We start from the raw sequence: 56,235 nt of genomic DNA, 5'->3' as shown, positions 1-56,235 counted from the left end.
AGATTGCAACCATTGCTCCGCCGACCCAGCGCCTGCGCTTCGGTATGAACCACTCCTTCAACGCTGCACGACTTTCCCGCAACCCCATTACCACTCTCCTTGTTTGGTAAGTGGCGCAGCATACCACCACAAATTACTGCACGGCTCTGCCCGCCAGCGCCTTCCCCTATTCAACGATAACGCCTCCCCGGCGAGGGCGGCGCCTGTACGCAAGGACCACAACATGGCCCAGCAACACCGCATCCTGGTGGGCGACTGCATCGAGATGATGCGGACGCTGCCGGATCAATCAGCGCACACCTGCATCATCAGTCCGCCCTACTTCGGACTTCGAGATTACGGAGTAGATGGCCAAATTGGCCTGGAGGCCTCGCCGCGTGACTTCATCGACAACCTGGTCGCCGTGTTCCGCGAAGTGCGCCGCGTACTGCGGGACGACGGGACGATCTGGGTGAACATGGGCGACAGCTACTCCAACGGCGGGAGGACGTGGCGCGCTCCTGACAAAAAGTCAGAAGGTCGAGCTATGGAGACGCGGCCTGATGATGGAATGAAGCCAAAAGACCTTTTGGGCATGCCCTGGCGCTTGGCCTTCGCCCTGCAGGATGACGGTTGGTAGCTGCGGCAGGACATCGTTTGGGCCAAGCCGAACCCGATGCCCGAAAGCGTGCGCGACCGCTGCACCAAGTCTCATGAGTACCTGTTTCTGCTGAGCAAGTCGCCGAAGTACTTCTTCGATCAAAGTGCGATCAGGGAGCCCGCAAACCTGACCGGCAAGGGATCGGCCTCTACTTTTCGTGGCGGCGCTTATGTCGACGGCTCAACCTTTGACAACTCGAACGGAGGTACCCGGACGGTTTCGGGCAACGTGGTACCGCGCAACAACGGGGTGGGATGGGGGCACGGCTACGACACCGATCCCAAGCCCCGAACTGTTGGCAGCAAGCGCAACAGCTTCGCCAGGGAAACAAAGTACTCCTGCGGCGATCATGGCCAGACCGGGCAGCACAGACCTGGCCGCAAGGACATCGACTACGACACCACTCGCAACAAGCGCAGCGTCTGGACGGTGGCCACCAATGGATTCAAGGGCGCCCACTTCGAGACCTTCCCGCCGGATCTGATCCGGCCCTGCGTTCTTGCCGGCGCCCCGCGCGGCGGGATGGTGCTCGACCCCTTCGGCGGTGCCGGCACCACTGCACTCGTCGCCATGCAGGAAGGCCGGCAATCGGTCATCTGCGAGCTGAACCCAGAATACGCCGCCATAGCCCGCCAGCGTCTGGATACAGCCTGGATCGAAGGCGCTGCACAGATGGACTTCCTGCTGGACCAGTCGCCAGCTGCCTAACCTAGGTCTAGGCAGCGAGCCCCTCCTCCCCTAGTTGGGAATCGGCTCTCCACGCCTGCAGACCCAACCACTGTGCCGTGTATTACTTACGGAGTTTCCCGACAACTTCGGCCAACTTATCTAAACCATCAAAAGTGGAAGGAATAGCGCTTTCGTCGTTCACAATACCGCTAAACACAACTTGCTCAAAACGCTCTAGCAACCCAGGACTGCCAGCTCGCGCATCTTTCGAATACTCGGCGTAACTTTGAACAAACTGACAAAGAGTCATTCTCAGGTCAATTTGAAGAAGCTGAGCCTTAATGGATTTGAAATTTTGAAGCGCCACCCTGAAAAAATAAAGAATCAGCAACTCCAAACCAGCGAGTGCAGCCAAACCGACATAATCAGGCCCATGGCTCGCAGGCGCCTCTAACGTAGCGAAGAACTTTAAAACCACCGGAACCAGAAGTAGAGTCCCCAGAACCAGCAAATAGAAAAAATTCCACCTTCTCTCACTTACTTTCGTAACCCTCAAACTCTTGAAACCGGCATAAAGCCCAACGAAATTGAACGCGGTCTCATATGTTTCAAGCTTTTCGGCCAGAGCCTTGACACGTTCCTCCCTGGCACCAATTGATTTCTCAGCTTCAGAGCGCTCGGATTCTGAGCGTTTGATTACTTCAGGAAGATTCTTTAGGGAAGTAAGACTTGGATGGTAAAGATAATGCTGAACCACATTAACCAGCATTTGGTGCCCAGCATATCGTACTTGGCTCGATGCGGAGCCATACTCAAAATCGGAAACGCGAGCGAGAATAGACAACAGCTCCGACGATATTGCATTTGGGCTGCTAAGTTGAAACTCAATCACAAATCTATAGCAATAAGCAAAAAGATGCTCTGCATCTTCCATATTTAAGCTAAAGCTTTTGACCTCACCCATGAACCTATCACCTACCGACGCAATATTCATTATGCACCGCTCATCGAAAGCCTCAGGATAGCTATTGATGTGATAAAGGGTAGTCCCTATAAACTCAAGAAGAAACTTGTGCTTCTCGTTATCACTATCTCTAATCGCATCTAGTCCACCGCGAACCTTGCTCACCGTCTGCGAAAGTATCTGCCTGTTTCGGTCAGTTGTAAAATACTGGCCTATTACTCCATCCATAGTTATTACAACCCAAGTAAAACTGCTCAATATACCTGGAGCCTGGCCGATTAGAAAGTCACGCAATGATTAAATCCTTTCTTTGCGAGCAAGCACGACAGGCAAATAAAGCTGGAAGTACAGGCGACTCGCATTAGGAGCCACCTAAATACTTGGAGCACATTTGTACTCCACCCAGCTGTAACCCCTTCCCCCCTCTATTCAATGCCGCGATATGGCGGCCAAGGACGAAGTCATGCCTGAAGAAAAGCAACTGATCCAGCCGCTGCAGGTGGAGCGCGATGAATACGGCTTCTGGACCCATCCAGCGTGGCCTGACGACGGCGACGAGTGCGCTCTGCCATTCAGCTGGTTCGGCGACCATGGCCTGGAGTACTGCGTGGTCGAGATGGAAAACGATGGACCGGAAGAGCTGAATGCAGAATGGCTCGACGCCGGCGGCGACTATGACTGCACGCCTTGGCAGCCCAGCAAGCCGGCCGGTGATGGCTGGTTCACCTTCTCGATCCACGACACTGAGGACGGCCCGATCTGCGTTTGGGTCCGCCAAAAGGTGGCGGCATGAGGCTGAAACAGTATCCGCTGGGCGTGCAAAGCGTCGGCAGCGACACCTACATCGCAATGAGCAAGGGTCACTACGACCTTGAAGAGTTCATGGCTGAGGCAGTCAAAGAACACCCTGGCTGGTTCCTGGGCGGTCCTCAGCACAAATGGTGCAAGTCGGTGCCGGATCGCTCTGGCGAGTTCGCGCACCGATACGTGTTCGTCGAGGAAGGCACGCCAGGCGCATGGCCGGCGACCTACTGCTGGGAGTTCGGCGAAGACTACAAGCGCTACAACGCCGAGGTGCAGCCATGACCCGCCTCGCCCTCTGCCTCCTGCTCCTGGCCACCGGCGCCAGCGCAACCGAACTTCCGTCAGGCGTCTGGTCCTTCGAGGACAAACCCCGCGGCGTCGTCTGCTACGTCATGAACTCGCTGGGCAACAATGCCATCAGCTGCGTGAAGGTCTGGCTGCCTCAAGTGGCCGGCAACGAGCGCCAGCTCTCCCCGCACGAAACCCAACCCGAACCTACACCCGCTCTGGCGCCTGGGCGCTGGAATCACGTGAGGTATTCGATGTGAGCGAAATGATTGAAGTCAGAGCCATGGATTTGACCAGCCATGCGCTCGACTACTGCACCCTGGTGGCGAACGGTAAACAGGCTCGGATGACTGAATCCGGGGTTCGACTGGCAATTGGCAGAAGCGTTTTCAAGCGCTTTAGCCCCACATCGGACAGCCGATTGGCCAGCGAGCAAATACTCACCCATAGGGTGCGCTTCGATGAACTGCTTCCCGGATATGCGTTCTTGGCAAGAGCCGGTGACGTGGTCTGCGGAGGCTCAACAATCGACATAGCCGCCTGCCGCGCAATCGTCGTTGCATCGCTTGGTGAGGCATTCGCTTTGCCTCGCCATGTGGCGACTGGGCGCTGGATTGATGAGAGGTATCAGCTGTGAAAGACGCATCAGCACTGGGCCGCGACATGTGGATCATGCTTCGGCCAATCTTCGACGATGTTGCAGCAGCTAACGGTTTCGACGGGCCAATCGAAAAAGGCCAGCTATGGGCCGGATTCATGGCAGCGGCAAATGGTGCCATGTATGCGCAGCTGGGCGCTGCCAACGCTCGCATCATCAACGATGCAATCCGCGACGCTGTTACGGACGTTGCCCGAAGCAAGCTGCAGGTGGTGAAACCATGACCAACCTGATCGAAGTGAAGACGGCCGACCTGGTCGGCGAGCAATTGGCCTGGGCCGTCGGAAAGGCGGAAAGCCTCGATGTCCTCCCCGCCCCACCTATCTACGGCAACCCATGGCGTGTGTTCGTTCGCTACACCGGCGAGGTCACTATCCGCGATGTTCGGTATGACCCGCACGAAAACTGGGCTGTGGGCGGATCGCTTCTTCACAAATACAACGTCGACCTTTCAGTCGAGCGGCGAGGCCGAATCCACTGCTACCTGTGCAACGACGATGGAGTGCCCACCGAATTCCGAGACGGCATGTACGGCGAGACGCACCTTATCGCGGCCTGCCGGTGCATCGTCTTGAACAAGCTTGGCCTCATCGTTCAGGTGCCAAAGGAACTGATGCCATGCTCCTGATACCAATCCCTACAACTCAAGCTCGCCGGCGTACAGCCCAGAAATGCGTCGCGGCGAGCAACGCCCCCGGTATGGCCAAACCAAGACCGCTATAGATGAATGCAGGCTGGTCTGTCATCAGCCCACTGAAAGCGAACCCGACACCAGTTGGTATCTGTGTGACTGCTGCATAGCCCCACGGCTTTCTAGTTTCCTTGGCCATATCGTTCCTCCCATTGAACCCCGATTAAATCACACGAACCCGCCGACATGCGCGGGCATGGAGAGCTATTGCCATGACAAAGGAAGAGCTGCAGGCCCTTGGGCCGAAGATCACTATCGCACTCGAAGCCGGCAAAGCTGCTGCTGCGGCAAGCACGAATGACGGAGGGAGCGCCAACCTCGATCGAGTGGTAATACCGGTGCCCGGGATGCGCCTCGACACTGATCACGGCCTGCCTGGTTACATCCAGAAAAGGCACGGCTATCACCGACAGGGCCTGCATCTGGACACACCGAGGCCTGGACAGGGCAACCAGCACAGCGCCGGAGTGCAGGCCATGCACAAATCGCTTACCGCTCAAGGCATCGATTGCTACGTCTACTACCAGGTCGACTGACCACCAACCTGCCGCCACCGGCGGCGTGGAGACCATCCCATGGAAACCGAGATCCTTTCGGACGAAGAGCTGGCCGAGCTGACCGGCTACAAGGCCAGGGGCTGGCAGCGCCGCTGGCTCAACGAACGCGGCTGGCATTTCGTCGAGAGCCGCGGCGGCCGGCCACTGGTAGGCCGCCAGTACGCCCGCATGAAGCTGGGCGTCACCCTTGAGGTGATGTCCCTGGCGCCGCCCCCTCCGCCCTCCGCACCAACGTGGACACCAGATATTTCGAAGGTAAGGTGAAATGCGCCCCAGGAAGACCGAAAGCCGTGACTTGCCGCCGGCATGTACCGGCGCAAGCGCACCAGCAAAAGCAAGAAGAACCCGGGCAAGGAATGGATCAGCTACTTCTACCTGGACAAATTAGGCAAGCCCATACCGCTGGGCACCGATCTGAGCCTGGCTCGATTGAAGTGGGCCGAACTCGAAGCGAAGGAAAAGCCGAAGGACCTGGTGATCATGGGCTCGATCTTCGACCGCTACGAGCGCGACATCATCCCGAAGAAGGCTGCGCGCACCCAGAAGGACAATCTGGCCGAGATACGCCAGCTGCGCAACTACTTCGAAAAGGCGCCAATTGACGGGATTACGCCCACGCATGTAGCGAAGTATCGCGATGCTAGGACAGCGCCGGTCAGGGCGAACCGCGAGATCGCCACCCTGTCGCACATATTCAACATCGCCCGTGAATGGGGGCTTACCACCAACGAGAACCCGTGCCAGGGCGTGCGCAAGAACAAAGAGGTGCCGCGGGACTTCTACGCCAGCGACGCGATCTGGAACGCGGTGTATGCGAAAGCGGTGGGTGAACTGAAGGACGCCATGGACTTGGCGTATCTGACGGGCCAGCGTCCGGCGGACGTGCTGGTGATGAGGCGGGATGATATCGAGGGCAAGGCCCTTGGCGTGAAGCAGAAAAAGACCCACAAGAAACTGCGGATCATGCTGGAGGTGGATGGAGTGGAAATCAGCCTGGGCGCCCTGATCAGGAAGATTCTGGAGCGCAACGCTTCGCATGGGTCGCCATACCTGCTGCTGACCGACAGCGGCAAGCGGGTGACAGCGCCAATGCTGCGCCATCGCTGGGACGATGCCAGGGAAGAAGCGGTGAAGGAAGCAGTCGCCGCCGGCGACCAAGTGCTGGCCGGCCGGATCAGCCAGTTCCAGTTCCGCGACATTCGCCCGAAAGCTGCTTCAGAGATCACCGATGTCGACCACGCCAGCCTGCTGCTTGGCCATACCAAGGGCGACATCACCGAACGGGTTTATCGCCGAGTTGGAGCCTTGGCGAAACCGACCAAGTAAGGAAGTATCGGAAGCGCTTCCGAAATAAACCATTCCCAAGGGTGTTCCCATGGGTAGTTTTTCTATGCCCTAGAAACGCAAAAAGCCCTGAATAATCAGGGCTTTGAATGTGGCGGAAGCGTAGAGATTCGAACTCTAGGATAGTTGCCCATCGACGGTTTTCAAGACCGTTGCCTTAAACCACTCGGCCACGCTTCCAGCTCGTTTTGCGGGCGCCATCATACCGTAATGAAACACGCTGTCAAACTATCTGTGTCGCGGGTTGTGAGGGCTCTGATAGACTCCTAGCATCTGAACGTTCGAAACCACAGGTTTACCAAGGAGTGTCGCCATGCGCGAACAGGATTACGCCGTACACCACGGCCAGCAGGTCGAGCAGCAGGAGATCAGCAAGGTCCTGCGCAACACGTACAGCCTGCTGGCGCTTACCCTCGCTTTCAGCGGTGTCATGGCTTTCGTTGCCCAGCAGATGCGCGTCGGCTACCCGAACGTGTTCGTGGTGCTGATCGGCTTCTACGGGCTGTTCTTCCTTACCAACAAGTTGCGTGATTCGGCTTGGGGCCTGGTGTCCACCTTCGCCCTCACCGGCTTCATGGGCTTCATCCTCGGCCCGATCCTCAACCGTTACCTGGGCATGGCCGGTGGCGCTGAAGTGGTCAGCTCCGCGTTTGCCATGACGGCGCTGGTGTTTGGTGGTCTGTCGGCCTATGTGCTGATCACCCGCAAGGACATGAGCTTCCTCAGTGGTTTCATCACTGCTGGCTTCTTTGTTCTGCTGGGTGCAGTCGTGGCCAGCTTCTTCTTCCAGATCAGCGGCCTGCAACTGGCGATCAGCGCTGGCTTCGTGCTGTTCTCGTCGGTGTGCATCCTGTTCCAGACCAGCGCGATCATTCATGGTGGCGAGCGTAACTACATCATGGCCACCATCAGCCTGTATGTGTCGATCTACAACCTGTTCGTCAGCCTGCTGCAGCTGTTTGGCATCATGGGCCGTGATGACTGATTGATTGGTGTTTGAGAAAGCCCGCTTCGGCGGGCTTTTTTGTGGGCGCTGGAAAGGGGTTGGAGTGTGGGGGTGTTCGCCGGACGAGGTTCAGCGCCTGATAGATCGAGCGCCGCCCGCGCGGCGCATCGCGAGCTACGCTCGCTCCTACGTTTGTTTCGGGCCAGTAACGCCTGCGCCAGACGCGCGCCCCCGTGTTGCTACGACGCGAAATTGAGCCATGCCCCAAGGTGGGCGCGCACAATATTCGTAGGAATAACTGGCCCGAAACAAACGTAGGAGCGAGCGTAGCTCGCGATGCGCCGCGCGGGCGGCGCTCGATTTATGCCCCATCACAAACCCAAAGCCTGGCACCCGGCAGCCCATCACTCCCTCGGCGAGCACACTCAATAACTGACCAAAAAGTCAGATATTCAGGCGAATGGTCGCCGATCATGTCGCTATCGTGCTTTTCTCTACCGCAATCCGTGTTCACCCCGTAGAATGCGCTCCTTTTTTCTTCCGGGGCGGCTTTCAGCAATGAGCTCACACGAACACAGCCCAGGCGCGGCGGCGCCTGCCAATGAACTGGTGCTTGGTCTGGAGGACAAGCCACGGCTGCTGATCGGCCTGCTGGCCGCCCTGCAGCACCTGCTGGCAATCATCGTGCCGATCGTCACCCCTGGCCTGCTGATCTGCCAGGCGCTGGGCGTTTCTGCGCGGGATACCAACCTGATCGTTTCCATGTCTTTGGTGATTTCGGGTATCGCCACCTTCGTCCAGTGCAAACGCTTCGGTCCATTTGGCGCCGGGCTGTTGATCGTTCAAGGCACTAGCTTCAACTTTGTCGGGCCACTGATTGCCGGTGGCGCGCTGATGGTCAAGCAAGGCACACCGGTTGAAGGGGTGATGGCAGCCATCTTTGGTGTGGTGATTGCCGGCTCGTTCGTCGAAATGGGCGTGTCGCGCATCCTGCCCTTCGTCAAACGCCTGATCACCCCACTGGTGACCGGCATCGTCGTGCTGATGATTGGCCTGACGCTGATCAAGGTCGGTTTGATCAGCATGGGCGGTGGCTTTGGCGCCATGGCCAATGGCACCTTCGCCAATGGCGAAAACCTGCTGCTGTCAGGCGTGGTGCTGGCAATTATCGTAATCCTCAACCGCATCCCGGTGGTATGGATGCGCAGTTGCGCCATCGTCATCGCCCTGGCGGTTGGCTATGCACTGGCCGGCTACTTGGGCCGCCTGGACTTCACCGGCATGCACGAGGCCGCGCTGTTCCAGGTGCCAACGCCGCTGCACTTTGGCCTGGGCTTCTCCTGGGCACTGTTCATTCCAATGCTGGTGATTTACCTGGTCACGTCGCTGGAAGCCATTGGTGACGTCACCGCCACCAGCAAGGTGTCGCGCCAGCCGGTCGAGGGGCCGGTATGGATGCAACGGATCAAGGGTGGCGTGCTGGTCAACGGCGCCAACTCGTTGCTGGCCGGTTTGTTCAACACCTTCCCTAGCTCGATCTTTGCCCAGAACAACGGGGTGATTCAGTTGACCGGTATTGCCAGCCGTCATATCGGTATGTGGATTGCCGTGATGCTGGTACTGCTGGGGCTGTTCCCGAGCGTTGCCGGGGTGATTCAGGCGGTGCCGGAGCCGGTGCTGGGTGGCGCGGCCATGGTCATGTTCGGTGCGGTTGCGGCGTCGGGGATCAATATTCTGGCCAGCACTCGTCTGGATCGTCGCGCGCTGCTGATCATTGCCGTGTCGTTGGCGTTGGGCCTGGGTGTAGCCCAGGTGCCGGAGTTCCTGGCGCATATGCCGGCAGCGATTCGCAATGTGCTGGAGTCGGGTGTGGCCACTGGGGGTATTTGTGCGCTGGTACTGAACTGGTTCTTGCCAGAGAGTAAGGAACAGGCTTGAGTCCTGTTTCCTTCTGACAGTGCCATAGGGCCGCTGCGCGGCCCATCGCAGGCAAGCCAGCGCCTACACCGACCGCACCCACCTGTGGGAGCGCGCAGGCCTGGAGAAGCCATAGTAAGCCCGCGCCGCTTGCACAAGCGGGCGCGGGCTTTTTTGCTTTATCATGGCACCATTCCTTTGCATGAGTTACCCATGAAATTCGCTATCGCGGTGTTCTCCCCGGCCCATGCGCCCTCCTCGCGGCGCGCCTTGCGCTACGCCGAAGCGGTGCTGGCCGGCGGGCATGAGATTGCCCGGTTGTTCTTCTATCAGGACGGGGTGCACAGCGCCTCGGCCAACGTGGTCGCGCCCCAGGACGAATTGGACGTGGCGAGCCAGTGGCGCACCTTCATTCAGACCCACCAATTGGACGCCGTGGTGTGCATCGCCGCCGCCTTGCGCCGTGGCGTGCTCGATGAGGCCGAGGCCAACCGCTACCAGCGCCCAGCCGTGAACCTGCCAAAGCCATGGGAGCTGTCGGGCCTGGGCCAACTGCATGAAGCGGCGCAGGTTGCCGACCGCCTTGTCTGCTTCGGAGGCGACTGAAATGGCCAAATCCTTGTTGATCATCAGCCGTCAGGCACCGTGGAATGGCCCATCGGCCCGCGAAGCGCTGGATATAGCCCTGGCCGGCGGCGCGTTCGACCTGCCGCTGGGTATGCTGTTCCTCGACGATGGGGTGTTCCAACTCGCACCGGACCAGCAGCCCAACGTGATAGAACAGAAGAACTTGGCCGCCAACCTGCAGGCGCTGCCGATGTTTGGTGTCGAGGAACTGTTCGCCTGCAGCCACAGCCTGACCCGCCGCGGCCTGGCAAGCGACACCCTGGCGCTGCCGGTGCAAGTGCTCGATGACGCGGCGCTGACCGCGCTGATCGCCCGTTTCGACCAAGTGGTAACGCTTTGATGACGACCCTGCATGTAATCGCCCACTCCCCGTTTGGCGACGAGCGCCTGGCCAGCTGCCTGCGCCTGCTCGGTGCCAATGACGCAGTGCTGCTATGCGGCGATGCGGTGTATGCCCTGCGCAGCGGCAGCGAGCCGCACCGCCAGTTGCAAGCTGCCAGCCTGGCCCAGCGCCTGTTCGCCCTTGAGGAAGACGTGCAGGCCCGCGCGGTCGGCAACGACCTGGCCAAGGCCGTGGACTACCCCGGGTTCGTCGAACTGTCGCTGCACTACGACAAGGTCAACAGCTGGCTATGAGCACACTCAACGTTGGCGATCAGGCGATCGCCCTGGACAAGGACGGCTTCCTGGTCGACCTGCAAGATTGGTCCCGCGCGGCTGCCGAAGCTCTGGCCGAGCGCGAAGGTATTCCCTTGACCGAGGACCACTGGGAAATCCTCGAACTGCTGCGCCAGTTCTACCAGGAGTACCAGCTGTCCCCGGCCACGCGCCCGCTGATCAAGTACACGGCCCTCAAGCTGGGCCCGGAAAAGGGCAACAGCCCGCACCTGAACCGCCTGTTCAACGGCACCCCCGCCAAACTTGCCGCCAAGCTGGCGGGCCTGCCCAAGCCGACCAACTGCATATGACCGAACCTCGTCCGCTTACCCTGGAAACTCCCGCCGAACACCCGTTCGCCGAATTCGTGCGCATTCTCGGCAAAGGCAAGCGCGGCGCGCGCGGCCTGACCCGCGAGGAAGCCCGTGCGGCCATGACCCTGCTGCTGGAAGGCAAGGTCGAAGACACCCAGCTCGGGGCGTTCCTCATGCTGCTACGGCACAAGGAAGAAAGCGCCGAAGAGTTGGCCGGTTTCACCGAGGCTCTACGCGCCCACCTGAAGGCGCCGCGCATCGCCGTAGACCTGGACTGGCCCACTTACGCCGGCAAGAAGCGCCACCTGCCCTGGTACCTGCTGGCCGCCAAGTGCCTGGCCAGCAATGGCGTGCGCATCCTGATGCACGGCGGCGGCGCACACACCGCCGGGCGCATGTACACCGAGCAACTGCTCGACCTGTTGCAGATTCCGCTGTGCCGCGACTGGGCTGCCGTCGGCAATGCGCTGGACCAGCACCAGCTGGCGTTCCTGCCGTTGCACGACTGGGCGCCGCAATTGCAGCGCATGATCGACCTGCGCAACACCTTGGGCCTGCGCTCGCCAATCCACTCGCTGGCCCGGGTACTCAACCCACTGGGCGCACGCTGTGGCCTGCAAAGCATCTTTCACCCCGGCTACCAGGCGGTGCACCGCGAGGCCAGCCGGCTGCTGGGCGACCATGCCGTGGTGATCAAGGGCGATGGCGGCGAGATCGAGATCAATCCAGATACCATCAGCCACCTCTACGGCACCACAGCGGGTGAAGCATGGGATGAAGAATGGCCGGCGCTGAGCGAGCGCCGCCATGTCAAACCGCCCAGCCTGCAGGCCGAGCACTTGCTGGCGTTCTGGCGAGGCGACGTGGAAGACAGTTACGGCGAGAAAGCCCTGATCGCGACCATGGCCCTGGCCCTGCGCGGCCTGGGGCAGAACCGTGAGCAGGCATTCGCGACAGCGCAAGGCTATTGGGACACACGCAATCGATCGATTTAGCCGATCATAACACCCTGATCTTTGCACTATTTGTTCGAACGATTTGGCCTAGACTGGGCTCCAACGACAAACAACTTTGTTTCAGGAGCTCATCATGGGCCTATTGATCGACGGCCGCTGGCACGACCAGTGGTATGAAAACGGCAAGGACGGCACGTTCAAACGTGAAAACGCCCAACGCCGCAATCAGCTGCCCGCCCCCGAGGCCGGCCGATACCACCTGTACGTCTCGCTGGCCTGCCCATGGGCTCATCGCACCCTGATCTTGCGCGCCCTCAAAGGCCTGGAGCCGTTGATCGACGTATCGGTGGTCAGCTGGCTGATGCAGGACCATGGCTGGACCTTCGACCAGCAGCAAGGCTCCAGCGGCGACCACCTCGACGCCCTGCAGTACCTGCACCAGCGTTACACCCAGGATGACCCGCACTACACCGGCCGCGTGACCGTGCCCGTGCTGTGGGACAAGCAAGAGAAGCGCATCGTCAACAATGAGTCGTCGGAGATCATCCGTATCTTCAACAGCGCATTCAACGAGCTGACTGGCAATACCCTGGACCTTTACCCGCAACCGCTGCGCCCGGCCATCGAGGCACTGAACGAACGCATCTACCCGGCAGTGAACAACGGTGTGTATCGCGCAGGCTTTGCCACCACGCAAGACGCCTACGAGGCCGCGTTCGATGATGTGTTCAACGCGTTGGATTACCTAGAAGACTTGCTAGGCCGCAATCGCTACCTGGCAGGCGAGTACCTGACCGAAGCGGATGTACGCCTGTTCACTACATTGGTGCGCTTTGACGCGGTGTACCACGGGCACTTCAAGTGCAACCTGCGCCGCCTGAGCGATTACCACAACCTGTCGAACTGGCTGCGTGAGCTGTACCAGTGGCCGGGGGTGGCCGGCACGGTGGATATGGAACATATCCAGAAGCACTATTACATGAGCCACAAGACCATCAACCCGAACGGGATAGTGCCTAAAGGGCCGTTGCAGGACTTTGGCTTGGCGCATGATCGGGAGCGGTTGGCGGGCAAAGGGATTTGGCAGGCTTGAGAACGCCGGGGCTGCTTTGCAGCCCATTCGCAGCACAAGGCTGCTCCTACAGGGGGCGCCTGTAGGAGCAGCCTTGTGCTGCGAATGGGCCGCACAGCGGCCCCAGCAATTTCAGCCGTTCTGCGCCCCTTCAAACCAGGCCAGCTTATCCCGCAACTGCACCACCTCCCCCACAATCACCAGGGTTGGCGCATGCACTTCATGCCGTGCTACCAAGTCCGGCAAGTCCGCCAAGGTACCGGTGAACACCCGCTGGTTACGCGTAGTCCCCTGCTGCACCAAGGCAGCCGGTGTACTGGCCGCCCGCCCATGGCGAATCAGCTCGGCACAAATGGTCGGCAAGCCCACCAACCCCATGTAGAACACCAAGGTCTGCGCCGGCGCCACCAGGTCATTCCACGGCAGGTTGCTGGTGCCGTCCTTCAAGTGCCCAGTGACGAAGCGCACCGACTGCGCGTAGTCGCGGTGAGTCAGCGGAATACCGCCATACGCCGAACAGCCGCTGGCCGCGGTAATGCCCGGCACCACCTGGAACGGTATGCCATGCTCGGCCAGCTCTTCGATCTCTTCACCACCCCGGCCGAAGATGAACGGGTCTCCACCCTTCAGGCGCAGCACGCGCTTGCCCTGTTGGGCCAGATCGACCAGCAGGCGATTGATCTGGTCCTGCGGTACGGCATGGTCAGCACGGCGCTTGCCGACGTAGATGCGCTCGGCATCGCGCCGGCACATCTCGATGATCGCTGGCGCCACCAGGCGGTCATACAGCACCACATCGGCCTGCTGCATCAGGCGCAAGGCGCGGAAGGTGAGCAAGTCCGGATCGCCCGGGCCTGCGCCTACCAGATACACCTCACCGCCCTGCTGCACCGGCGCGCCCTCGACCATCGCCTGCAACAGCCGTTCGGCCTCGGCGCCCTGCCCGGCCAGCTGGCGCTCGGCAATCGGCCCCTGGAACACGGTTTCCCAGAAGCCGCGGCGCTGGTTGACGTCCGGGTACAAGGATTTCACCTTGTGCCGGAAGCGCGCCGCCAGCCCTGCCAGCTCACCATAGGCCGACGGAATCCAGGCCTCCAGCTTGGCGCGAATCAGCCGCGCCAGCACCGGGGCGTCACCGCCGCTGGACACCGCAATCACCAGCGGCGAACGGTCGACGATCGCCGGGAAGATCACCGTGCACAGGGCCGGCGCATCCACCACGTTGACCGGCAGGCTGAGGGCCTGCGCATCGGCTGACACCTGGGCGTTCAGCCCAGGGTCGTCGGTAGCCGCAATCACCAGCCGGCAACCGACCAGGTCGGTTGCCTGATAGCCACGCACCAGCACCTCACCGCCAGCTTCCCGGGCCAACGCCGCCAATTGGCCGTCGACGTCCGGCGCCACCACGCGCAGCACACCGCCGGCATCGGCCAGCAGGCGCGCCTTGCGCAAGGCGATCTCACCGCCGCCGACGACCAGCACACGGCCGCCCTGCAGCTTGTGGAACAGCGGCAGGTAATCCATTTAGCGGATGACCTCGACGCCGCCCATGTAAGGCTTCAGCACTTCCGGCACCAGGATCGAACCGTCGGCCTGCTGGTAGTTTTCCAGCACGGCAACCAGGGTACGGCCCACGGCCAGACCGGAACCATTGAGGGTGTGTACCAGCTCTGGCTTGCCGGTTTCCGGGTTACGCCAGCGGGCCTGCATGCGGCGCGCCTGGAAATCACCGCAGTTGGAGCACGAGCTGATTTCGCGATACTTGTCCTGGCTCGGCACCCACACTTCCAAGTCGTAGGTTTTCACCGCACCAAAGCCCATGTCGCCGGTGCACAGGGCCAGCACGCGGTACGGCAGCTCCAGCAACTGCAGCACGCGCTCGGCGTTGGCAGTCAGGCCTTCCAGGGCTTCCATCGACTTGGCCGGCTCTACCACCTGCACCATCTCGACCTTGTCGAACTGGTGCTGGCGGATCATGCCGCGGGTGTCGCGGCCAGAAGCACCGGCTTCACTGCGGAAGCACGGGGTGTGGGCAACCAGCTTCAGCGGCAGCTGCTTGGCGTCGAGGATTTCGCCCGCCACCAGGTTGGTCAGCGACACTTCGGCGGTCGGGATCAGGTAGAAGTCGGCCTCGCCTTCGCGGCTGATCTTGAACAGGTCTTCCTCGAACTTTGGCAGCTGGCCGGTGCCCTGCAGGGCCGGGGCCTGTACCAGGTACGGGGTGTAGTGTTCCTCGTAGCCGTGCTCACCGGTGTGCAGGTTGATCATGAACTGCGCCAGGGCGCGGTGCAGGCGGGCGATTGGGCCACGCAGCACGGCAAAACGGGCGCCAGACAGCTTGGCAGCCGCTTCGAAGTCCAGGCCACCGCTGACTTCGCCGAGGGCGACGTGGTCCTTGATTTCGAAGTCGAAGGCCTTCGGCGTGCCCCAGCGGCGCACCTCGACGTTGTCATCTTCGCTGGCACCGACCGGCACGCTGGCGTCCGGCAAGTTCGGGATGGTCAGCAGGATGCCGTCCAGCTCGGCCTGGATCTCGTCCAGTTCGGCCTTGCCGGCAGCCAGTTCGTTGGCCATGCGCTCGACGTCCGCCATCAGCGGCGCGATGTCTTCGCCCTTGGCCTTGGCCTGGCCGATGGACTTGGAACGGGCGTTACGCTCGGCCTGCAGTTGCTCGGTGCGGGTCTGCACCGCCTTGCGGCGCTCTTCCAGTGATTCGATGCGCGCGACATCCAGGCTGAAGCCACGGGAGGCCAGGCGATCCGCCACTTCCTGAAGTTGGCCGCGTAACAGTTTGGAATCGAGCATATCGTTCTCTCGTTATGTGTAGGTGTTGGTTCAGAATCGGGTCAGGGACAGGCCGGCCCAGGTTGCGAGCAGCCCGCCCACCACGCTGATACTGGTATAGCCCAAGGCAAGGGGCACTTGCCCGCTTTCCATCAGGCGCACGGTATCGAGCGAGAATGAGGAAAAGGTCGTCAGGCCACCGAGGAAGCCGACGATAAGGCCGGCGCGCAACTCGACCGGCGCCAGCGGCTTGTGCAAGAACAAGCCATAGAGCAGGCCGATCAGCAGGCAGCCAACCAGGTTGACCGCCAGCGTACCGGCATAGAAGTGCCGTGGCCAGTGGGCCGCGACCCAGTTGGCGGTAGCGAAGCGCAACAAGGTACCGGCGATACCGCCCGCACTGACCGCGGCAATGAGTGCAATCACGGCTTTCTCCGCTGGCGTGGGCTATTGCGGTCCAGGTCGGCCAGATGGCGCAACTTCTCGCCAATCTTCAGCTCAAGGCCACGGGGTACCGGCTGGTAGTACTGGCGCGGCTCCAGCGCATCGGGGAAGTAATCTTCACCGGCCGCATAGGCGTCGGGCTCATCGTGGGCATAGCGGTATTCGTCGCCATAGCCCAACTGCTTCATCAGCTTGGTCGGGGCATTGCGCAGGTGCAGCGGCACCTCCAGCGAGCCGTGCTCGGCCGCTTCGCGCAGAGCCGTCTTGAAGCCCATGTACACCGCGTTGCTTTTCGGCGCACAGGCCAGGTAAGTGATGGCCTGGGCCACCGCCAGCTCGCCTTCGGGGCTGCCGAGGCGCTCCTGCACGTCCCATGCCGCCAGGCACAGGCTGAGCGCGCGCGGGTCGGCGTTACCGATATCCTCGCTGGCCATGCGCACCACGCGGCGGGCGATGTACAGCGGGTCGCAGCCGCCGTCGAGCATGCGCGCAAACCAGTACAGGGCACCATCGGGGTTGGAGCCGCGCACCGACTTGTGCAGCGCTGAAATCTGATCGTAGAACGCCTCGCCGCCCTTGTCGAAGCGGCGACGGCTGTCACCCAGCAGGCTCTGCAGCATCTCGACGTCGATTTCGCTGCCGTCTTCGGCCAGGTCCGAGGCGTTCTCGAGGAAGTTGAGCATGCGTCGGCCATCGCCGTCGGCGGCGGCCATCAGCATCTTGAAAGCGTCGTCACCCACTCGCAGGTTGCGCTTGCCCAGGCCGCGCTCTTCGGTCAGTGCACGGTTGACCAGCTTGCGCAGGGCCGCCTCGTCGAGGCTCTTGAGCACGTAGACCCGCGCCCGCGACAGTAACGCGTTGTTCAGCTCGAACGACGGGTTTTCGGTGGTGGCGCCGATGAACAGCAGGGTGCCGTCTTCTACATAGGGCAGAAAGGCGTCCTGCTGGGATTTGTTGAAGCGGTGCACTTCGTCGACGAACAGGATGGTGCGGCGGCCATACTGGCCAGCCTGCTGCTTGGCCACCTCCACCGCCTGGCGGATCTCCTTCACCCCGGCCAGCACCGCCGACACCGTTTCGAAGTGCGCATCGCAGAACTGCGCCAGCAGCCGCGCCAGGGTGGTCTTGCCCACCCCAGGCGGCCCCCAGAAGATCATCGAGTGCAGCGCACCCTGCTCCAGCGCCTCACGCAGCGGTTTGCCACGCGCCAGCAAGTGCTCCTGGCCGACGTATTCGTCCAGGTTGGACGGGCGCAGGCGGGCGGCCAGGGGCTGGGCGACAGGTTCGCTTCGAAACAGGTCCATGACGGGCTCTGGTTACTCCTTGATCACGTCCGCGCCTTTGGGGATGTCGAACTTGAACTTGCTGTCCGGCACCGCCTGGTTGGCCTTGACGCCATTGAACAGGATGTTGGTGCGCTGGCCGACGCTGTCGATCAGCTGCATGTCATTGATCAGGCCTTTGCGGAAGGACACGCGCAGCGAGTCGAACAAGGTGTCCTTGGTCTTCGGCTTGAGGGTGAAGTCCATCACTTCGCCCTGCTCCTTGGAAGCAATGTCGAAGCTCTGGCTGATCTTCGACACGTCACCGGACAGCAACAGTGCCGGGGTCTGGTTCAGGCGCACGTCGAGCTTCTTGATGGTGGCTTGTTCCAAGTCCGGGTCCCACAGGGTGACGTTCTTGCCATCGGACACCACCACCTGCTCCTGTGGCGCATCGGTGTGCCAGTAGAACAGGCCTGGGCGCTTGACCGTCATCTTGCCCGAGGTTTCCTGCAGGCTGGTGCCATCGGCGCCCAGGGTCAGCTGGGAGAAGTTGGCCTCGATGGTTTGCGACTTTTCCAGCAGCTGGGTCAGGCGTTGTACATCTTGCTCACCGGCATAAGCCGTAACAGTGCCCAGAGCAAGGGCAGAAACCAACAGCATGCGAATCGCGCGCATGGGAATCCTCATTGAGCGTTGAAAAGGCCAGGCGCCACCGTTGGCGCCCGGCAGGGTGTTCATTAGTCGCGCGGGCCGCCTGGGGCAATCACTTCCCGCGAGCCGTTGCTGTTCATCGGGGTGACAACGCCGGCCATCTCCATCGACTCGATCATGCGCGCAGCGCGGTTGTAGCCGATCTTCAACTTGCGTTGCACAGCAGAAATGGACGCACGGCGGCTCTCAAGCACGAACTGCACCGCCTCATCATACAGCGCATCGGTTTCGGCATCGTCACCATCGCCACCACCGCCGCCGCCATCGAAGCCGCTGCCGGCCTCTTCGACGCCGTTGAGGATGTCGTCGTTGTAGTCCGGGGCGCCGCGCAGCTTCCACGCTTCGACCGTGCGGTGCACTTCATCGTCGGAAACGAACGCACCGTGCACGCGGATCGGCAGGCTGGTGCCCGGCGGCATGTACAGCATGTCGCCGTGGCCCAGCAACTGCTCGGCACCACCTTGGTCGATGATGGTGCGCGAGTCGATCTTGCTCGATACCTGGAACGCCATACGGGTCGGGATGTTGGCCTTGATCAGACCGGTGATCACGTCCACCGACGGCCGCTGGGTGGCGAGGATCAGGTGGATACCGGCTGCCCGCGCCTTCTGCGCGATACGGGCAATCAGCTCTTCGACCTTCTTGCCGACGATCATCATCATGTCGGCGAACTCGTCCACCACCACCACGATGGTCGGCAGGGTTTTCAGCGCAGGGGGTTCGTCGTCCATGCTCTCGCGGCGGTACAGCGGGTCATGGATGATTTCGCCGGCTTCCTGGGCGTCCTTGATCTTGCGGTTGAAACCGGCCAGGTTACGCACACCCATGGCCGCCATCAACTTGTAGCGCCGCTCCATCTCGGCCACGCTCCAGCGCAGGGCGTTGGCCGCGTCCTTCATGTCGGTGACCACCGGGCACAACAGGTGCGGGATGCCTTCGTAGATCGACAGCTCGAGCATTTTCGGGTCGATCATGATCAGCCTCGCGTCTTCCGGGCTGGACTTGAACAGGATCGACAGAATCATCGCGTTCACACCCACCGATTTACCGGAGCCGGTAGTACCGGCCACCAGCAGGTGCGGCATCTTGGCCAGGTCGGTGATCACCGGCTTGCCACCGATGTCGTGGCCCAGGGCCAGGGTGACGGGCGACTTCTGCTCGTCGTACTGCGGCGTCGCCAGCACTTCGGAGAAGCGCACCATCTGGCGGTTTTCGTTGGGGATCTCGATACCCACGGTAGTCTTGCCGGGGATGACCTCCACCACCCGCACGCTGGTCACCGCCAGCGAACGCGCCAGGTCCTTGGCCAGGTTGGCGATACGGCTGACCTTCACGCCGGCGGCCGGCTGGATTTCATACCGGGTAATCACCGGGCCTGGGTGGATCGAGTCCACCGCCACTTCCACGCCGAATTCCTTGAGTTTGATTTCCAGCAGTTGGCCGACCCCGGCCAGGGATTCTGGCGAGTACTCGATTTTCTTCTGCTCGGCCGGGTCGAGGATGGAAATCGACGGCAAGGTGCCTTCCACGGCGCTGTCGACAAACAACGGCGCCTGCTTCTCCTTCATCACCCGCTTGCTCGGCTCCGGCGCCTTGACGGCTGCTGGCGGCACGATGGTGGGGGCCGCATGCTGCTCGCGGGGCACCACTGTTTCACGCGGTACGATTGCCTCACGGGCCACCTCACGGGGCGGCACAACCGGCTCACGCGCCAGGGTCGGCTCGCGTGGCTCAACCGGCTGGGCAGGCGCTTCCTCTCGTTTGAAAATACGCTCGCGCAGCGCCGGCTTGGCCGGCTCGGGCTTCTCGGCAGCCATTGGCGCGGCCTTGAACACCGGTTCATCCTCGCGCAGCTGTGCCTCGAGGCGCTTGCGCTCGTTGCGTGCTTCCCACCAACGGTTGGCCGCGCCCTGCACCAGCTCGAACAGGTCGAGGGTGATCTTGCCGGTCAGGTCCATCACCTTGAACCACGACAGGTCAGTGAACACGGTCAGGCCGAACAGGAACAGGGCAATGAACATCAGCGTGCTGCCCTGCACGTTCAGCAGGTTGCGCGCCAGGTCGCCCAGGCTTTCGCCCAGTGCGCCACCGGCGGAGAACGGCAGGCTTGCCGGTGGGTGGAAGTGGATATGCGCCAGCGCCGCCCCCGACAGCACCAGGAACACCAGGCCGATCAGCCGCCAGGAGAACAGCCAGCCGCTCCAGTCCCACGGCTGGTGGCGTTCACGGAAAATCTGCCAGGTCTTGACCGCCAGCAGCAGCGGGAAGATATAGGCGAAGTAGCCCAGCACCATGAACAGGATGTCGGCGAAGTAGGCACCGGCACGCCCGGCAGCGTTCTGCACCTGGTCGACGTTGCTGGTGTGGCTGAAGCCCGGGTCCGAGGTGTCGTAGGTCAGCAGCGCCATCCACAGGTACAGGCACAGGGCGCCGACAGCGATCAACGCACCTTCCTTGAGGCGATAATGCAGCTGCTGCCGCCACAGAGGCACAGGCAAAGGAGCTGGGGTTGCGGTGGATTTCTTCAAAACGCGTCTATTCCTGCGCGTGGTGCGCGTCCAATAGTGATCGGCCGCTGCGCGACCAATGAACCACTACTTTTAACATTACTGCCCGCCAGCCGCCATGGCGGCACGCCGTATGGGGGTTTGGCCGGGGGCGACTTTCATATACCTGCAATTTGAGCATGCATTTTCTTTTGTGACAAAGGCTTATGCTGTGTTTTTGCACAGGTGTGACAGCAAATGTAGCGGATGGTGCCTGCGGTTTCATGAATGTGCAGGAAATTGCCTGAATTCATCGCCTGTGCTGGCCTCTTCGCGGGCGCGCCCGCTCCCACAGGCCATGGCAGCTGCGGGGTTCCCGTGGGAGCGGGCAAGCCCGCGAAAAAGCCAAAGCGATTGACCCTGCTTTGCACCCGCGCCATGCTGCCTTCTCCCCTCCCCCACCGCACGATAGACCATGCTCACCTGGCTGACCCGCGACTCACTGACCTTCCCGCCTCTGGAAAAGGCCCTGCACGACCCCAACGGCCTGCTGGCCGCCGGTGGCGACCTTACCCCCGAGCGCCTGGTGCAGGCCTATCGCCATGGTTGCTTCCCGTGGTACCAGGACGGCCAGCCGATCCTGTGGTGGTCACCCGACCCGCGCACGGTGCTGCTACCCGATCAGTTGCACGTGTCGCGCTCACTGGCCAAGGTGATGCGCCAGGGGCGCTACCAGGTCAGCTTCGACACCGACTTCCCCGCCGTGATCGCCGCCTGCGCCGCGCCACGCGACTATGCCGACGGCACCTGGATCACCGACACCATGCGCAACGCCTATTGTGAACTGCACCGGCGCGGCATCGCCCATTCGGTGGAGGTGCGCCAGGATGGCGAACTGGTTGGGGGCCTGTACGGCCTGGCCATGGGCCAGCTGTTCTTTGGCGAATCGATGTTCAGCCGCGCCGACAACGCCTCCAAGGTCGGCTTCGTCACCTTGGTCAAGCACCTGCGCGAAGCTGGCTTCGTGCTTATCGACTGCCAGATGCCCACCAACCACCTGCACAGCCTTGGTGCCCATGCCATCAGCCGCGCCGAGTTCGCCGGTTACCTGGCACGCCACCTCGACCAGCCCAACAGCGCTACATGGGCTGCCTAGGCGAGTTCCCGTAGCTGGCTTACACTTAAAACAAAGTCTCACCGAAGGGGTTGATCATGACAGAGTTGGCGCGGTTGAAGTTCTATGCCACTCAGCCCCACTCCTGCAGCTACCTGCCGGATGAGCAGGCGACCACGCTGTTCCTGGACCCCAGCCAGCCGATGGACGTGAATGTGTACGCCGATTTGTCGGAAATGGGCTTTCGCCGCAGTGGCGACCACCTGTACCGCCCGCATTGCCAGAACTGCAACGCCTGCGTGCCGGCGCGCATCCCGGCAGCGCGCTTCATCCCCAACCGCCAGCAGCGGCGCATTCTCAAGCGCAACGCCGACCTGACCGTGACCGCCGCGCGCCCGGCGTTCAAGGAAGAGTACTTCGAACTGTACCGGCGCTATATCGAAACGCGCCACGCCGACGGTGACATGTACCCACCCAGCCGCGACCAGTTTTCCACGTTCCTGGTGCGTGACCTGCCGTTTTGCTGGTTCTACGAGTTCCGCCTCGACGGCCGTCTGTTGGCGGTGGCAGTGTGCGACCTGCTGCCCAATGGCCTGTCGGCGGTGTACACCTTCTACGAACCGGACGAAGAGCGCCGCAGCCTGGGCCGCTTCGCCATCCTCTGGCAGATCACCGAAGCGCTGCGCCAGGACCTGGAAGCGGTGTACTTGGGTTACTGGATCAAGAACTGCAAGAAAATGAACTACAAGACGCAGTATCGGCCTATCGAACTGCTGATAAACCAGCGCTGGGTCTCCCTCAACTGAAAGCATTGGCTTGACACACAGTTTTCCGGCATAATCCACGCCACTTTTTTGCCCGGTGCGGTTATGCGTCGGGCCAACACTGGATCCGAGGGCTCTACTGCATGTCGAAAGAAGACAGCTTCGAAATGGAAGGTACTGTCGTCGACACCCTGCCCAACACCATGTTCCGCGTGGAGTTGGAAAACGGGCACGTCGTAACCGCGCACATCTCCGGAAAGATGCGCAAGAACTACATCCGTATTCTCACTGGCGACAAGGTCCGCGTCGAGCTGACGCCGTACGACCTGAGCAAGGGCCGCATCACTTACCGTGCGCGCTAAGCTCAAGCCATGAAAAAGCCCGGCCATGTGCCGGGCTTTTTTGTGCCTGTCAGATTGCAAGGGGCTGCGTTGCAGCCCATTCGCAGCACAAGGCTGCTCCTACAGGGTGTTGTGTACGCCTGTAGGAGCAGCCTTGTGCTGCGAATGGGCCGCAAAGCGGCCCCTCTATCAGGCAACCTCAGCCGTGGTCTCGAAGTCGAACACCAGTTCCCCATCACGCAGGTCAACGTGCACCACGCCACCGTGCTCGGCCAGCTCGCCAAACAGGATCTCCTCGGCCAGCGGCCGCTTGATCTTGTCCTGAATCAGCCGCGCCATCGGCCGCGCACCCATCTGCACGTCATACCCCGACACCGCCAGCCAGCCGCGCGCATCATCACTGACTTCCAGCAGCACCCGCTTGTCTTCCAGCTGCGCCTGCAGTTCGATAAGGAACTTGTCGACGATGCTTTTGATCGTCTCCGTGCTCAGGCGGCCAAACTGGATGATGGTATCCAGGCGGTTGCGGAACTCTGGCGTGAAGCTCTTGCGGATCACTTCCATGGCATCGGACGCATGATCCTGATGGGTGAAGCCGATCGAGGCCCGCGCCGCGGTTTCCGCACCGGCGTTGGTGGTCATGATCAGGATCACGTTACGGAAGTCGGCCTTGCGCCCGTTGTTGTCGGTCAGGGTACCGTGGTCCATCACCTGCAGCAGCAGGTTGAAGACTTCCGGGTGAGCCTTCTCGATTTCGTCGAGCAGCAATACGCAATGCGGCTGCTTGGTGATCGCCTCGGTCAGCAAACCACCCTGGTCGAAACCAACATAACCCGGCGGCGCACCGATCAGGCGCGACACGGTGTGGCGCTCCATGTACTCGGACATGTCGAAGCGCACCAGCTCCACACCCAGTGCCTTGGCCAACTGCCGTGCCGCTTCGGTCTTGCCGACACCGGTAGGGCCGGCGAACAGGAACGAACCCACCGGCTTGTCTGGTGACTTGAGGCCGGCACGGGACAGCTTGATCGCGGTCGCCAGTGAGTCGATCGCCTGGTCCTGGCCGAACACGGTCAGCTTCAGGTCGCGCTCAAGGTTACGCAGCAGCTCCTTGTCGGAACTGGTGACGTGCTTCGGCGGAATACGCGCGATCTTGGCGACGATGTCCTCGACTTGCGGCACATCGATGCGCTTGACGCGGCTGGCCTCCGGCTGCAGGCGCTGGTAGGCGCCCGCTTCATCGATCACATCGATGGCCTTGTCCGGCATATGCCGGTCATTGATGTAGCGCGAGGCCAGTTCGGCGGCGGCGCGCAGGGCTTCGTCGCTGTACTCGATGTTGTGGTGGCTTTCGAAACGGCCTTTCAGGCCGCGCAGAATGCCAACGGTGTCTTCGACCGACGGCTCGCTGACATCCACCTTCTGGAAGCGCCGAGCCAGGGCACGGTCCTTCTCGAAGATGCCACGGAACTCCTGGAAGGTGGTCGAACCGATGCAACGGATTTCACCCGACGACAGCAGCGGTTTGAGCAGGTTGGAGGCATCCATTACCCCGCCCGATGCCGCACCGGCACCGATGATGGTGTGGATTTCGTCGATGAACAGGATGGCCTGCGGACGCTTGCGCAGCTCACCGAGCAACGCCTTGAAGCGCTTCTCGAAGTCGCCACGGTATTTGGTACCGGCCAGCAGCGCACCCAGGTCGAGGGAGTACACCACGCTCTGTGCCAGCAGGTCGGGCACCTGGCCGTCGACAATGCGCTTGGCCAGGCCTTCGGCGATGGCCGTCTTGCCCACGCCCGCCTCACCCACCAGCAGCGGGTTGTTCTTGCGCCGACGGGCGAGGATTTGCGCCACGCGCTCCACTTCCTGCTCGCGGCCGACCAGTGGGTCGATACGGCCGGCACGCGCCAGCTCGTTTAGGTTGCTGGCATAGGCGTCCAACGGGTTGCTCGAAGAGGAGGTTTCGCCACCCTCTTCGTCCTGCATTTCCTGGTCGCTTTCAGACTGCGAGCCGTGCCCCGGCACCTTGGAGATACCGTGGGCGATGTAGTTGACCACGTCGATACGGGCCACGCTCTGCTGCTTGAGCAGGAACACGGCCTGGCTTTCCTGTTCGCTGAAGATCGCCACCAGCACGTTGGCGCCGGTCACTTCGCGCTTGCCAGAGCTTTGCACGTGGAACACGGCACGCTGCAGCACGCGCTGGAAGCCCAGGGTCGGCTGGGTTTCACGGTCTTCGTCGTTGACAGGAATCAGCGGCGTGGTGGAATCGATGAACTCTTGCAGGTCGTGCTTGAGCTTGTCGAGATTGGCGCCACAGGCGCGCAGAACGGTCGCGGCAGCCTCATTGTCAAGGAGTGCCAGCAGCAGATGTTCGACGGTCATGAACTCATGACGCTTCGAACGGGCCTCCTTGAAGGCAAGATTGAGGGTGACTTCGAGCTCGCGGTTTAACATAGCTTCACCTCATACCCAAGTGGTCGGCGATTAACCGTCCTTCTCGATTTCACAGAGTAGCGGATGCTGGCTTTCCCTGGCGTATTGGTTGACCTGCATAGCCTTTGTTTCGGCGATGTCACGGGTAAACAATCCGCACACTGCCCGCCCCTCGGTATGGACGGTCAGCATGATCTTGGTCGCCAGCTCGCGGTTCAAACTGAAGAACGTCTCGAGCACTTCGACGACGAAATCCATTGGCGTGTAGTCATCGTTGAACAAAACCACCTTGTACATCGGTGGCGCCTGCAGGATCGGCTTGGCTTCCTGAACTGCAAGACCTGAGCCGTCGTCCTCATTCGATTGCGGGCGATCCTGATTGAATGTTAGTCGAATCTCACTAGGTGCATGCATGGAAAGAATTTCATCATGAGCGTCAGGTTAAGGTTGCGGGTTGACTGCACAGGCCACCGCCAGCGCAGGCGCCGCGTGACCTTGACTATCGGCAAAACGGTGTTACAACCAATAAGAACCCACCGTGGGCGATAAAGATCCGCGCAGTCAACCAGATTTTTCGCAAGGTTCGTATGCGGATGAAGTGGATGATACTCCAGTGATGGAGTCCTTTGCAGAGGGACATAGGGATGGCAAGCGGTAAAGTCAAGTGGTTCAACAATGCCAAGGGCTATGGATTCATCAATGAGGAAGGTAAATCCGATGACCTCTTCGCCCACTATTCGGCCATCCGAATGGACGGATACAAAACTCTCAAGGCTGGCCAGGCCGTAGTCTTCGACATCGTCCAGGGCCCCAAGGGCCTGCACGCTGTCGAAATCAAAGATGCCGCGGCGGCATCGGCGGAGGCTGCCAGAACCCTGGGCGAGCCACAGAGCGAAACCGTGAAAGCCTGAATCGCCTGTACGCTGCCGACAGACGAAAAAACCGGCCGCTTCTTTACCAGAGGCGGCCGGTTTTATATTGCCTTACATGTGCTTGATCATTGCATCGCCAAAGCCTGAGCTGCCGACAAGGGTGGCGCCGTCCATCAGCCGCTCGAAGTCGTAGGTCACTGTCTTGGCCGCAATCGCACCATTGGTACCCTTGATGATCAGGTCGGCGGCCTCGGTCCAGCCCATGTGGCGCAGCATCATTTCTGCCGAAAGGATCACCGAGCCCGGGTTAACCTTGTCCTGCCCGGCGTACTTGGGCGCAGTACCGTGGGTGGCCTCGAACATGGCCACGGTGTCGGACAGGTTGGCGCCCGGCGCAATGCCGATACCGCCCACCTCAGCCGCCAAGGCGTCGGACAGGTAATCACCGTTGAGGTTGAGGGTGGCGATCACGTCGTACTCGGCCGGGCGCAGCAAAATCTGCTGCAGCATGGCATCGGCGATGGCGTCCTTGACGATGACCTCACGCCCGCTCTTGGGGTTCTTGAACTTCATCCACGGGCCGCCATCGAGCAGTTCGGCGCCGAATTCGTCCCGCGCCACCTCGTAGCCCCAATCCTTGAAGGCCCCTTCGGTGAACTTCATGATGTTGCCCTTGTGCACCAGGGTCAGCGACTCACGGTCGTTGTCCACCACGTATTGCAGGGCCTTGCGCACCAGGCGCTTGGTGCCCTCGCGCGATACCGGCTTGACGCCGATGCCGCAGTCCTGGTCGAAGCGGATCTTGGTGACGCCCATTTCCTCTTTAAGGAACTTGATCACCTTGTTCGCCTCTGGCGAGCCAGCCTTCCACTCGATACCCGCGTAAATGTCCTCGGAGTTCTCGCGGAAGATCACCATGTCGACGTCACCCGGCTTTTTCACCGGGCTCGGCACCCCCTGGAACCACAGCACCGGGCGCAGGCACACATACAGGTCCAATTGCTGGCGCAGGGCCACGTTGAGCGAGCGGATGCCACCACCGACCGGGGTGGTCAGCGGGCCCTTGATCGACACTACATAATCACGCACGGCATCGAGGGTTTCCTGCGGCAGCCAAGTGTCCTGGTCGTACACCTGGGTGGCTTTTTCGCCGGCGTACACCTCCATCCAGGCGATCTTGCGCTTGCCGCCGTAGGCTTTCTGCACGGCGGCGTCGACCACCTTGATCATCACGGGCGAGACATCGACACCGATCCCATCGCCCTCGATATACGGAATGATCGGATGGTCAGGCACATTGAGCGAATGGTCTGCATTGACGGTGATCTTGGTGCCGTCGGTCGGAACCTTGATTTTCTGGTATCCCATGCTTGCACTACTCCGCTGTCGGGTGAGGTTTGGACATCATGCGATGCAATGAGCCTAAACCACATCTGCCGACCTGCAAGGCATGCGACAACCCGCCACATTGCCGCTTAGTCTTTGGTCTTATAAATGGGCCGATATCACTTGGCCTTGCTGATTAGCCCGAATGGTTTGGTATACTCCGCCGCGACCGAAGGGTCATCGGGGCGAATCCCAGGAAAATGCGGACCGCCCTAGGCCATGAATGGCCACTAAGCCTGGGTTGTTACCGCACCCCAGCACTTGACGCTCGACTGATGCATCCACCATCACCGCTCGCAGCCTCTCGACTTTCCGCTCATGGCGCTGCCAGGGCGATGCGCCTACCCTGCGCACCACGAGACTCGAGCACGCTCAGCACATAGAGAGTTAACCCGCATGCCCACCCGTTCCAAGATCATCTATACCTTCACCGACGAAGCCCCCGCCCTCGCCACCTACTCGCTGCTGCCGATCGTCGAAGCCTTCACCGCTTCGGCTGACATCGCCGTCGAAACCCGCGACATCTCCCTGGCTGGCCGTATCCTTGCCGCCTTCCCGGAGCAACTGGGCGCAGAGAAGCGAGTAGGCGATCACCTGGCGGAACTGGGCCAGCTGGCCACCACCCCTGAAGCCAACATCATCAAGCTGCCGAACATCAGCGCCTCGGTACCGCAGCTCAAAGCCGCGATCAAGGAACTGCAAGGCAAAGGCTTCAACATCCCTGACTACGCCGACGAGCCGGCCACCGCGGACGAGAAAGAGTCCCGCGCCCGCTACGACCGCATCAAGGGTTCGGCCGTGAACCCGGTGCTGCGCGAAGGCAACTCCGACCGCCGCGCACCGCTGTCGGTGAAGAACTACGCCCGCAAGCACCCGCACAAAATGGGCGCCTGGGCCGCCGACTCCAAGTCGCACGTTGCCCACATGACCCAGGGCGACTTCTACGGCAGCGAAAAGGCCGCACTGATCGAAGCTGACGACAGCCTGCGCATCGAGCTGGTCGGCAAAGACGGCAGCACCACCGTGCTGAAAGAAAAGACCGCGGTCAAAGCCGCCGAAGTCATCGACTGCGCCACCATGAGCCGCAAGGCCCTGAAAGCCTTCATCGCCGAGCAGATCGCCGATGCCAAGGCCTCCGGCGTACTGCTGTCGGTGCACCTGAAAGCCACCATGATGAAGGTCTCCGACCCGATCATGTTCGGCGTCATCGTCGAAGAGTTCTACGGCGACGTACTGGCCAAGCACGCCGCAGCCCTGGCTGAAGTGGGCTTCAACGCCAACAACGGTATCGGCGACCTGTACGCCCGCATCAAGGACCTGCCAGCCGACAAGCAGGCCGAGATCGAAGCCGACATCCAGGCCCTGTACGCCGAGCGCCCAGCGCTGGCCATGGTCAACTCCGACAAAGGCATCACCAACCTGCACGTGCCGAGCGACGTCATCGTCGACGCCTCGATGCCGGCCATGATCCGTGACTCGGGCAAGATGTGGAACACCGCTGGCGAACTGCAAGACGCCAAGGCCGTGATCCCGGACCGCTGCTACGCCGGCATCTACCAGGCCACCATCGAAGACTGCAAGCAGCACGGCGCCTTCGACCCGACCACCATGGGCAGCGTGCCGAACGTTGGCCTGATGGCGCAGAAAGCCGAAGAGTACGGCTCCCACGACAAGACCTTCCAGATCAAGGCTGACGGCGTCGTGCGCGTGGTCGATGGCAAGGGCAACGTCGTGCTGGAGCAGAACGTCGAAGCCGGTGACATCTTCCGCATGTGCCAGACCAAGGACGCACCGATCCAGGACTGGGTCAAGCTGGCCGTCAACCGTGCCCGCCTGAGCAACACCCCGGCGGTGTTCTGGCTGGACCCGGCCCGCGCCCACGACGGCGTGATGATCGAGAAGGTTCAGCAATACCTGAAGGATCACGACACCACTGGCCTGGACATCCGCGTACTGGCCCCAGTCGACGCCATCAAGTTCTCCCTGGCCCGCATCCGCGAAGGCAAGGACACCATCTCGGTGACCGGCAACGTGCTGCGCGACTACCTGACCGACCTGTTCCCGATCATGGAACTGGGCACCAGCGCCAAGATGCTGTCGATCGTGCCGCTGATGAACGGCGGCGGCCTGTTCGAAACCGGCGCCGGTGGTTCGGCTCCGAAGCACGTGCAGCAGCTGGTTGAAGAAAACTTCCTGCGTTGGGACTCGCTGGGTGAATTCCTGGCCCTGGCCGCTTCCCTGGAGCACCTGGGCAACACCTACGACAACCCGCGCGCCAAGGTTCTGGCCAACACCCTGGACCAGGCCACCGGCAAGTTCCTCGACACCAACAAGTCGCCGTCGCGCAAAGTCGGCGGTATCGACAACCGTGGCAGCCACTTCTACCTGACCCTGTACTGGGCTGAAGCCCTGGCCGCTCAGACTGACGACGCTGCCCTGCAAGCACGCTTCGCACCGCTGGCAAAAACCCTGGCCGAGAACGAAGCGACCATCGTCGCCGAGCTCAATGCCGTTCAGGGCAAGCCGGCCGACATCGGTGGCTACTACGCCCCGGATGCCGAGCTGACCGCCAAGGTGATGCGCCCAAGCCAGACCCTGAACAGCGCCATTGCAGCCCTGTAAGGTTCGCTTGAAGTAACAGCACAAACCCCGGCCACGCACCGGGGTTTGTGCTTTCTGGGCAATGGCACCGCTTTGCGGCCCCATTCAGCCAACAAGGACAGATCAATGACCTGGCAACCTCACATCACCGTCGCCACCGTCGTCGAACACGACGGCAAGTTCCTCTTCGTCGAAGAGTTCAAGGCAGGCCAGCACGTCTTCAACCAACCCGCCGGCCACCTCGAACCCTTTGAGACCCTGCCCCAGGCCGCCCTGCGCGAAACCCTGGAAGAAACCGCCTGGGAAGTCGAACTGACTGGCGTGGTCGGTATCTACCTGTACACCGCCCCCAGCAACGGCGTGACCTACCAGCGCATCTGCTTCGCCGCCCGCCCCGTACGCCATCACGCCGACCTGGCCCTGGACAGCGACATCGTCCGTGCCGTGTGGCTGACCCGTGAAGCGCTAATGGCCGACCCCGCTCGTTGGCGCAGCGAGCTGGTGCCCCGTTGCCTCGACGACTACCTCAAAGGCCCGCTGCACAGCCTTGACCTGTTGCGTGACTGACGCGGCGCCACGGGTTTGATAGAATCGGCGTTTTTCCCCCTCTGATACACACCGGTACCCATGACCAGCCCAGCACTCAAAGACCCCGCCAAGACCCGCGTCATCGTCGGCATGTCCGGCGGCGTGGACTCTTCCGTCTCCGCCCTTCTGCTCATCGAGCAGGGCTACCAGGTGGAAGGGCTGTTCATGAAGAACTGGGAAGAAGACGACGGCACCGAATACTGCACCGCCCGTGAAGACCTGGCCGACGCCCAGGCCGTGTGCGACCGCATCGGCATCAAGCTGCACACCGCCAACTTCGCCGCCGAATACTGGGACAACGTGTTCGAGCACTTCCTTGAAGAATACAAGGCCGGCCGCACGCCCAACCCGGACATCCTCTGCAACCGCGAAATCAAGTTCAAGGCCTTCCTCGACTACGCCCTGTCGCTGGGTGCCGACCTGATCGCCACCGGCCACTACGTGCGCCGCCGCGACACCGGCGCGCTGACCGAACTGCTCAAGGGCCTGGACCCGAACAAGGACCAGAGCTACTTCCTGCACGCCGTCGGCGGCAAGGAAATTGCCCGCACCCTGTTCCCGGTTGGCGAGCTGGAAAAGCCCGAAGTGCGCGCCATCGCCGAAAAACACGGCCTGGCCACCGCCAAGAAGAAAGACTCCACCGGCATCTGCTTCATTGGCGAGCGCCGCTTCAGCGACTTCCTCAAGCAGTACCTGCCGGCCCAGCCGGGCGACATCGAAACCACCGAAGGTGAAGTGATCGGCCGCCACCATGGCCTGATGTACCACACCATCGGCCAACGTCAGGGCCTGGGCATTGGCGGCCTGAAGGACGCCGGTGACGAGCCGTGGTACGTGCTGCACAAGGACCTGACCCGCAACGTGCTGGTGGTCGGCCAGGGTAACGAGCACCCGTGGCTGTTCTCCCGCGCCCTGCTGGCTTCGGACATTTTCTGGGTCAACCCGATCGATCTCAGCAGCCCGCGCCAGCTGACCGCCAAGGTGCGCTACCGCCAGAGCGACCAACAGTGCACCCTCGAACTGACCGAAACCGGCTACCGCGCCGTGTTCGACGAGCCACAACGTGCCGTTACGCCGGGCCAGTCGGTGGTGTTCTATGACGGCGAGGTCTGCCTGGGCGGCGGCGTGATCGAGGCTGCCGAGCCGTGGAGCCCGCGCGCATGAGCAACCTGCAGGAGCAGCTGATTGCATTGGGTGGTGTGTTCCAGGCCGCCGTGCTGGTCGACCGCATCGCCCGCACCGGCCAGGCCAGCGAGGCCAATATCGGCTGCATGCTCGGCAGCCTGCTGGTGCGTGACCCCAAGAACACCCTGGAGGTGTTCGGTGGTGACGACCTGAACCTGCGCGACGGCTATCGCGCGCTGGTCGGCGCACTCGAACGCGACCCCAGCAGCCTGCAGCGCGAGCCGCTGCGCTACGCCCTGTCGATGCTGGGCCTTGAGCGCCAGTTGAACAAGCGTGGCGACCTGCTTGACACCATCGGCAACCGCCTGCCGCAAATTCAGTCGCAGGCCGACCATTTTGGCCTGGTTCACGAAAACGTCATCGCCTCCAGTGGAGCCTTGTACCAGGACACCCTGAGCACCCTGCGCCAACGCATCCAGGTGCATGGCGACATGCGCTTCCTGCAACAGGCCAGCAACGCCTCGAAGATCCGTGCCTTGTTACTGTCCGGCATCCGCGCCGCGCGCCTGTGGCGCCAGCTGGGCGGGCACCGCTGGCAGCTGGTGTTCAGCCGGCGCAAGTTGCTGAACGAACTGTACGACATGATGCGTTCGCCTTCCTGAAGAGGCGGCGCCGATCCCTGTGTAGGAGCAGCCTTGTGCTGCGAACGGGCTGCGCAGCAGCCCCAGGATTTCGGCCCCGGCACAGATTGCCGGGGCTGCTGCGCAGCCGATTCGCAGCACAAGGCTGCTCCTACACAGGGACCGCGACATGCTTTTATGGCCCGACCTTTGGTCAGCCACCCGACCTCGGCGCATTTTTCATGTATGATATGCGCCCTTCCAAAAGCCTGACTGTCCGAGAACACCCCATGCAGCTTTCTTCGCTCACTGCGGTTTCCCCTGTAGACGGCCGTTATGCCGGCAAAACCCAGGCCTTGCGCCCCATTTTCAGCGAATTCGGCCTGATCCGTTTCCGCGCCCTGGTCGAAGTGCGCTGGCTGCAGCGCCTGGCCGCCCACCCGCAAATCGGCGAAGTGCCGGCGTTCTCCGCCGAAGCCAACGCCCTGCTGGACAGCCTGGCCAACGATTTCAAGCTGGAGCACGCCGAGCGCGTCAAGGAAATCGAGCGCACCACCAACCACGACGTCAAGGCGATCGAATATCTCCTCAAGGAGCAGGCCGCCAAGCTGCCTGAGCTGGCCAAGGTCAGCGAGTTCATCCACTTTGCCTGCACCAGCGAGGACATCAACAACCTGTCCCACGCCCTGATGCTGCGCGCCGGCCGTGACGACGTGCTGCTGCCGCTGATGCGCCAGATCGCCGACGCCATCCGCGCCCTGGCCCACGCCCACGCCGACGTGCCGATGCTTTCGCGTACCCACGGCCAGCCGGCTTCGCCGACCACCCTGGGCAAGGAACTGGCCAACGTCGTGTACCGCCTGGAGCGCCAGATCGCTCAAGTGGCCGCCGTACCGCTGCTGGGCAAGATCAACGGCGCCGTGGGCAACTACAACGCCCACCTGTCGGCCTACTCGCAGATCGACTGGGAAGCCAATGCCCGCGCCTTCATCGAAGACGAACTGGGCCTGCAGTTCAACCCGTACACCACCCAGATCGAGCCGCACGACTACATCGCCGAGCTGTTCGACGCCATCGCCCGCTTCAACACCATCCTGATCGACTTCGACCGTGACGTGTGGGGCTACATTTCGCTGGGCTACTTCAAGCAGAAGACCGTTGCCGGCGAAATCGGCTCGTCGACCATGCCGCACAAGGTCAACCCGATCGACTTCGAAAACTCCGAAGGCAACCTGGGTATCGCCAACGCGCTGTTCCAGCACCTGGCCAGCAAGCTGCCGATCTCGCGCTGGCAGCGCGACCTGACCGACTCCACCGTGCTGCGCAACCTGGGCGTGGGCTTTGCCCACAGCGTCATCGCCTATGAAGCCAGCCTGAAAGGCATCGGCAAGCTGGAAGTCAACGAAGCCCGCATCGCCGCCGACCTGGACGCCTGCTGGGAAGTGCTGGCCGAGCCGATCCAGACCGTGATGCGCCGCTTCAACATCGAAAACCCCTACGAGAAGCTCAAAGAGCTGACCCGTGGCAAGGGCATCACCCCAGAAGCGCTGCTGACCTTCATCGACGGCCTGGACATGCCAGCCGAAGCCAAGGCCGAGCTCAAGCAGCTGACCCCCGCTACCTACATCGGTAACGCGGCAGCCCAGGCCAAACGCATCTAAGCTGACCGTCGCGTGCAACGCCCGGCCTGGCCGGGCGTTTTTATTCCCGGACGAAAATTACGTTTTTTCAATAGGTTGAACATGAATCCTGATACTCCACTGCAGCTGCTCGGCGGCATCTCGGCCCGCGAATTCATGCGCGACTACTGGCAGAAGAAGCCGCTGCTGGTGCGCCAGGCCTTCCCGGACTTCATCAGCCCGATCGACCCCGACGAACTGGCCGGCCTGGCCCTGGAAGACGAAGTCGAGTCGCGCATCGTGCTGGAGCATGGCGCACACCCGTGGGAGCTGCGCCGCGGCCCGTTCAACGAGGACACCTTCGCCGAGTTGCCGGAAAAAGACTGGACCCTGCTGGTGCAGGCCGTGGACCAGTTCGTCCCGGAAGTGGCCGAACTGCTGGAAAACTTCCGTTTCCTGCCCAGCTGGCGTATCGATGATGTCATGATCAGCTTTGCCGCCCCCGGTGGCAGCGTCGGCCCGCACTTCGACAACTACGACGTGTTCCTGCTGCAGGGCCACGGCCAGCGCAACTGGAAGATCGGCCAGATGTGCAACAGCGACAGCCCGCTGCTGGAGCACGCCGACCTGCGCATCCTGGCCGAGTTCGAGCAAAGCGGCGAGTGGACCCTGGAACCCGGCGACATGCTTTACCTGCCACCGCGCCTGGCCCACTACGGCGTGGCGGTGGATGACTGCCTGACTTACTCGGTTGGCTTCCGCGCACCAAGCGCCGCCGAAGTGCTGACCCATTTCACCGATTTCCTCGGCCAGTTCCTGCCCGACGAAGAGCGCTACAGCGACGCCGACGCCCAGCCTGCCAGCGACCCGCACCAGATCCAGCACGACGCCCTCGACCGCCTCAAGGCGCTGCTCGACAAGCACATGGGCGACAAGGACCTGCTGCTGACCTGGTTCGGCCAGTTCATGACCGAGCCGCGCTACCCCGAGCAGATCGTCGGCGAAGAGCTGAGCGAAGAAGAGCTGGTCGACGCCCTGGAACAAGGCGCCATCCTCATCCGCAACCCAAGCGCACGCCTGGCCTGGTCGGAATTCGAGGACGACCTGCTGCTGTTCGCCAGCGGCCGCAGCTGCCCGCTGCCGGGCAAACTGCGCGAGTTGCTGAAGCTGGTGTGCGCGGCCGACGCCCTGCACATCGACAACCTGGCAGAGTGGCTGCAAGACGAAGATGGCCTTATGCTGGTACAGCAGTTGGTCAAACAAGGAAGCTTGGGATTCGCCAATGAATAAGATCAGCGTTCGCCTCGCCGACTGGCACAAAGACAACGCCGACATCCGCCGTATCCGTGAAGCGGTGTTCATTGCCGAACAGCACGTGCCGCCGGAGCTAGAGTGGGACTCGGATGACCCGAGCGCTGCGCACTTCCTGGCACTGGAAGGCGACTACCCGATCGGCACCGCCCGCCTGCTGCCTGACGGCACCATTGGTCGGGTATCGGTGCTGAAGGACTGGCGCGGGCTGAAGGTGGGTGACGCGCTGATGAACGCGGTTATCGTCGAAGCGCAGAACCGCGACCTGAAGCAGCAGATGCTCAGCGCCCAGGTACACGCCACGCCGTTCTACGAACGGTTGGGCTTTCGCGTAGTCAGCGAAGAGTTTCTCGAAGCGGGCATCCCGCATGTGGACATGGTGCGCGACTCGCGCGCCTGATCCATAACCTGTACCGGCCTGTTCGCGGGCTAGCCCGCGAAGAGGCCGGTACAGGCCATGCAGGTCGTCACCGACAAAAAACCTGTACATCCATCCAGATAAAACTTGCCTCCACGCCCCCGCTTGCGCATCCTAGGGCCCATCACCCCCGATGAAGCGTCCCCGGCCATGCGCCTGTTCCTCTGCGAAAAACCCTCCCAGGCAAAAGACATCGCCAAAGTGCTCGGCGCCAACCGCAAAGGCGACGGCTGCTGGCAAGGCACCGACGTCTGCGTCACCTGGTGCATCGGCCACCTGCTGGAAACCGCCCCGCCCGACAGCTACGACGAACGCTACAAACGCTGGAACCTGGCCGACCTGCCGATCATTCCGGACAAGTGGAAGATGCTGGTCAAGCCCAAGACCGCCAGCCAGTTCAAGGCAGTCAAGCGCCTGCTTGGCGAAGCGCGGGAGCTGGTGATCGCCACCGACGCCGACCGCGAAGGCGAAATGATCGCCCGCGAACTGGTCGAGCATTGCCGCTACCGTGGCCCGGTGCAGCGCCTGTGGCTGTCGGCACTGGATGACGCCTCCATCCGCAAGGCCCTGGCACGCCTGCTGCCGGGCCATGAAACGTTCAACCTTTACCACTCGGCGCTAGGCCGCTCCCGCGCCGACTGGCTGATCGGCATGAACATGAGCCGGTTGTTCACCCTGCTGGGCCGCCAATCCGGCTACCAGGGCGTGCTGCCGGTGGGCCGGGTACAAACGCCCACCTTGCGCCTGGTGGTCGACCGCGACCGCAGCATCGCCGACTTCGTGCCAGTACCGTTCTGGGCCATCGATGTGCAACTGGAACACGCCGGCCAACGTTTCAATGCCCAATGGCGCGCGCCCGAAGACGCCTGCGACGATCAGGGCCGTTGCCTGAAACAAGACCTGGCACAACAGGCCGCCACCGACATCGGCAATGCCGGCACTGCCCGGGCCGTAAAAGTGGCGACCGAGCGTGTACGCGAAGCTGCGCCGCTGCCGTTCGACCTCGGCACCCTGCAGGAGCTGTGCTCGAAAAAGTTCGGCCTCGGCGCCCAGGAAACCCTCGACATCGCCCAGGCACTGTACGAAACCCACAAGCTGATCACCTACCCGCGCAGCGATTGCGGCTACCTGCCGCAAAGCCAGCACGCCGAAGCCCCCGCCATCCTCGCCGCCCTGCAACGGGCCGATGCCAGCCTGGCGCCGCTGCAGCCGCACCTTGAGCCACAGCGCCGCTCGCGGGCATGGAACGACGCCAAGGTCAGCGCACACCACGGCATCATTCCCACCGCCGCCGCCAGCGATCCCTCGCGCCTGCCGGCCAAGCACAAGGCGGTGTACACCCTGATCCGCGCCCGTTACCTGGCGCAGTTCCTGCCCAACCATGAGTACGACCGCACCCAGGCCGACTTCGATTGTGCCGGCCATGCCCTGCGCGCGGTGGGCAAGCAGATCGTCGAACCGGGCTGGCGCCGCGCCCTGCCCGAAGCGTTGACGCCAGCCAAAGGGCGCGAGGCCCCGCCGGCCCAGGTGCTGCCAGCGCTGCGCGAAGGCCAGGACTGCGCAGTGCATGGCCTGCAACTGAAAGACCTATGGACCCAGCCGCCCAAGCCGTTCACCGAAGGCGATCTGATCAAGGCGATGAAGAACGTGGCCAAGCTGGTGGACGACCCGCGGCTGAAGCAAAAGCTCAAGGAAACCACCGGCATCGGCACCGAGGCCACCCGCGCCAGTATTATCCAGGGCCTGCTCGACCGTGGTTACCTGGTGAAGAACGGCAAGGCGCTGGCCGCCACGCCAGCAGCCTTCAGCCTGATCGATGCCGTGCCGCGCGCCATTGCCGACCCTGGCACCACGGCAATCTGGGAGCAGGCGCTGGACATGGTGCAAAGCGGCGAGATGAGCCTGGAAGAATTCGTCGCCCGACAGTCGGCGTGGATGGGCAAGCTGGTCGAGCGCTGCAGCGGCATGCGCATGACCATCAGCGGGCCGGCGGCCGGGGCGGCGCCACCTTGGAAGAAGAAGCGTCGCGCTGGCGGAAAAAGCAAAGCGGCTGGAAGCAAGGCTACCGCCAGCAAGCCGCGACAGCCTCGGAAAAAGGCGACAACCTGACCGGCACATTGGCACCGTGAAATTTACATGCTAAGTTTTCATGAAAATAACCAAAATAAATTTCATGGAAGCCCGACATGTTCAAACAGTCCGCCCAGCACGTCGCCAGCTACTACGCCCAGACCTACCCCGCCAACATTCCACTACGCCCTACCCTGCAAGGCACCCACGACACCGATGTGCTGATCATCGGCGCCGGCTTCAGTGGCCTGCACACTGCCCTGCGCCTGACTCAGGCCGGTAAGCGCGTCACACTGCTGGAAGCCAGCCGGGTTGCCTGGGCTGCGTCCGGACGCAACGGTGGCCAGGCGCTGTTGGGTTGGTCGTGCGACATGCCGCCGCTGGAAAAAGCCCTGGGCATCGAGCGCACCCAACGGTTGTGGGCCAGCATGTGCTGGGCCGCCGATGAAATGCGCGAACTGCCCCAGCGCCACGGTTTCGATATCGACTACCGGCTGGGCAGCCTATGGACTGCGGTCATGCCGCGCCGGGTGAAAATGCTCGAAGAAGCCCTGCACGACGCCGAGCGCAAATGGGGCTACGACGCCCTGCGCCTGATCGGCCGCGACGAGCTGCCGCAATGGCTCGACAGCCCGCGCTACCAGGCCGCGCTGTACGACGCCAAGGGTGCCCACCTCAACCCGCTGAAATTGGCGCAAGGCCTGGCCAGCACCATCGAGGCTGCCGGCGGGCGCATCTACGAACAGAGCCAGGTGCTCAGTTACCAGCAGGCTGGCGACGGCTATATCGCCCGTACCGAGCACGGCGAAGTACGCTGCCAGGTGTTGGTGCTGGCCTGCAACGCCTACATCGACCGCCTCGACCGTGGCCTGTCGAGGCGCCTGTTGCCCGTCGGCTCCTACCAGGTAGCCACCGCGCCGCTGGACGCCGACTTCGCCCGTTCGCTGCTGCCGCGCAACAGCTGTGTGATCGACAACCAGTTCGTACCCGACTATTTCCGCCTCACCCCAGACCACCGCCTGCTGTTCGGCGGCGGCTGCACTTACCTGGGCGGCATTCCCAAGGATGTCGCCAGCGCCACCCGCCCATACCTGGAGCGGGTGTTCCCGCAACTGGCCGGGGTCGCCATCGATTATGCGTGGGGCGGCCATATCGATTGCAGCATCCAGCGCACCCCGGACATCGGCCGCGAGGGCCAGCGTTACTGGCTGCAGGGCTTCTCCGGCCATGGTGTACTGCCGACCCTGGCCGCCGCGCGGGCGGTCAGCGATGCCATTCTTGGCGATGAAGACTTATTGGCGCTGTATCAAGGGATCGACAACGGTCGGTTCCCCGGCGGCGATCTGTTGGCAGCACCGCTGGAAGCCGCCGCCAAGGCCTGGTACAGAATGCGCGACCGCGTCTGAAGACAGCCGGCGCTTGCAGCGTCGAAATATCTCCTATTCTCAATAGCTCCCTTAGGTTCCTGCACACAGGAGACCCGACCATGAGCTATGTCACCACGAAGGACGGCGTGCAGATTTTCTACAAGGACTGGGGCCCGCGCGATGCCCCGGTCATCCACTTCCACCACGGCTGGCCGCTCAGTGCCGACGACTGGGACGCGCAGATGCTGTTCTTCCTCGCCCACGGTTATCGCGTGGTCGCCCACGATCGGCGCGGCCATGGCCGTTCCAGCCAGGTGTGGGACGGCCACGACATGGACCACTACGCCGACGACGTGGCCGCCGTGGTCGCCCACCTGGGCACTCAGGGCGCGGTGCATGTCGGCCACTCGACCGGGGGTGGCGAGGTGGTGCGTTATATGGCCCGCCACCCCGAAGACAAGGTGGCCAAAGCCGTGCTGATCGCTGCCGTACCGCCATTGATGGTGCAAACGCCCGGCAACCCAGGCGGCCTGCCCAAGGCGGTGTTCGACGGTTTCCAGGCCCAGGTGGCCAGCAACCGGGCGCAATTCTACCGGGATGTTCCGGCCGGGCCGTTCTACGGCTATAACCGCCCCGGTGTCGAAGCCAGCGAAGGTATCATCGGCAACTGGTGGCGCCAGGGCATGATCGGCAGCGCCAAGGCCCATTACGACGGCATCGTGGCATTTTCCCAGACCGACTTCACCGAGGACCTGAAGGGTATCGAGCAGCCTGTGCTGGTGATGCATGGCGACGATGACCAGATCGTTCCGTATGAAAACGCCGGGGTGCTGTCGGCCAAGCTACTGCCCAATGGCACGCTGAAAATCTACAAGGGCTACCCGCATGGCATGCCGACTACCCATGCCGATGTGATCAATGCGGACTTACTGGCGTTCATCCGTAGCTGATGCCTCCCGCCTGTACCGGCCCTTTCGCAGGCTCGCCCGCGAAAAGGCCGGTCCAGACACCAAATACCGAGGCATTCTCGACAGCTTCGTAACTTCCTCGCATGAACAGTGTCCCCCTTCAGTAGCAAGTTCAGGATCGACAAACCCACACGTAGGGCGAACAGCGATCCGATCTCCTTCGGTGACCTTCGAAGATTGATACCTTCAAACTGGTCTTCCAAACAATGGATTAGCGCCTGACAGCCACAAGCTCCAAGCATTACCATAGTTCTTCCTCATGCGACGAGTCGTCGCAGCCTGCCCTTCAGCTTGAAAGCCTCCCATGCCCTTCGAACTCACCGTAGAACCCCTAACTCTGCTGATACTGGCCCTGGTCGCCTTCGTCGCCGGTTTCATCGATGCCATCGCCGGTGGCGGCGGCCTGCTCACCACACCGGCCCTGCTCACCGCCGGCATGCCACCGCACCTGGTACTGGGCACCAACAAGCTCAGCTCCACCTTCGGCTCGGCCACCGCCGGTTTCACCTACTACAAGCGCAAACTCTTCCACCCGGCGCAGTGGCGTCCTGCCTTGTTCGCCACCCTGATCGGGGCACTGCTCGGCGCGGTCATCGCCCACTACATGCCCGCCGAATGGCTGAACAAGATGCTGCCGGTCATCGTCTTCGCCTGTGGCATCTACCTGCTGTTCGGTGGCACGCCCAAGGCGCCGCTGGATGCCGACGCACCCATCAAGAAGAAGTGGCAAGTGCCGCAAGGCTTCACCCTGGGCTTCTACGACGGCGTGGCCGGCCCGGGTACCGGGGCGTTCTGGACGGTCAGCACCCTGCTGCTGTACCCCATCGACCTGGTCCGCGCCAGCGGCGTGGCGCGCAGCATGAACTTCGTCAGCAACATCGCGGCGCTGACGGTGTTCATCATTTCCGGGCAGGTGGACTATATCGTCGGCCTGTGCATGGGCCTGTCGGTGATGGTCGGCGCCTTCTTCGGCGCACGCACGGCGATCAGCGGCGGCAGCAAGTTCATCCGCCCGGTGTTCATCACCGTGGTGCTGGCATTGACCGTTCGTTTAGCGTGGCAGCACTGGTTCGGGCAAGCCTAAACGGCGCGCAACGTACAGGTCGATCAGATACCGGGCAATGGAGCGCCCGGCCGGCAACGGCGGCAGGTTGTGGACGCTGAACCACTGGGCATCCTCGATCTCGTCCGGTTGCATGACGATATCGCCGCCAGCGTACTCGGCATGGAAGCCAAGCATCATCGAATGCGGGAACGGCCAGCACTGGCTGCCGACGTACTGGATGTTCCGCACCTCCACCGCCACCTCTTCCCGCACTTCACGCACCAGGCAGTCTTCGGCTGACTCGCCCGGTTCGGCGAAACCTGCCAAGGTGCTGTACACCCCGGTGACGAAGCGCGGCGAACGCGCCAGCAGGATTTCATCGCCTCGGGTCACCAGTACGATCATGCTCGGCGAGATGCGCGGATAGCTGCGCAGGTTGCAGGGCTGGCAGTACATCGCCCGCTCCCAGCGGATTTGCGTCATGGCCTGGCCGCAGCTGCCGCAAAAGCGGTGCTCGCGGGCCCAGGTGCCAATTTGCGCGGCGTAGCCCAGCACCTTGTAGGTGTCGAAGTCGCCTTCGAGCATGAAGGCGCGTAGGCCGCGCCAGCTGCAGCCGGGCACGTCGGTGGTGCTGCGCAATTCCAGCAAGAACACCGGCTGGCCGTCGAAGTGGCCGATGCCGTGTTCGCACAGCACGTCGAGGTCCTGGCGCTTGAGCCAGTCGCGGGGGAACAGCGCACCGTTGGCGTCCACCAGGAACCCTTCCGGGCCGCGGGCCACGGCCAGCCCCCCGGAAATTTGCGGGTCGAGTACTGCGGTAGTCCAGCGTGCTGACATGTCGGGGGTTCCTTTACTGCGCGTCCCCCAACCCGATCAGTCGGCGAACGTCGGTTTCTGTTTGCTCATGTGTGCCGCCACGGCCACGCGCAGGTCTTCGGACTGCAGCATGGCGGCGTTCCAGGTGGCGATGTAGTCCAGGCCATCGTCGATGCGATGATCACGCATGTAGCTGAGCATTTCCTTGGTGCCGGCCACGGCGATCGGCGATTTTGCGGCAATCTCGCGGGCGATGACAAAGACCTCATCCATCAGCGCAGCCTGATCATCATAGACCCGGTTGACCAAGCCGATGCGCAGCGCCTCTTCAGCCTCGACATTGCGCCCGGTGAAGGCCAGCTCACGCATCATGCCGTCGCCGATGATACGTGGCAAACGTTGCAGTGTGCCGACATCGGCGGCCATGCCCATGTCGATTTCCTTGATCGAGAATTGCGCGTCGCTGCTGCAGTAGCGCATGTCGCAAGCCGAGATGAGGTCGATGGCGCCGCCGATGCAATAGCCCTGCACGGCGGCCAGTACCGGCTTGCGGCACTTGTCGACGGCGGTGAACGAGGCCTGCAGGCGCTGGATGGTGCTGCGCAGGAAGCGTGCATTGCGCCCGACGTCCTTGCCCATCTGCCCGGCCAGCGACGCCAGCATCATCAGGTCGATACCGGCGGAGAAATGCTTGCCTGCACCACTGATGACCACTGCACGCACGGCATCGGTGTCGTCGATCCACTGGAAGATGTCGACGATCTCTTCCCAGAAAGCCGCGTTCATCGCGTTGACCTTTTCCGGGCGGTTGATTTGTACGTGGGCGATGTTGTCGGTCAGTTCGACCTTGAATGCGCTGTACTCGGTCACGGGCGGCACTCCTGCGGATTTAGAGTTCATAGCGCGGATGGTAACCCAGCCCGATGACCGCACTTGTGCCAAAAACAGGACTGCACGCCTTGCCTAAGGCGCGTTGATCCGGCACCGTGCGCCATCGCCGAATTATAAGGATACATATTCATGCAACGCTCCCTGACCGGCGCCCTCGCCCACGGCTTTCTCGGCCAGTCACCGCTTTGGTACAAAGCGGTCATCTGCCTGATCCTGGTGCTCAACCCGCTGCTGCTGGTCACCGTTGGCCCGGTGGCGGCAGGCTGGGCGCTGGTGATCGAGTTCATCTTCACCCTGGGTATGGCGCTGAAGTGCTACCCGCTGATGCCCGGTGGCCTGTTGCTGGTCGAAGCCTTGCTGTTGCGCATGACCACACCACAGGCGCTGTACGAGGAACTGCAGCACAACTTTCCGGTGATTCTGCTGCTGATGTTCATGGTCGCCGGCATCCACTTCATGAAGGAACTGCTGCTGTTCCTGTTCTCGCGGATCCTGCTGGGGGTTCGCTCGAAAGCTGTCCTGTCGCTGCTTTTCTGCGTGCTGTCGGCGTTTCTGTCTGCGTTTCTCGATGCGCTGACCGTGACGGCGGTGATCATCAGTGCCGCCGTCGGCTTCTATGCGGTGTACCACCGTGTCGCCTCCGGGGCCAACCCGCGTGAGGACAGTGCACTGGACAGCGACCAGCAGGTCGCTCAACTGCATCGCGAAGACCTCGACCAGTTCCGCGCCTTCCTGCGCAGCCTGCTGATGCACGGCGCGGTAGGCACTGCCCTGGGCGGCGTTTGCACATTGGTGGGTGAACCACAGAACCTGCTGATCGGCCACGAAATGGGTTGGCACTTCGCCGACTTCTTCCTCAAGGTCGCGCCTGTGTCGCTGCCGGTACTGGGTGCCGGCCTGCTGACCTGCGTACTGCTGGAGAAACTGCGCCTGTTCGGCTACGGCACGCTGATGCCTGAGCCCGTGCGTCAGGTGCTGGCCACCTATGCCGCCGAAGACGACGCCGCGCGTACTCAGGCCCAGCGCATCGCGCTGTGGGTACAAGGGCTCGCTGCATTGATCCTGATCGTCTGCCTGGGGCTGCATGTGGCCGAGGTCGGCCTGATCGGCCTGATGGTGATCGTGTTGATCACAGCCTTTACCGGCATCACCGACGAGCATCGCTTGGGCCGTGCCTTCCAGGACGCCATGCCGTTCACTTCGCTGCTGGTGGTGTTCTTCGCCGTGGTCGCGGTGATTCATCAGCAGCAACTGTTCAGCCCATTGATCAGCTGGGTGCTGACGCTGCCAGCCGACCAGCAACCGGGCATGCTGTACCTGGCCAACGGTTTGCTGTCGGCGATCAGCGACAACGTGTTCGTTGCCACCATCTATATCACCGAGGTGAAACAGGCATTTCTCAATGGCGGCATGAGCCGCGAGCATTTCGAGACGCTGGCGGTGGCGATCAACACCGGCACCAACCTGCCCAGCGTGGCGACGCCGAACGGGCAGGCGGCGTTCCTGTTCCTGCTGACTTCGGCGATTGCGCCGCTGATCCGGCTTTCGTATGGCCGGATGGTATGGATGGCCCTGCCCTATACCGTGGTAATGGGTGGGCTGGGCTGGTGGGCGGTGACCTACTGGCTGTGATGTAGCCTGCACCAACCGCTTCGCGGGCACGCCCGCGAAAGGGCCGCCACAGGTCCACGCTGTCGATTCTGCCCGACGCCATTCGACTATCCCGTACCAGCAGCCACCCCGGCTGCAAACAGGAGCGTCCCCATGCGCAAACTCATCGTAGCCGCCTTCATCAGCCTTGACGGTGTCATGCAAGCCCCCGGTGGCCCGCAGGAGGACACCAGTGGCGGCTTCAATTACGGCGGCTGGATCGTGCCCTACGCCGAAGAAGTCTTCGGCCAGGCCATGCAGGCATTGTTCAGCCAACCCTTCGAGCTGCTGCTCGGCCGGCGCACCTACGACATCTTTGCCGGCTACTGGCCAAAGATAAAAGACGACTCGCAAGACTTCTCCATCGCCAACCTGTTCAACAGCGTGCCCAAGCACGTAGCTACCCACACCCCTGCCACCCTCGACTGGCACAACAGCCACGCACTGGGCGCGGACGTAACCGCTGCGGTCAGCGCACTTAAACAGCAGGACGGCGCCGACTTGCTGACCCAGGGTAGCGCCGATCTGGTGCAGCAACTGCTGGCGGCGGGCCTGGTCGATGAATTGCAGTTGTTGATCCACCCCCTGCTGCTCGGCCACGGCAAACGCCTGTTCGGCAATGACGCGGCAGCGGCAGCCTTCACGTTGAAGCACTCGGTGGTCTCACCAAACGGCGTGGTCATCGCCCGCTACGTGCGCGCAGGTCAAGTACAGACCGGCTCGTTCGACAATGTGTAATCGCGTACAACTTTTGCCCCGCGCCCGCATCGAAACACAGGTAAGCCCCCATCCGCTTCAAGGAGGTTCACCATGGCGCTACGTTCCACGCTGCTGCTTTCCTGCATGACCCTGGCCCTGCTCGGCTGCGCCGGCAACGATCACCCTGCACCGCCGCGCACCCAGCAGGTCGACCTGCAACGCTATCAGGGCACCTGGTACGAATTGGCGCGGCTGCCCATGTTCTTCCAGCGCAACTGCGTGCAGTCCGAGGCGCACTATGGCCTGCGTGCCGACGGCCGCATCGATGTGACCAACCGCTGCCGGGAAAAGGACGGCCAGTGGAATGAAGCCAAAGGCATCGCCGAGGCCCAGCAACCGGGCAGTACCGACAAGCTGTGGGTGCGCTTCGACAACTGGTTCAGCCGCCTGGCGCCCGGCCTGACCAAGGGCGAGTACTGGGTGCTGTACCACGACAAGGACTACCGCGTGGCGTTGGTCGGCCACCCCAACCGTGAGTACCTGTGGCTGCTTTCGCGCACACCTGCGGTCACCGACCAGCAGCGCGAACAGCTGCTGACCATCGCCCGAGAGCAAGGTTATGACACCAGCACGCTCATTTGGCGGCAGGGCGACTAGCAGGCCGTCGACGGCAGGCGGCAATCCGGCTATGGTGTGCGCCCTTTATCGCCTCGAAGGAACGAGCCCGTGACGACCCCGCCACTGCCAGCACCCCGCATCCGTTTTCTTGCTTTGTGCGTGTTCCACCACCAGGGCAAGATTTTGGTCAATGTGTTCGACGACCCGGCCAGCGGTCAGACACTGTGCCGCCCGTTGGGTGGCGGCATCGAGTTCGGTGAACTGGGCCGTGACGCCATCGCCCGGGAAATCGCCGAGGAGCTGGGCCAGCCGATCAGCGATGTAAAGCTGCTCGGCACCTTGGAAAGCCTGTTCACCTATGCCGGCAAGCCGGGGCATGAGATCGTTCAGGTGTACGATGCGCGCTTCGACGATGCCGCCCTGTACCAGCAGGACTGGCTAGACGGCCAGGAGTCCGACAGCAGCCCGTTCCGGGCCCGCTGGTGCGACAGCGCCGATTTCGCCCGCATCGGCCCATTAGTGCCACAGGGCCTGCAGGCCTTGCTGCGCGACCTGTCGCTGTTGAGCTGAAACAGGGAGCCTGAACATGGACCTGCTGTTCCTCGGTACCTCCGCCGGGGTGCCAACCAAGGCACGCAATGTCAGCGCCACAGCGGTGATCGAAGCCAGTGGCAGCCACTGGTACCTGGTCGATTGTGGCGAAGGCACCCAGCACCGGCTGCTGCACACGCCGCTGTCGATCCGCGACCTGCGTGCGATCTTCATCACCCACGTGCATGGCGACCATTGCTTTGGCCTGCCCGGCCTGCTGGCCAGCGCTGGCATGAGCGGGCGCACCCAGCCGCTGGAGCTGATTCTGCCCGTCGCGCTGCACGACTGGGTACGCCAGGGCCTGCTGGCCAGCGACACGTTCCTGCCGTTCGAACTGCGCTTGTTGGCCGTGGAGGACCTGGTCGAATGGCGCAACGAGGCCCTGCAGGTGACCACCGTGCAACTGTCGCACCGGGTGCCCAGCGTGGGCTTCGTATTCACTGAACTCAACCCCGAACCCCGCCTGGACACCCAGCGGCTGCAAGACGAAGGCATCCCCCGTGGTCCACTGTGGGGTGAACTTGCCAAAGGCCTGACGGTGCGGCACGACGGGCAGTTGCTGAACGGCCACGACTACCTGCGCCCGTCGCGCCCGCCACGGCGGGTGATCGTATGCGGGGACAACGACAACCCCGAGCTGCTGGCCGACGCCGCCAAGGGTGCGGATGTACTGGTGCATGAGGCCACCTTCACCCAGGCCGTGGTGGAACGCACCGGGATCACCTTTGGCCACAGCACTGCCGCCGCGGTGGCGCGCTTTGCCGAGGCCGCGGGGGTGCATAACCTGGTGCTGACGCACTTCAGCGCCCGCTACCAGAGCGACCCACGGCGCAGCCCCAGCATCGACAACGTGCGCGACGAAGCCCTCGCCCATTACAGCGGGCGGCTGACTCTGGCTCAGGATCTGCAGCGCTATCACCTTGGCCGTGATGGCTGTCTTGAGGCGACGGGATGAGGATAACAGGTGCCTGTCTTGGGTTTTGAGGTGGCGCGTAGATCGAGCGCCGCCCGCGCGGCGCATCGCGAGCGAAGCTCGCTCCTACATTTGTTTCGGGCCAGCATTGCCTGTGACAGGCGCGCGCGACCGCCTTGTTTGTACGACGCGATATAGAGCCAAGCGCCAAGGCGTTCGCGCGCAAATCCCACAGGCATAATTGGCCCGAAACAAATGTAGGAGCGAGCTTCGCTCGCGATGCGCCGCGCGGGCGGCGCTCGATCTCCCAGGCGCCGCAACACTCACGCCAAACTAGGCCGCCAACCGCCCGCTGGCGATCGCCTCCGACGCCGCCAGCATCGCCCGTAACAACACCGCGCAACCCGCCGCCAGGTCTTCAGGTGTAGCGTTCTCGATCTCGTTATGGCTGATGCCGTTTTCACACGGCACGAATATCATCCCCGCCGGCCCCAGCTCGGCCAGGAAGATCGCGTCATGCCCCGCACCGCTGACGATGTCCATGTGCGACAAGCCCAACGCCTTGGCCGACTCGCGCACGGCATCGACGCAGCCTTTGTCGAAGTACAGCGCCGGGAAGTCGGCCGTGGGCACCAGCTCATGGCTCAGGCCATGCTTGGCGCAGGTGGCTTCGATCACCGCACGTACCTCGGCAATCATTGCATCGAGCTGTTCGCCCTCCAGGTGACGGAAGTCCAGGGTCATGCGCACCTCGCCCGGGATCACGTTACGCGACCCTGGGTACGCTTGCAGGCAACCCACCGTGCCACAGGCATGGGGCTGGTGGCCAAGGGCGGTGCGGTTGACCGCCTCCACCACGGCGGCAGCGCCCACCAGGGCGTCCTTGCGCAGGTGCATGGGGGTTGGGCCGGCATGGGCTTCGACGCCGCGCAGGGTCAGGTCGAACCATTTCTGGCCCAGGGCGCCAAGGACAACGCCGATGGTCTTGGCCTGATCCTCCAGAATCGGCCCCTGCTCGATATGCGCTTCGAAATACGCCCCCACCGGATGGCCCAGTACCGCACGCGGGCCGGCGTAGCCGATGGCGCTCAACGCTTCGCCAACGCTGACACCCTGGGCATCGCGTTTGGCCAGGGTGTCCTCGAGGGTGAACTTGCCGGCGAACACGCCTGAACCCATCATGCAGGGCGGAAAACGTGAACCCTCCTCGTTGGTCCACACCACCACTTCCAGCGGTGCTTCGGTTTCCACGCCCAGGTCGTTGAGGGTGCGGATCACCTCCAGCCCGGCCATCACCCCGAAGCAGCCATCGAACTTGCCACCGGTGGGTTGGGTGTCGATATGGCTGCCGGTCATCACCGGTGGCAGCTTGGGGTTACGCCCAGGGCGGCGGGCGAAGATGTTGCCGACAGCGTCGATGCTGACCGTGCAACCGGCGGCCTCGCACCACTGCACAAAAAGGTCGCGAGCCTGGCGATCGAGGTCGGTCAGGGCCAGGCGGCAGACACCGCCCTTGGCGGTGGCGCCGAGGCGGGCCAGGTCCATCAGCGATTGCCACAGGCGGGTGCTGTCGACGTGATGGGCAGTGGTCTTCAGGATCTCTTTGACGGGGGTCACGGGTATCTCCTTCAGGCTTTTTGTTGTCTGTTCTGGCCTCTTCGCGGGCGCGCCCGCTCCCACAGGGCCATCACAGGCTTGAATGTGGGAGCGGGCGCGCCCGCGAAGAGGCAGGCACGGTCTCAAGGCAAGGGCTTGGCCAGCCGCGCCGGGTTGCGAGCCGCCAGGCCGGCAAATACGTAGTACAGCGCCCCACCGAGCAACGAGCCGGTGAACCAGCCGTAGTCGTAGAACCAACTGAAACTGCTGTTGCCAATCGCCATCACCGTCAGCCCAACCGGCAAAGCGAAGGCGGCGAACCCCGCCCAGTTCCACGCCGGGTACACGTCGTCGCGGTACAACCCGGCCAGGTCGAGCTTTTGCCGACGGATCAGGAAGTAGTCCACCACCATGATCCCGGCAATCGGCCCGAGCAGGCTGGAATAGCCCAGCAACCAGTTGGAATACACGCTTTCCAGGCTCAGGTCGGAGACGATCCAACCCAGCTTCTTCAGCAACTCATGGCCCATCAGCGCCAGGCCGATGAAGCCGGTTAGCCATACCGCGCGGCTGCGCCCGATCAGGCGTGGGGCGATGTTCTGGAAGTCGTTGGTCGGCGATACGATGTTCGCCGCCGTGTTGGTCGACAAGGTGGCGATCACGATCAACGCCATCGCCAAGGCCACCCAGAACGGGCTGTGGATCTTGCCGATCAGGCTGACCGGATCGGACACCGTCTCGCCCACCAGCGACGCCGAGGCAGCGGTCAACACCACGCCCAAGGCAGCGAACAGGAACATGGTCAACGGCAGGCCGAAGATCTGCCCGAGAATCTGGTCCTTCTGGCTACGGGCGTAACGGCTGAAGTCGGGAATGTTCAGCGACAACGTGGCCCAGAAACCGACCATGGCGGTAAGCCCTGCGCAGAAGTAGCTGACCACGCTCGCCCCTTCCGGGCGCTTGGGTGGCTGGGCCAGCAGTTCGGTCATCGACATGTGCGGCAAGGCCCAGACCAACAGGCCGATACCCACGGCCACCAGCAGCGGTGCCGACAGCGTTTCCAGCCACTTGATCGACTCGGCGCCGCGCAGTACCACCCACAGGTTCAGGCACCAGAAGATCATGAAGCCAATCACCTCGCCGGTGCCGCCCAAGGCCTTCCAGCCATCGAACACCGAGCCGAGGAACAGGTGAATGGCCAGCCCGCCGAACATGGTCTGGATACCAAACCAGCCACAGGCGACCACCGCACGGATCAGGCAGGGTACGTTGGAGCCGAGAATGCCGAACGACGACCGCAGCAGTACCGGGAACGGGATGCCGTACTTGGTGCCGGGGAAGGCGTTGAGGGTGAGCGGGATCAGCACGATCACGTTGGCCAGCAGAATCGCCAACAGCGCTTCGCCGACACTCAGGCCAAAGTAGGCGGTGAGCACGCCGCCCAGGGTGTAGGTAGGCACACAGATTGACATGCCCACCCACAGGGCGGTGATGTGCCATTTGTTCCAGGTGCGCTGGTGCACCTTGGTCGGTGCGATGTCGTGGTTGTAGCGCGGGCTGTCGAGGACATCGCTGCCCTCGGACAGTTCGAACAAGCCACCCTGCTCGACCACTTCCGATCTGCTCTGTTGCATGGGCCCTTCTCCAGATTTTCTTGTAGTTGTTTGCTCATCGGGCTAATTCGATGGCCGGAGTACACACGCGGATTGGTGATTAGAAATCTTGACCAGAATTTCATCTTGTCAAGTTAGTCAAAAACCTCTGAAAGCCCCGTAGTCAGTAGGTCATTAAAAATTAACTGTTTATTATCAATTAGTTAAAAACCACAAAAATTGTGGGAAAAAATTCTTGCTGATTTACGGATCCGCATCTAGCCTCCAATCTTGTCAGACCTGACAGGATTAACCGCCCTGCCGGCCCGACACCCAAGACAATTCCAAGAACCGGCCCAGACCGGTCAGCCTGCGAGGAAAACGGCATGTCCCTGTTGATCCGTGGCGCCACCGTGGTTACCCACGAAGAGAGTTATCCCGCCGATGTCCTGTGTGCCGATGGCCTGATCCGTGCCATCGGGCAAAACCTCGAACCCCCTACCGACTGCGAGATCCTCGACGGCAGCGGCCAGTACCTGATGCCTGGCGGCATCGACCCGCACACCCATATGCAGTTGCCGTTCATGGGCACCGTGGCCAGCGAGGACTTCTTCAGCGGCACCGCCGCGGGCCTGGCGGGCGGCACCACATCGATCATCGACTTCGTCATTCCCAACCCGCAGCAGTCGTTGCTGGAAGCGTTCCACACCTGGCGCGGCTGGGCGCAGAAAAGTGCCAGCGACTACGGCTTCCACGTCGCCATCACCTGGTGGAGCGAGCAGGTGGCCGAAGAGATGGGCGAGCTGGTGGCCAAACACGGGGTGAACAGCTTCAAGCACTTCATGGCCTACAAGAATGCGATCATGGCCGCCGACGACACCCTGGTGGCCAGCTTCGAGCGCTGCCTGCAACTGGGCGCGGTACCCACCGTGCATGCCGAGAACGGCGAACTGGTGTACCACCTGCAGAAAAAGCTGCTGGCCCAGGGCCTGACCGGGCCGGAAGCCCACCCGCTGTCACGCCCCTCGCAGGTTGAAGGCGAGGCGGCCAGCCGCGCCATCCGCATTGCCGAAACCCTCGGCACGCCGCTGTACCTGGTGCACATTTCCAGCCGCGAGGCACTGGATGAAATCGCCTACGCCCGGGGCAAGGGCCAGCCGGTGTATGGCGAGGTGCTGCCCGGCCACCTGTTGCTGGACGACAGCGTCTACCGTGACCCGGACTGGGCCACCGCTGCCGGCTACGTGATGAGCCCGCCGTTCCGCCCGCGCGAGCATCAGGAGGCGCTGTGGCGCGGCTTGCAGTCAGGCAACCTGCACACCACCGCCACCGACCATTGCTGCTTCTGCGCCGAGCAGAAAGCCATGGGCCGCGACGATTTCAGCCGTATCCCCAACGGCACCGCCGGCATCGAAGACCGCATGGTGGTGCTGTGGGATGCCGGGGTCAACAGTGGCCGCCTGTCGATGCATGAGTTCGTCGCGCTGACCTCCACCAACACGGCGAAAATCTTCAACCTGTTCCCGCGCAAGGGCGCCATCCGCGTGGGGGCCGATGCCGACCTGGTGCTGTGGGACCCGCAGGGCACCCGCACCATTTCCGCCCAGACCCATCACCAGCGCGTGGACTTCAACATCTTCGAAGGCCGTACCGTGCGCGGTATCCCCAGCCACACCATCAGCCAGGGCAAGGTGCTCTGGGCCGATGGCGACCTGCGCGCCGAAGCCGGTGCGGGGCGGTATGTGGAGCGGCCGGCGTATCCGTCGGTGTATGAGGTGCTGGGGCGCAGGGCCGAGCAGCAGCGGCCGACGCCCGTTCAGCGTTAATGCCATTGGGGCTGCAACGCAGCCCATCGCAGGCGTGCGCGGTCCCTTGTAGGAGCGACCTTGTGTCGCGATGGGCCGCGCAGCGGCCCCAAAACCCATCGCATTACCTGTCGCCTGCCCCCATAAAAAATAGAGAGGCAACAACCGTGATCGACGCCCTGAACCACTTGCCGCGCCCCCGGGCCGGTGCCGACCAATTGGCCGAGCGCTTCAGCGACCTGGCCCCACCCCTCACCGCCCGCCAGGCCGCGGTAGAAAGTGCACGCTGCCTGTACTGTTACGACGCGCCCTGCGTCAACGCGTGCCCCAGCGAAATCGATATCCCCTCGTTCATCCACCGCATCAGCGACGAAAACCTGCAGGGCGCTGCCGAGCGGATTCTTTCGGCCAACATCCTCGGCGGCAGTTGCGCCCGCGTGTGCCCCACCGAAATCCTCTGCCAGCAAGCCTGTGTGCGCAACAACGCCCAGGAATGCGCGCCGGTGCTGATCGGCCAGTTGCAGCGCTACGCCCTGGACAACGCCCAATTCAGCGAGCACCCGTTCAAGCGCTCGCCAGCCACTGGCAAGCGCATTGCCGTGGTTGGCGCCGGCCCTGCCGGGCTGTCCTGCGCCCATCGGCTGGCCATGCACGGGCATGACGTGGTGGTGTACGAGGCCTGTGACAAGGCGGGCGGCCTCAACGAGTACGGCATCGCCCGTTACAAGCTGGTGGACGACTATGCCCAGCGTGAAGTGGAGTTCCTGTTGGGTATTGGCGGCATTGAAGTTCGCCATGGCCAGCGCCTGGGTGGCAACCTCAGCCTGGGCGAGCTGCGCGACCAGTACGATGCGGTGTTCCTGGGCCTCGGCCTGAATGCCGTGCGCCAGCTGGGCTTGCCAGATGAAGAAGCCCCAGGCCTGCTCGCCGCCACCGCGTACATCCGCGAGCTACGCCAGGCCGAGGACCTGACCCAGCTGCCCTTGGCCGACCGCTGCCTGGTGATCGGTGCCGGCAACACCGCCATCGACATGGCCGTGCAAATGAGCCGGCTGGGTGCCCGCGACGTCAACCTGGTGTACCGCCGTGGTCACGCCGACATGGGCGCCACCGGCCACGAACAGGACATCGCCAAGGCCAACCAGGTGCGCTTGCACACCTGGGCCCGTCCTGATGCCGTGCTGCTGGACGATACCGGCAAGGTGCGCGGCATGCGCTTTGCCCGCACCGAGCTGGCGGACGGCCGCCTGCGCGATACCGGCGAAACCTTCGAGCTGGCCGCCGATGCCATCTTCAAGGCCATCGGCCAACGCTTCGACGATGCCAGCCTTGGCGACCCAGTGGCCGCACAACTTGCCCGCGACGGTGAACGCATTCGCGTCGATGAAACGATGCGGACCAGCCTGCCTGGCGTATACGCCGGCGGCGACTGCACCGCGCTGGGCCAGGACCTCACCGTCCAGGCCGTGCAACACGGCAAGCTGGCCGCCGAAGCCATCCATGCCCATCTCATGCTCAACGTGGAGGCAGCATAAATGGCCGACTTGTCTATCGTATTTGCCGGTATCAAGGCACCCAACCCGTTCTGGCTGGCCTCCGCACCGCCAACCGACAAAGCCTATAACGTGGTCCGCGCCTTCGAGGCCGGCTGGGGCGGCGTGGTCTGGAAAACGCTGGGCGAGGACCCGGCGGCGGTCAACGTATCGTCGCGCTACTCGGCGCACTACGGCGCCAACCGCCTGGTACAGGGCATCAACAACATCGAGCTGATCACCGATCGTTCGCTGGACATCAACCTGCGTGAAATCACCCAGGTGAAGAAGGACTGGCCCGACCGCGCCTTGATCGTGTCGCTGATGGTGCCGTGCGTGGAAGAATCGTGGAAGTTCATTCTGCCGCTGGTGGAAGCCACCGGGGCCGATGGCATCGAACTGAACTTCGGCTGCCCGCACGGCATGCCGGAGCGCGGCATGGGCGCGGCGGTGGGCCAGGTGCCGGAATACGTGGAAATGGTCACCCGCTGGTGCAAGACGCACTGCTCGCTGCCGGTGATCGTCAAACTCACGCCGAACATCACCGACATTCGCCAGTCGGCCCGCGCCGCCCACCGTGGTGGGGCCGATGCGGTGTCGTTGATCAACACCATCAACTCGATCACCAGCGTCGACCTGGACCGCATGGTGGCCCACCCCATCGTCGGTGACCAGAGCACCCACGGCGGTTACTGCGGTTCGGCAGTGAAGCCGATTGCCCTGAACATGGTGGCGGAAATTGCCCGCGACCCGGAAACCCACGGTTTGCCGATTTGTGGCATCGGCGGCATCGGCAACTGGCGGGATGCGGCGGAGTTCATGGCCCTGGGCAGCGGCGCCGTGCAGGTGTGCACGGCGGCAATGCTGCATGGCTTCCGTATTGTCGAGGACATGAAAGACGGCCTGGCACGCTGGATGGACCAGCATGGGCATCGCGATATCGAGGCATTTCGCGGGCAGGCAGTGGGGCATACCACCGACTGGAAGTACCTGGACATCAACTACAAGTCGGTGGCGCATATCGACCAGGAGGCCTGTATTGGCTGTGGGCGCTGCCACATTGCGTGTGAGGATACCTCGCACCAGGCGATTGCCAGTACGCTCAAGGCTGACGGGACCCATGCCTACAGCGTGATCGAAGAGGAATGCGTGGGCTGCAACCTGTGCCAAATCACTTGCCCGGTTGAAAACTGCATCGAGATGGAGGCGCAGGATACTGGCAAGCCATACCTGAACTGGACCCAGGACCCGCGCAACCCCTACCGCGAGGCCAGTTGAGGCAACGGGGGCTGCCATGCAGCCCTTCGCGGGCTTGCCCGCTCCCACAGCAGCTAAGGGCAGTGCAAAACCTGTGGGAGCGGGCAAGCCCGCGAAGGGCCGCGCGGCGGCTCCAATTGCCAATTCAAGGCTGCAGCCCGATCCCCCGCAAGATCACGCAGGTCACAGTCTGCACCGCACTCTCGAACGCCATGTCCGACAGCACCTCTCCGCCGTTGAGCAACTGCACCTGGTAACCAAAGTCCGCATAGTGCTGGGTAGAGGCCCAGATCATGTACAGCAGGGCCGACGGCTCCACCGGCAGAATCCGCCCCTCCTCCACCCAACGGCGGATCTTGGCTTCTTTCAGCTTGGCCCAGGGCACCAGGCTTTCATCCAGGTTCACCCCCAACACCGGCGCCCCGTGCAGCATCTCTTCGGCCCAGATCTTCGAGCCCAGCGGCCGCGAACGCGAATGGCCCATCTTCGCCCGGATGTAGCTGGTCAGCACCACGCGCGGGTCGTCGAAGTTCTCGAAGCACAAAGCGTCCTGCTTCCACACATCCAGCAGGTCCTGCAGCACCGCGCGGAACAACTCATCCTTGGTGCTGAAGTAATAATGCAAGTTGGAGCGCGGTAATTCGGCCTGCTCGGCGATATCCCCCATGGAGGTGGCACCGTAGCCCTTTTCGGCGAACACCTTTTCCGCCGCCTGCAAAATTTTCTCGATATTGCGTCGGCGGATTTCGATCTTGTGGTTAGCCATCAGGCTTGGGCCGTCCACACCGCCAGTTCATAACCGTCCGGGTCGATGAAATGGAAGCGCCGCCCGC

Annotated in this window: 56 protein-coding genes, 1 tRNA gene and 2 pseudogenes (2 of these 59 cut by a window edge); 41 read left to right on the top strand and 18 right to left on the bottom strand. The window is 62.6% G+C overall.

Going from position 1 to position 56,235, the window contains the following annotated elements; all coding sequences use genetic code 11:
- Positions 1-88, bottom strand: partial view of a hypothetical protein gene (locus tag ACNFBR_RS06785; protein ID WP_416734191.1) — the beginning only. Its footprint begins 116 nt before the window's first position; the window shows 88 of its 204 coding nt (coding positions 1-88); it begins with the start codon at positions 86-88; its stop codon lies beyond the left edge, outside the window.
- Positions 89-223: 135 nt separating this feature from the next.
- On the opposite strand from ACNFBR_RS06785, the pseudogene ACNFBR_RS06780 reads away from it, so the two are divergent.
- A pseudogene (locus ACNFBR_RS06780) lies at positions 224-1,348 on the top strand (DNA-methyltransferase).
- 82 nt (positions 1,349-1,430) lie between these two features.
- Here the strand turns inward: ACNFBR_RS06780 and ACNFBR_RS06775 are convergent.
- On the bottom strand, positions 1,431-2,567 hold the full coding sequence (locus ACNFBR_RS06775) for a hypothetical protein (RefSeq protein WP_416734190.1): 1,137 nt from the start codon (positions 2,565-2,567) through the stop codon (positions 1,431-1,433).
- Positions 2,568-2,736: 169 nt separating this feature from the next.
- Between ACNFBR_RS06775 and ACNFBR_RS06770 the strand changes: the two genes are divergently transcribed.
- The 9 genes and pseudogenes from ACNFBR_RS06770 to ACNFBR_RS06730 all read left to right on the top strand — a co-directional run bounded on the left by ACNFBR_RS06770 (position 2,737) and on the right by ACNFBR_RS06730 (position 6,597).
- Complete coding sequence (locus ACNFBR_RS06770; RefSeq protein WP_416734189.1) at positions 2,737-3,066, top strand: hypothetical protein; 330 nt, start codon at positions 2,737-2,739, stop codon at positions 3,064-3,066.
- Positions 3,063-3,359, top strand: a complete 297-nt coding sequence (locus tag ACNFBR_RS06765) for a hypothetical protein (RefSeq protein ID WP_416734188.1) — start codon at positions 3,063-3,065, stop codon at positions 3,357-3,359. The genes ACNFBR_RS06770 and ACNFBR_RS06765 overlap by 4 nt, the downstream gene beginning before the upstream one ends.
- A complete protein-coding gene (locus ACNFBR_RS06760) occupies positions 3,356-3,625 on the top strand; it encodes a hypothetical protein (RefSeq protein WP_416734187.1) in 270 nt (89 codons plus the stop codon). The genes ACNFBR_RS06765 and ACNFBR_RS06760 overlap by 4 nt, the downstream gene beginning before the upstream one ends.
- A complete protein-coding gene (locus ACNFBR_RS06755) occupies positions 3,622-4,002 on the top strand; it encodes a hypothetical protein (protein WP_416734186.1) in 381 nt (126 codons plus the stop codon). The genes ACNFBR_RS06760 and ACNFBR_RS06755 overlap by 4 nt, the downstream gene beginning before the upstream one ends.
- Positions 3,999-4,247: a hypothetical protein gene (locus ACNFBR_RS06750; protein WP_416734185.1), complete on the top strand. Its 249-nt coding sequence runs from the start codon at positions 3,999-4,001 to the stop codon at positions 4,245-4,247. Before ACNFBR_RS06755 ends, ACNFBR_RS06750 begins: the two co-directional genes overlap by 4 nt.
- Entirely contained in the window at positions 4,244-4,651 is a 408-nt protein-coding gene (locus ACNFBR_RS06745) for a phage protein NinX family protein (RefSeq protein ID WP_416734184.1), read from the top strand. Before ACNFBR_RS06750 ends, ACNFBR_RS06745 begins: the two co-directional genes overlap by 4 nt.
- A gap of 275 nt (positions 4,652-4,926) precedes the next feature.
- Complete coding sequence (locus ACNFBR_RS06740) at positions 4,927-5,250, top strand: hypothetical protein (RefSeq protein WP_416734183.1); 324 nt, start codon at positions 4,927-4,929, stop codon at positions 5,248-5,250.
- Between the two features lie 39 nt (positions 5,251-5,289).
- Positions 5,290-5,535: a DUF4224 domain-containing protein gene (locus ACNFBR_RS06735; RefSeq protein WP_416734182.1), complete on the top strand. Its 246-nt coding sequence runs from the start codon at positions 5,290-5,292 to the stop codon at positions 5,533-5,535.
- Between the two features lies 1 nt (position 5,536).
- Positions 5,537-6,597, top strand: a pseudogene (locus ACNFBR_RS06730) (tyrosine-type recombinase/integrase).
- Positions 6,598-6,707: 110 nt separating this feature from the next.
- On the opposite strand, the gene ACNFBR_RS06725 reads toward ACNFBR_RS06730, so the two are convergent.
- Positions 6,708-6,795, bottom strand: a tRNA-Ser gene (locus tag ACNFBR_RS06725).
- A 133-nt stretch (positions 6,796-6,928) separates the two neighbouring features.
- Here ACNFBR_RS06725 and ACNFBR_RS06720 point away from each other — a divergent pair.
- The 8 genes from ACNFBR_RS06720 to ACNFBR_RS06685 all read left to right on the top strand — a co-directional run bounded on the left by ACNFBR_RS06720 (position 6,929) and on the right by ACNFBR_RS06685 (position 13,125).
- Positions 6,929-7,600 carry a Bax inhibitor-1/YccA family protein gene (locus tag ACNFBR_RS06720; protein WP_003251184.1) on the top strand — a complete coding sequence of 224 codons (672 nt, stop codon included), beginning with the start codon at positions 6,929-6,931 and terminating at the stop codon, positions 7,598-7,600.
- Between the two features lie 519 nt (positions 7,601-8,119).
- The gene (locus ACNFBR_RS06715) at positions 8,120-9,499 is read left to right on the top strand and encodes a nucleobase:cation symporter-2 family protein (protein ID WP_013973275.1); all 1,380 of its coding nucleotides are present in this window, start codon (positions 8,120-8,122) and stop codon (positions 9,497-9,499) included.
- 192 nt (positions 9,500-9,691) lie between these two features.
- Positions 9,692-10,084 carry a sulfurtransferase complex subunit TusD gene (tusD, locus tag ACNFBR_RS06710; RefSeq protein ID WP_416734181.1) on the top strand — a complete coding sequence of 131 codons (393 nt, stop codon included), beginning with the start codon at positions 9,692-9,694 and terminating at the stop codon, positions 10,082-10,084.
- A 1-nt stretch (position 10,085) separates the two neighbouring features.
- The gene (gene tusC / locus ACNFBR_RS06705) at positions 10,086-10,445 is read left to right on the top strand and encodes a sulfurtransferase complex subunit TusC (protein WP_416734180.1); all 360 of its coding nucleotides are present in this window, start codon (positions 10,086-10,088) and stop codon (positions 10,443-10,445) included.
- A complete protein-coding gene (gene tusB / locus ACNFBR_RS06700) occupies positions 10,445-10,741 on the top strand; it encodes a sulfurtransferase complex subunit TusB (protein ID WP_416734179.1) in 297 nt (98 codons plus the stop codon). Before tusC ends, tusB begins: the two co-directional genes overlap by 1 nt.
- A complete protein-coding gene (locus ACNFBR_RS06695; RefSeq protein ID WP_416734178.1) occupies positions 10,738-11,073 on the top strand; it encodes a TusE/DsrC/DsvC family sulfur relay protein in 336 nt (111 codons plus the stop codon). The genes tusB and ACNFBR_RS06695 overlap by 4 nt, the downstream gene beginning before the upstream one ends.
- Entirely contained in the window at positions 11,070-12,071 is a 1,002-nt protein-coding gene (locus ACNFBR_RS06690; RefSeq protein WP_416734177.1) for a glycosyl transferase family protein, read from the top strand. The genes ACNFBR_RS06695 and ACNFBR_RS06690 overlap by 4 nt, the downstream gene beginning before the upstream one ends.
- A 94-nt stretch (positions 12,072-12,165) precedes the next feature.
- Positions 12,166-13,125, top strand: coding sequence for a glutathione S-transferase family protein (locus ACNFBR_RS06685; RefSeq protein ID WP_416734176.1), 960 nt, complete (start codon positions 12,166-12,168; stop codon positions 13,123-13,125).
- Between the two features lie 111 nt (positions 13,126-13,236).
- On the opposite strand, the gene cysG is transcribed toward ACNFBR_RS06685, so the two are convergent.
- From cysG to ACNFBR_RS06655, 6 genes are all read right to left on the bottom strand, one after another.
- A complete protein-coding gene (gene cysG, locus ACNFBR_RS06680; protein WP_416734175.1) occupies positions 13,237-14,628 on the bottom strand; it encodes a siroheme synthase CysG in 1,392 nt (463 codons plus the stop codon).
- Entirely contained in the window at positions 14,629-15,909 is a 1,281-nt protein-coding gene (gene serS, locus ACNFBR_RS06675) for a serine--tRNA ligase (RefSeq protein WP_416734174.1), read from the bottom strand.
- Between the two features lie 30 nt (positions 15,910-15,939).
- Positions 15,940-16,314, bottom strand: a complete 375-nt coding sequence (gene crcB, locus ACNFBR_RS06670; protein WP_016711494.1) for a fluoride efflux transporter CrcB — start codon at positions 16,312-16,314, stop codon at positions 15,940-15,942.
- Positions 16,311-17,636, bottom strand: coding sequence for a replication-associated recombination protein A (locus ACNFBR_RS06665; RefSeq protein ID WP_210668430.1), 1,326 nt, complete (start codon positions 17,634-17,636; stop codon positions 16,311-16,313). Before ACNFBR_RS06665 ends, crcB begins: the two co-directional genes overlap by 4 nt.
- Positions 17,637-17,648: 12 nt before the next feature.
- Positions 17,649-18,272: an outer membrane lipoprotein chaperone LolA gene (gene lolA, locus ACNFBR_RS06660; protein ID WP_416734173.1), complete on the bottom strand. Its 624-nt coding sequence runs from the start codon at positions 18,270-18,272 to the stop codon at positions 17,649-17,651.
- 62 nt (positions 18,273-18,334) lie between these two features.
- Complete coding sequence (locus ACNFBR_RS06655) at positions 18,335-20,896, bottom strand: DNA translocase FtsK 4TM domain-containing protein (RefSeq protein ID WP_416734500.1); 2,562 nt, start codon at positions 20,894-20,896, stop codon at positions 18,335-18,337.
- A 373-nt stretch (positions 20,897-21,269) separates the two neighbouring features.
- On the opposite strand from ACNFBR_RS06655, the gene aat reads away from it, so the two are divergent.
- The 3 genes from aat (at position 21,270) to infA (ending at position 23,034) form a co-directional block, all read left to right on the top strand.
- Entirely contained in the window at positions 21,270-21,950 is a 681-nt protein-coding gene (gene aat, locus ACNFBR_RS06650) for a leucyl/phenylalanyl-tRNA--protein transferase (RefSeq protein WP_416734172.1), read from the top strand.
- 56 nt (positions 21,951-22,006) lie between these two features.
- A complete protein-coding gene (locus ACNFBR_RS06645; RefSeq protein ID WP_416734171.1) occupies positions 22,007-22,714 on the top strand; it encodes an arginyltransferase in 708 nt (235 codons plus the stop codon).
- Positions 22,715-22,815: 101 nt separating this feature from the next.
- On the top strand, positions 22,816-23,034 hold the full coding sequence (gene infA, locus ACNFBR_RS06640; RefSeq protein ID WP_002553999.1) for a translation initiation factor IF-1: 219 nt from the start codon (positions 22,816-22,818) through the stop codon (positions 23,032-23,034).
- A gap of 168 nt (positions 23,035-23,202) precedes the next feature.
- Here infA and clpA read toward each other — a convergent pair whose 3' ends face one another.
- Both clpA and clpS read right to left on the bottom strand, forming a co-directional pair.
- Entirely contained in the window at positions 23,203-25,473 is a 2,271-nt protein-coding gene (gene clpA, locus ACNFBR_RS06635; protein ID WP_416734170.1) for an ATP-dependent Clp protease ATP-binding subunit ClpA, read from the bottom strand.
- Between the two features lie 30 nt (positions 25,474-25,503).
- Positions 25,504-25,866, bottom strand: a complete 363-nt coding sequence (clpS, locus tag ACNFBR_RS06630) for an ATP-dependent Clp protease adapter ClpS (RefSeq protein ID WP_003251220.1) — start codon at positions 25,864-25,866, stop codon at positions 25,504-25,506.
- Positions 25,867-26,096: 230 nt separating this feature from the next.
- Here clpS and cspD point away from each other — a divergent pair, with 230 nt between their 5' ends.
- Positions 26,097-26,363 (top strand): cold shock domain-containing protein CspD, encoded by a 267-nt coding sequence (cspD, locus tag ACNFBR_RS06625; RefSeq protein ID WP_416734169.1) that lies wholly within the window; start codon positions 26,097-26,099, stop codon positions 26,361-26,363.
- A gap of 72 nt (positions 26,364-26,435) precedes the next feature.
- Here the strand turns inward: cspD and icd are convergent, their stop codons facing one another.
- Positions 26,436-27,692, bottom strand: a complete 1,257-nt coding sequence (icd, locus tag ACNFBR_RS06620) for an NADP-dependent isocitrate dehydrogenase (RefSeq protein ID WP_416734168.1) — start codon at positions 27,690-27,692, stop codon at positions 26,436-26,438.
- A gap of 414 nt (positions 27,693-28,106) precedes the next feature.
- Here icd and ACNFBR_RS06615 point away from each other — a divergent pair, with 414 nt between their 5' ends.
- From ACNFBR_RS06615 to ACNFBR_RS06565, 11 genes are all read left to right on the top strand, one after another.
- Positions 28,107-30,332: an NADP-dependent isocitrate dehydrogenase gene (locus ACNFBR_RS06615; RefSeq protein WP_416734167.1), complete on the top strand. Its 2,226-nt coding sequence runs from the start codon at positions 28,107-28,109 to the stop codon at positions 30,330-30,332.
- A gap of 105 nt (positions 30,333-30,437) precedes the next feature.
- Positions 30,438-30,878, top strand: coding sequence for an NUDIX hydrolase (locus ACNFBR_RS06610; protein WP_416734166.1), 441 nt, complete (start codon positions 30,438-30,440; stop codon positions 30,876-30,878).
- 60 nt (positions 30,879-30,938) lie between these two features.
- Complete coding sequence (mnmA, locus tag ACNFBR_RS06605; RefSeq protein ID WP_416734165.1) at positions 30,939-32,063, top strand: tRNA 2-thiouridine(34) synthase MnmA; 1,125 nt, start codon at positions 30,939-30,941, stop codon at positions 32,061-32,063.
- Positions 32,060-32,686: a high frequency lysogenization protein HflD gene (hflD, locus tag ACNFBR_RS06600; RefSeq protein WP_416734164.1), complete on the top strand. Its 627-nt coding sequence runs from the start codon at positions 32,060-32,062 to the stop codon at positions 32,684-32,686. Before mnmA ends, hflD begins: the two co-directional genes overlap by 4 nt.
- 248 nt (positions 32,687-32,934) lie before the next feature.
- The gene (gene purB / locus ACNFBR_RS06595) at positions 32,935-34,305 is read left to right on the top strand and encodes an adenylosuccinate lyase (RefSeq protein ID WP_416734163.1); all 1,371 of its coding nucleotides are present in this window, start codon (positions 32,935-32,937) and stop codon (positions 34,303-34,305) included.
- Between the two features lie 81 nt (positions 34,306-34,386).
- Entirely contained in the window at positions 34,387-35,553 is a 1,167-nt protein-coding gene (locus ACNFBR_RS06590) for a JmjC domain-containing protein (RefSeq protein ID WP_416734162.1), read from the top strand.
- Positions 35,546-35,974 carry a GNAT family N-acetyltransferase gene (locus tag ACNFBR_RS06585; protein ID WP_416734161.1) on the top strand — a complete coding sequence of 143 codons (429 nt, stop codon included), beginning with the start codon at positions 35,546-35,548 and terminating at the stop codon, positions 35,972-35,974. Before ACNFBR_RS06590 ends, ACNFBR_RS06585 begins: the two co-directional genes overlap by 8 nt.
- Before the next feature lie 168 nt (positions 35,975-36,142).
- Complete coding sequence (locus ACNFBR_RS06580) at positions 36,143-38,101, top strand: DNA topoisomerase III (RefSeq protein WP_416734499.1); 1,959 nt, start codon at positions 36,143-36,145, stop codon at positions 38,099-38,101.
- Between the two features lie 77 nt (positions 38,102-38,178).
- Positions 38,179-39,468 (top strand): NAD(P)/FAD-dependent oxidoreductase, encoded by a 1,290-nt coding sequence (locus tag ACNFBR_RS06575; protein WP_416734160.1) that lies wholly within the window; start codon positions 38,179-38,181, stop codon positions 39,466-39,468.
- A gap of 80 nt (positions 39,469-39,548) precedes the next feature.
- Entirely contained in the window at positions 39,549-40,379 is an 831-nt protein-coding gene (locus tag ACNFBR_RS06570) for an alpha/beta fold hydrolase (protein WP_416734159.1), read from the top strand.
- 322 nt (positions 40,380-40,701) lie between these two features.
- Entirely contained in the window at positions 40,702-41,481 is a 780-nt protein-coding gene (locus ACNFBR_RS06565) for a TSUP family transporter (protein ID WP_012273229.1), read from the top strand.
- On the opposite strand, the gene nudC is transcribed toward ACNFBR_RS06565, so the two are convergent.
- Both nudC and ACNFBR_RS06555 read right to left on the bottom strand, forming a co-directional pair.
- Positions 41,449-42,279, bottom strand: a complete 831-nt coding sequence (gene nudC, locus ACNFBR_RS06560; RefSeq protein WP_416734158.1) for an NAD(+) diphosphatase — start codon at positions 42,277-42,279, stop codon at positions 41,449-41,451. The genes ACNFBR_RS06565 and nudC overlap by 33 nt on opposite strands.
- Positions 42,280-42,315: 36 nt before the next feature.
- On the bottom strand, positions 42,316-43,128 hold the full coding sequence (locus ACNFBR_RS06555) for a crotonase/enoyl-CoA hydratase family protein (protein ID WP_416734157.1): 813 nt from the start codon (positions 43,126-43,128) through the stop codon (positions 42,316-42,318).
- 150 nt (positions 43,129-43,278) lie between these two features.
- On the opposite strand from ACNFBR_RS06555, the gene nhaB reads away from it, so the two are divergent.
- The 5 genes from nhaB to ACNFBR_RS06530 all read left to right on the top strand — a co-directional run bounded on the left by nhaB (position 43,279) and on the right by ACNFBR_RS06530 (position 47,662).
- Positions 43,279-44,781 (top strand): sodium/proton antiporter NhaB, encoded by a 1,503-nt coding sequence (gene nhaB / locus ACNFBR_RS06550; RefSeq protein ID WP_416734156.1) that lies wholly within the window; start codon positions 43,279-43,281, stop codon positions 44,779-44,781.
- A gap of 132 nt (positions 44,782-44,913) precedes the next feature.
- Complete coding sequence (locus ACNFBR_RS06545) at positions 44,914-45,537, top strand: dihydrofolate reductase family protein (RefSeq protein WP_416734155.1); 624 nt, start codon at positions 44,914-44,916, stop codon at positions 45,535-45,537.
- A gap of 72 nt (positions 45,538-45,609) precedes the next feature.
- The gene (locus ACNFBR_RS06540) at positions 45,610-46,155 is read left to right on the top strand and encodes a lipocalin family protein (RefSeq protein WP_416734154.1); all 546 of its coding nucleotides are present in this window, start codon (positions 45,610-45,612) and stop codon (positions 46,153-46,155) included.
- Between the two features lie 84 nt (positions 46,156-46,239).
- On the top strand, positions 46,240-46,686 hold the full coding sequence (locus tag ACNFBR_RS06535; RefSeq protein WP_416734498.1) for an NUDIX hydrolase: 447 nt from the start codon (positions 46,240-46,242) through the stop codon (positions 46,684-46,686).
- Positions 46,687-46,702: 16 nt separating this feature from the next.
- Positions 46,703-47,662: a ribonuclease Z gene (locus tag ACNFBR_RS06530; RefSeq protein ID WP_416734153.1), complete on the top strand. Its 960-nt coding sequence runs from the start codon at positions 46,703-46,705 to the stop codon at positions 47,660-47,662.
- Between the two features lie 291 nt (positions 47,663-47,953).
- Here the strand turns inward: ACNFBR_RS06530 and ACNFBR_RS06525 are convergent, their stop codons facing one another.
- Both ACNFBR_RS06525 and ACNFBR_RS06520 read right to left on the bottom strand, forming a co-directional pair.
- On the bottom strand, positions 47,954-49,237 hold the full coding sequence (locus ACNFBR_RS06525) for a Zn-dependent hydrolase (RefSeq protein WP_416734152.1): 1,284 nt from the start codon (positions 49,235-49,237) through the stop codon (positions 47,954-47,956).
- Between the two features lie 122 nt (positions 49,238-49,359).
- Positions 49,360-50,850: an NCS1 family nucleobase:cation symporter-1 gene (locus tag ACNFBR_RS06520; RefSeq protein WP_416734151.1), complete on the bottom strand. Its 1,491-nt coding sequence runs from the start codon at positions 50,848-50,850 to the stop codon at positions 49,360-49,362.
- Positions 50,851-51,194: 344 nt separating this feature from the next.
- Here ACNFBR_RS06520 and hydA point away from each other — a divergent pair, with 344 nt between their 5' ends.
- The 3 genes from hydA (at position 51,195) to preA (ending at position 55,423) form a co-directional block, all read left to right on the top strand.
- Positions 51,195-52,634 carry a dihydropyrimidinase gene (gene hydA, locus ACNFBR_RS06515; protein WP_416734150.1) on the top strand — a complete coding sequence of 480 codons (1,440 nt, stop codon included), beginning with the start codon at positions 51,195-51,197 and terminating at the stop codon, positions 52,632-52,634.
- Positions 52,635-52,780: 146 nt separating this feature from the next.
- Entirely contained in the window at positions 52,781-54,148 is a 1,368-nt protein-coding gene (locus ACNFBR_RS06510) for an NAD(P)-dependent oxidoreductase (RefSeq protein ID WP_416734149.1), read from the top strand.
- Entirely contained in the window at positions 54,149-55,423 is a 1,275-nt protein-coding gene (gene preA, locus ACNFBR_RS06505) for an NAD-dependent dihydropyrimidine dehydrogenase subunit PreA (RefSeq protein ID WP_416734148.1), read from the top strand.
- Positions 55,424-55,547: 124 nt separating this feature from the next.
- Here preA and ACNFBR_RS06500 read toward each other — a convergent pair whose 3' ends face one another.
- Together ACNFBR_RS06500 and ACNFBR_RS06495 are read right to left on the bottom strand one after the other, a co-directional pair.
- On the bottom strand, positions 55,548-56,168 hold the full coding sequence (locus tag ACNFBR_RS06500) for a TetR/AcrR family transcriptional regulator (protein WP_416734147.1): 621 nt from the start codon (positions 56,166-56,168) through the stop codon (positions 55,548-55,550).
- On the bottom strand, positions 56,168-56,235 hold the final stretch of the coding sequence (locus ACNFBR_RS06495; RefSeq protein WP_416734146.1) for a VOC family protein. It continues 289 nt past the right edge of the window; only the last 68 of its 357 coding nucleotides appear in the window; its start codon lies beyond the right edge, outside the window; the stop codon is at positions 56,168-56,170. The genes ACNFBR_RS06500 and ACNFBR_RS06495 overlap by 1 nt, the downstream gene beginning before the upstream one ends.

Origin of the sequence: Pseudomonas sp. NY11955 (assembly GCF_048068035.1) — a bacterium.
GTDB lineage: Bacteria > Pseudomonadota > Gammaproteobacteria > Pseudomonadales > Pseudomonadaceae > Aquipseudomonas.
Note: the sequence above shows the minus strand (reverse complement) of the source record. Positions and strands in the feature narration are given on the sequence as shown.

Excerpts from the sequence above, each read along its gene's own strand:
- ACNFBR_RS06540 (WP_416734154.1), top strand. The coding sequence starts at position 45,610 with ATGGCGCTACGTTCCACGCTGCTGCTTTCCTGCATGACCCTGGCCCTG.
- hydA (WP_416734150.1), top strand. The coding sequence starts at position 51,195 with ATGTCCCTGTTGATCCGTGGCGCCACCGTGGTTACCCACGAAGAGAGT.
- icd (WP_416734168.1), bottom strand. The coding sequence starts at position 27,692 with ATGGGATACCAGAAAATCAAGGTTCCGACCGACGGCACCAAGATCACC.
- ACNFBR_RS06575 (WP_416734160.1), top strand. The coding sequence starts at position 38,179 with ATGTTCAAACAGTCCGCCCAGCACGTCGCCAGCTACTACGCCCAGACC.
- ACNFBR_RS06720 (WP_003251184.1), top strand. The coding sequence starts at position 6,929 with ATGCGCGAACAGGATTACGCCGTACACCACGGCCAGCAGGTCGAGCAG.
- preA (WP_416734148.1), top strand. The coding sequence starts at position 54,149 with ATGGCCGACTTGTCTATCGTATTTGCCGGTATCAAGGCACCCAACCCG.
- ACNFBR_RS06610 (WP_416734166.1), top strand. The coding sequence starts at position 30,438 with ATGACCTGGCAACCTCACATCACCGTCGCCACCGTCGTCGAACACGAC.
- infA (WP_002553999.1), top strand. The coding sequence starts at position 22,816 with ATGTCGAAAGAAGACAGCTTCGAAATGGAAGGTACTGTCGTCGACACC.
- lolA (WP_416734173.1), bottom strand. The coding sequence starts at position 18,272 with ATGCGCGCGATTCGCATGCTGTTGGTTTCTGCCCTTGCTCTGGGCACT.
- ACNFBR_RS06590 (WP_416734162.1), top strand. The coding sequence starts at position 34,387 with ATGAATCCTGATACTCCACTGCAGCTGCTCGGCGGCATCTCGGCCCGC.
- tusB (WP_416734179.1), top strand. The coding sequence starts at position 10,445 with ATGACGACCCTGCATGTAATCGCCCACTCCCCGTTTGGCGACGAGCGC.
- clpA (WP_416734170.1), bottom strand. The coding sequence starts at position 25,473 with ATGTTAAACCGCGAGCTCGAAGTCACCCTCAATCTTGCCTTCAAGGAG.
- aat (WP_416734172.1), top strand. The coding sequence starts at position 21,270 with ATGCTCACCTGGCTGACCCGCGACTCACTGACCTTCCCGCCTCTGGAA.
- nudC (WP_416734158.1), bottom strand. The coding sequence starts at position 42,279 with ATGTCAGCACGCTGGACTACCGCAGTACTCGACCCGCAAATTTCCGGG.
- ACNFBR_RS06665 (WP_210668430.1), bottom strand. The coding sequence starts at position 17,636 with ATGGACCTGTTTCGAAGCGAACCTGTCGCCCAGCCCCTGGCCGCCCGC.
- ACNFBR_RS06695 (WP_416734178.1), top strand. The coding sequence starts at position 10,738 with ATGAGCACACTCAACGTTGGCGATCAGGCGATCGCCCTGGACAAGGAC.
- tusD (WP_416734181.1), top strand. The coding sequence starts at position 9,692 with ATGAAATTCGCTATCGCGGTGTTCTCCCCGGCCCATGCGCCCTCCTCG.
- nhaB (WP_416734156.1), top strand. The coding sequence starts at position 43,279 with ATGCAACGCTCCCTGACCGGCGCCCTCGCCCACGGCTTTCTCGGCCAG.
- ACNFBR_RS06520 (WP_416734151.1), bottom strand. The coding sequence starts at position 50,850 with ATGCAACAGAGCAGATCGGAAGTGGTCGAGCAGGGTGGCTTGTTCGAA.
- purB (WP_416734163.1), top strand. The coding sequence starts at position 32,935 with ATGCAGCTTTCTTCGCTCACTGCGGTTTCCCCTGTAGACGGCCGTTAT.
- clpS (WP_003251220.1), bottom strand. The coding sequence starts at position 25,866 with ATGCATGCACCTAGTGAGATTCGACTAACATTCAATCAGGATCGCCCG.
- mnmA (WP_416734165.1), top strand. The coding sequence starts at position 30,939 with ATGACCAGCCCAGCACTCAAAGACCCCGCCAAGACCCGCGTCATCGTC.
- tusC (WP_416734180.1), top strand. The coding sequence starts at position 10,086 with ATGGCCAAATCCTTGTTGATCATCAGCCGTCAGGCACCGTGGAATGGC.
- hflD (WP_416734164.1), top strand. The coding sequence starts at position 32,060 with ATGAGCAACCTGCAGGAGCAGCTGATTGCATTGGGTGGTGTGTTCCAG.
- ACNFBR_RS06645 (WP_416734171.1), top strand. The coding sequence starts at position 22,007 with ATGACAGAGTTGGCGCGGTTGAAGTTCTATGCCACTCAGCCCCACTCC.
- ACNFBR_RS06745 (WP_416734184.1), top strand. The coding sequence starts at position 4,244 with ATGACCAACCTGATCGAAGTGAAGACGGCCGACCTGGTCGGCGAGCAA.
- ACNFBR_RS06740 (WP_416734183.1), top strand. The coding sequence starts at position 4,927 with ATGACAAAGGAAGAGCTGCAGGCCCTTGGGCCGAAGATCACTATCGCA.
- cysG (WP_416734175.1), bottom strand. The coding sequence starts at position 14,628 with ATGGATTACCTGCCGCTGTTCCACAAGCTGCAGGGCGGCCGTGTGCTG.
- ACNFBR_RS06685 (WP_416734176.1), top strand. The coding sequence starts at position 12,166 with ATGGGCCTATTGATCGACGGCCGCTGGCACGACCAGTGGTATGAAAAC.
- ACNFBR_RS06765 (WP_416734188.1), top strand. The coding sequence starts at position 3,063 with ATGAGGCTGAAACAGTATCCGCTGGGCGTGCAAAGCGTCGGCAGCGAC.
- ACNFBR_RS06565 (WP_012273229.1), top strand. The coding sequence starts at position 40,702 with ATGCCCTTCGAACTCACCGTAGAACCCCTAACTCTGCTGATACTGGCC.
- ACNFBR_RS06735 (WP_416734182.1), top strand. The coding sequence starts at position 5,290 with ATGGAAACCGAGATCCTTTCGGACGAAGAGCTGGCCGAGCTGACCGGC.
- ACNFBR_RS06500 (WP_416734147.1), bottom strand. The coding sequence starts at position 56,168 with ATGGCTAACCACAAGATCGAAATCCGCCGACGCAATATCGAGAAAATT.
- ACNFBR_RS06690 (WP_416734177.1), top strand. The coding sequence starts at position 11,070 with ATGACCGAACCTCGTCCGCTTACCCTGGAAACTCCCGCCGAACACCCG.
- ACNFBR_RS06530 (WP_416734153.1), top strand. The coding sequence starts at position 46,703 with ATGGACCTGCTGTTCCTCGGTACCTCCGCCGGGGTGCCAACCAAGGCA.
- ACNFBR_RS06770 (WP_416734189.1), top strand. The coding sequence starts at position 2,737 with ATGCCTGAAGAAAAGCAACTGATCCAGCCGCTGCAGGTGGAGCGCGAT.
- ACNFBR_RS06615 (WP_416734167.1), top strand. The coding sequence starts at position 28,107 with ATGCCCACCCGTTCCAAGATCATCTATACCTTCACCGACGAAGCCCCC.
- ACNFBR_RS06715 (WP_013973275.1), top strand. The coding sequence starts at position 8,120 with ATGAGCTCACACGAACACAGCCCAGGCGCGGCGGCGCCTGCCAATGAA.
- ACNFBR_RS06760 (WP_416734187.1), top strand. The coding sequence starts at position 3,356 with ATGACCCGCCTCGCCCTCTGCCTCCTGCTCCTGGCCACCGGCGCCAGC.
- ACNFBR_RS06580 (WP_416734499.1), top strand. The coding sequence starts at position 36,143 with ATGCGCCTGTTCCTCTGCGAAAAACCCTCCCAGGCAAAAGACATCGCC.
- ACNFBR_RS06585 (WP_416734161.1), top strand. The coding sequence starts at position 35,546 with ATGAATAAGATCAGCGTTCGCCTCGCCGACTGGCACAAAGACAACGCC.
- serS (WP_416734174.1), bottom strand. The coding sequence starts at position 15,909 with ATGCTCGATTCCAAACTGTTACGCGGCCAACTTCAGGAAGTGGCGGAT.
- ACNFBR_RS06570 (WP_416734159.1), top strand. The coding sequence starts at position 39,549 with ATGAGCTATGTCACCACGAAGGACGGCGTGCAGATTTTCTACAAGGAC.
- ACNFBR_RS06545 (WP_416734155.1), top strand. The coding sequence starts at position 44,914 with ATGCGCAAACTCATCGTAGCCGCCTTCATCAGCCTTGACGGTGTCATG.
- cspD (WP_416734169.1), top strand. The coding sequence starts at position 26,097 with ATGGCAAGCGGTAAAGTCAAGTGGTTCAACAATGCCAAGGGCTATGGA.